Origin of the sequence: Kaistia adipata DSM 17808 (assembly GCF_000423225.1) — a bacterium.
In the GTDB taxonomy this organism is placed as follows: Bacteria; Pseudomonadota; Alphaproteobacteria; order Rhizobiales; family Kaistiaceae; genus Kaistia; species Kaistia adipata.
In genome coordinates this window covers 232,056-286,144 of record NZ_KE383992.1, presented here as the reverse complement: position 1 = coordinate 286,144, position 54,089 = coordinate 232,056, and the positions used below count along the sequence as shown (strand labels likewise).

Below are 54,089 nucleotides of genomic sequence, written 5' to 3'. Positions count from 1 at the left end.
GAGCTCGAGACGCTCGACGAGCGCGTCCGCTCGCGGCTCCGCGGCGGCGTCGCCTTCGAGATCGCCCCGCCGGACCTCGATCTCCGCCGCGAGATCCTGAAGAGCCGCTATCAGATCGCCCAGTCGCAGAACCCCGGCGTCGAAGTGCCGGAGACGGTGATCGAGTACGTCGCCCAGTCGGTCGTCTCGAATGGCCGCGACCTGGAAGGCGCGCTGAACCGTCTCGTCGCGCAGTGGCAGTTTACCAACCAGCCGGTGACGATGAACTCGGCCGAGATCACGCTGCGCGATCTCGTCGGCGCCGCCGAGCCGCGCCGGGTCAAGATCGAGGACATCCAGAAGGTCGTCTCGCGCCACTACAACGTGTCGAAGGCCGATCTGCTGTCGAGCCGCCGCACCCGCACGATCGTCCGTCCGCGCCAGATCGCCATGTATCTGTCGAAGACGCTGACGCCGCGCTCGCTGCCGGAGATCGGTCGCCGCTTCGGCGGTCGCGACCACACCACGGTGCTGCACGCCGTGCGCAAGGTCGAGGAGATGATGCAGGGCGACCAGCATCTGGCGGAAGAGATCGAATTGCTGAAGCGCATGATCGACGAATAGTCGGTCAGCCTGGCCGGCGGGGAAACCCGCCGGCCTTTCTGTCTCTGGCCCGGGTTGCATCGCTTTGGGGGCCTTGCGTTCCGGCCCGGAACACTGCACTTTCCTCGGTCCGTACCGGACATTGCGTCCGGCCTCTGTCGGCGCCGCGCTCTCCGCGCGGCTTTTCTGTCAAGGTTCCTGCGTTTCATGAGAGCGACCCTCGAGCGATCCAACCTCCTGAAGTCCCTCAACCACGTGCATCGCGTGGTCGAACGACGGAACACGATCCCGATCCTCTCCAACGTGCTGCTGCGCGCGACGGGCTCCGAGCTGACGCTGAAGGCGACCGATCTCGACCTCGAGATCCTCGAGACGATCGCCGCCGATGTCGGCCGTCCCGGCGCGACGACGGTGCCGGCGCACATGCTCTACGACATCGTCCGCAAGCTGCCGGACGGCTCGGAAGTGGCGCTCGAGACCTCGGCCGACGGCCAGACGCTGACGGTCCGCTCCGGCCGCTCGAATTTCGCGCTGCAGATGCTGCCGGAGACCGATTTCCCGGACCTGACCACCGGCGAGTTCCCGATCCGCTTCGAGCTGCCGGCCTCGGCCTTCAAGACGCTGATCGACCGCACCCAGTTCGCGATCTCGACCGAGGAGACGCGCTATTACCTGAACGGCATCTACCTGCACACGCCGACGGTCGATGGCCGCGTCGTGCTGCGCGCCGTCGCCACCGACGGCCATCGTCTGGCCCGGGCGCAGACTGCCGCGCCGGCCGGTTCCGAGGGCATGCCGGGCATCATCGTGCCGCGCAAGGCGGTCGGCGAGATCCAGAAGCTTCTCGAGAATTCCGAGGAGACGGCGACGATCGAGCTTTCCGAGACCAAGATCCGCGTCTCGTTCGGCGGCGTCGTGCTGACCTCGAAGCTGATCGACGGCACGTTCCCGGACTATGCCCGCGTCATCCCGCAGGGCAATGACAAGCTCCTGAAGGTCGATCGCGGCACCTTCTCGAACGCCGTCGACCGCGTCTCGACGATTGCCAGCGAGCGCGGCCGCGCCGTCAAGCTGTCGCTCTCCTCCGAGGGCCGGCTGGCGCTCACCGTCAACAACCCGGATTCGGGTTCGGCGACGGAAGAGCTCGACGTCGACTACCACGCCGATCCCATCGATATCGGCTTCAACTCGCGCTACCTGCTCGATATCGCCGGCCAGCTCAAGACCGGTACGGCGGTGTTCAAGCTGGCCGATCCCGGCTCGCCGACCTTGATCCAGGACGACGGCGACGAGGACGCGCTCTACGTCCTGATGCCGATGCGCGTGTGACCCTCTTGCCCGACGTCGGTCAGCCGCGCATCACGCGGCTGACGCTGGCGGACTTCCGTTCCTATGAGCATCTCGACGTGCGGTTCTCGGGCCGGCTCGTCGCGCTCTCGGGCGAGAATGGCGCCGGCAAGACCAACCTGCTCGAGGCGATCTCGCTGCTGTCGCCCGGCCGCGGCCTGCGCCGTGCCGATCTCGCCGACATGGCGCGGATCGGCGGCGGCGGTGGCTTCGTCGTCGCGGTCGACCTCGACACCGCCAACGGCCCGGTCCGGCTCGGCACGACGCTCGACGGCCAGCCGCCATCGCGCCGCTGCCGCATTGACGGCGCCCCCGTCTCGTCGGCGGCCGCCTTCGCCGAATATCTTCGCATCGTCTGGCTGACGCCGGCGCTCGACGGGCTGTTCACTGGCCCGGCCGGCGATCGTCGCCGCTTCCTCGACCGGCTGGTGCTCGCCGTCGACGCGACGCATGGCAGCCGCGTCAACGCCTTCGAGAAGGCCGTGCGCGGCCGCAATCGCCTGCTCGAGGATCCGTCGCCCGACCGCGCCTGGCTCGACGGGCTGGAAGCCGAGATCGCCGAGATCGGCGTCGCGGTCGCCGCCGCGCGCAAGGAGACGGCCGAGCGGCTTGCCGGGCTGATCGCCGAGGAGCGCGACGACGCTTCGCCCTTCCCCTTCGCCGTGCTGGCGCTGGAGGGCGACCTCGAGGGCTGGATCGGCGAGGGACCCGCCGTCGAGGCGGAGGATCGCTACCGCGCCGCGCTCCGCAACGGGCGCGCCCGCGACCGCGCAGCCGGGCGCACCCTGGTCGGCCCGCAGGCGAGCGATCTCGTCGTCCGCCACGGCCCGAAGGACGTGCCGGCCGGCCGCGCCTCGACCGGCGAGCAGAAGGCGCTTCTGGTCGGCATCGTGCTGGCGCATGCCCGCCTCGTCGCGCGGATGAGCGGTCTTGCGCCGATCGTGCTGCTCGACGAGATCGCCGCCCATCTCGACCAGCGCCGCCGCGCTGCCCTGTTCGAGGCGCTCGACCGTCTCGGCAGCCAGATCTTCATGACCGGCGCCGACCCGGCGCTCTTCGCCGAATTGCCGCAATCGGGGCAGATCTTCACCGTGACGCCGGGGCGCGTCGCGCTCTCGCCCCCTCAGGAACACACACCATGACGGGACTGTCGATTTCGGGCCTCGCGCTTTTCGCCGCCGCGCTGGCGGTCGCCGCCGTCGCGCCGGGGCCCGGCATCGCCGCCATCGTCGCGCGCGTGCTCGGTCGCGGCCGGCCCGGCGCGATCGCGTTCACTGCCGGCATGGCGATCGGCGACATCGTCTGGCTGACGCTCGCGGTCCTCGGCCTCGCCGTCGTCGCGCAGACCTTCCACGAGGTGTTCGCGCTGATCAAATATGCCGGCGCCGCCTATCTGCTCTTCATCGCCTGGAAGATGTGGAAGGCGCCGGTCGCCGCGCCCGATCTGGCTCCGGTCACGGTCAAGGAGAGCCAGGTCAAGCTGTTCTTCGCCGGCCTAGCCGTCTGCCTCGGCAATCCCAAGACCATGGTGTTCTATCTGGCGCTGCTGCCCTCCATCCTCGACATCACCCGCATCGACGCGCTCGCCTTCCTCGAGCTGACCACCGTCACGCTGACGGTCGTCGGGCTGGTCTTCGCCTTCTATGTCGGTGTGACCTTGCGCGCCCGCCGGCTGATCACGAGCCCGAAGGCGGTGAAGATGGTCAATCGCGGCAGCAGCGTTGTCATGGCCGGCGCCGCGGTGGCGATCGCCACGCGCTGAGCGGAACCCTGACGGATCGACGCGCCCGGCCTTTCGGGCGTGCCTCGCCTCGACCGAGGCGCTAGCATCCGCCTGAGAACGAATCACGTCCCGGATACCCCATGCCGCTATCGCGCGCCCGCGCCGCGCTCAAATCCGTCTTCGGCTACGACGATTTCCGACCCGGTCAGGACGAGGTCATCGCCGCTGTGATGCGCGGCGAGCACGTGCTCGCCGTGATGCCGACTGGCTCGGGCAAGTCGATGTGCTACCAGCTGCCGGCGATCGTCGACGGCGGGCTGACGCTGGTCGTCTCGCCGCTGATCGCGCTGATGCGCGACCAGGTGCAGCAGATGCAGCATGTCGGCGTCGCCGCCGCGACGCTGAATTCGATGAATGGCGAGGAGGCCAATCGCGAGACGCTGCGGCGGCTGCGCGCCGGCGAAATCACGCTGCTCTTCGTCTCGCCAGAACGCCTCGCCGGCGACGGGCTCGTCTCGCTGCTCGCCGCCTGCGACGTCCGCCGCATGGCGATCGACGAGGCCCATTGCGTCTCGCAATGGGGGCATGATTTCCGCCCCGAATACCGCCAGCTCGCCTCGGTGCGCGAGGCGCTTGGCGGCGTCCAGGTGGTGGCGCTGACGGCGACCGCCGACCAGGCGACCCGCAACGACATCGCCGCCCAGCTCTTTCCCGCGCCGCCGCGCGTCGTCGTCCACTCCTTCGACCGGCCCAACATCCATCTTCGTTTCGAGCCGAAGGACCGGCCGCGCACGCAGATCGCCGACTTCCTCGCCCGCCACAAGGGCGGCAGCGGCATCATCTATGCCTCGTCGCGCGACAAGACCGAGAAGCTCTCCGAATGGCTGGTGGGCCGTGGCATCCGTTCGGTGCCCTATCACGCCGGCCTCGATGCCGAGGTCCGGGCACGGCATCAGGACATCTTCCTGCAGGAGGACGGCGTCGTCGTCGTGGCGACCATCGCCTTCGGCATGGGCATCAACAAGCCGGACGTGCGTTTCGTCATCCATGCCGACATGCCGGGCGGCGTCGAGGCCTATTACCAGGAGATCGGCCGCGCCGGGCGCGATGGGCTGCCGGCGGATACGCTGACCCTCTACGGCCTGGACGACATGGCCTTCCGCCGTCGCCAGATCGACGAGAAGGCGATCAGCGAGGCGCAGCGCCGGGTCGAGATGAAGCGGCTCGCGGCGATGACGGATCTCGCGGAATCGGCGACCTGCCGGCGCCAGGCCCTGCTCGCCTATTTCGGCGAACAGATGGGCCGCTGCGGCCATTGCGACCTCTGCCAGGGCGGCGCCGAGCTGGTCGACGCCACGATCGACGCGCAGAAGGTGCTTTCCGCCGTGGTCCGCACCGGCCAGCGCTATGGCGCGTCGCATCTTGTCGACGTGCTGCGTGGCGAGGCGACCGATGCCGTGCAGCGCCAGGGGCATGACCGCATCAAGACCTTCGGCGTCGGCTCCGACCGCAGTGCCCATGCCTGGCGGACGCTGGTGCGCCAGCTCTTCGCCGCCGGCGCGCTGGCCGAGGCGAGCGCCGAGCATGGCGGCTTCCGCATCACGCCGGAAGGCGAGGCGGTGCTGTTCGGCCACGAGAAGATCGCGCTGCGCTCGATCCGCGAGGCACCGGCCCGCCGCAGCCGCAAGAGCGAGAGCGACCGCGCCGACGGGCTCGACGCGGCGACGGCGACGATGTTCGAGCAGCTGCGCGCGCTCCGCCGCGAGATCGCCCGCGACGAGGGCGTTCCCGCCTACATGGTGTTCCCGGACCGCACGCTGATCGAGATGGCCGAGGCGATGCCGTCGACGCTCGACGAGATGCGCGGCGTCCAGGGCGTCGGCGAGCGCAAGCTCGGCCTCTATGGCGAGGCGTTCCTCGAGGCGCTGCACGCCTCACGCTGAGGGCGGCGTCTCCGATCCCGGCTGAGCGGGGGAGCGCGCCTGCCGGCGGGCATACCATCCGCGCGCCAGCCCGAAGGCGACCAGGCCACCGAGGCAGAGCAGGCCGGCGATGATCAGCTTGTGCTCGACATGCAGCCGGCCCGAGAAGCGCTCGATCGTCTGGCCGAACACATAGCCGAGCGCCGTGAACAGCGCCGCCCACAAGGCGGCGGACACGAGGTTGAGGGCGGCGTAGAGGGTGGGGCTGACGCGGGCGATGCCGAGTGCGATCGGGCTGATCGTGCGCACCCCGTAGATGAAGCGGAAGCTCAGGATGAACAGCACTTCGTTCTGGTGGATGCGTTCCAGCACCTTGGCGAAGAGCGGCCGCCCCACCTGGCGCTGCACGATCCGCGCGCCAGCGAAATGGCGGCCGACATAGAACAGGATCTGGTCGCCGGTCACCGAGCCGGCGAAGGCGGCGAGGAACACGGCGAACGGGTTCATCACGCCCTGATGCGCCAGGAAGCCGGCGGCGATCAGCACGCTCTCGCCTTCGATGATGACGCCGAGATAGACGACGATCAGCCCGTAGCTGACGAGGAAGGCATGGATCGCGTGCATCGAAGCGTTTGCAACTCCTGGGTGGGCCCGACAGGGCGTCGGTTACAGCATTCGGTCCCGGCGGGCGAGATGCAAGTGGCGGCCGATCGCCGCGTCGCGCCGAAACCCGCGCCGCGCCTCGGCTTTCGCCATCGTGACGCCGTGTTTTCTTGCTTGCTCGCACGTGCAATTCGCCTGTCGAAGCAATATATTAGCCATTCGATTCGAGTTCTCGCGCGCGCCCGCGCGCGACGCTGTCAAGGAAGCCTGGATGTCCGATACCGCCCGCGATCAAGCGTCTGATGCCTACGGCGCCGATTCCATCAAGGTGCTCAAGGGCTTGGATGCCGTCCGCAAGCGGCCGGGCATGTATATCGGCGACACCGATGACGGCTCGGGCCTGCATCACATGGTCTACGAGGTCGTCGACAACGCCGTCGACGAGGCGCTCGCCGGCCATGCCGACCTCGTCGAGGTGACGCTCAATCCGGACGGTTCCTGCACGGTCCGCGACAATGGTCGCGGCATCCCGACCGACCTGCATGCCGAGGAGGGCGTCTCGGCGGCCGAGGTCATCATGACCCAGCTGCATGCCGGCGGTAAGTTCGACCAGAACTCCTACAAGGTCTCCGGCGGTCTGCACGGCGTCGGCGTCTCGGTCGTGAACGCGCTGTCGAGCTGGCTCAAGCTGAAGATCTGGCGCAACGGCAAGGTGCACGAAATCGAGTTCGCGCATGGCAATGCCGTGTCGCCGCTGAAGGTGATCGGCGAGTGGGACGGCCGCAACGGCACCGAGGTGACGTTCCTGCCGTCGCCCGAGACCTTCACCAAGACCGATTTCGACTTCGAGACGCTGGAGCACCGGCTGCGTGAGCTCGCCTTCCTGAATTCCGGCGTCCGCATCGTGCTGAGCGACAAGCGCGGCGTCGAGCCGCGTCGCGAGGAGCTGCTCTACGAGGGCGGCCTCGAGGCGTTCGTGCGCTATCTCGATCGCACCAAGAAGCCGCTGATGCCGGCGCCGATCACCATGTCGAACGAGCGCGACGGCATCACCGTCGAAGTCGCGATGTGGTGGAACGACAGCTACCACGAGAACGTGCTCTGCTTCACCAACAACATCCCGCAGCGCGACGGCGGCACCCATCTCGCCGGCTTCCGCGGCGCGCTGACGCGCCAAGTGACCGGCTATGCCGACCGCGAGGGCATCTCGAAGCGCGAGAAGGTGAGCCTTTCCGCGGACGATTGCCGTGAGGGCCTGTCTGCGGTGCTGTCGGTCAAGGTTCCCGATCCGAAATTCTCGTCGCAGACCAAGGACAAGCTGGTCTCCTCCGAGGTCCGGCCCGTCGTCGAGAACATCGTCAACGAGATGCTCGGCCAGTGGTTCGAGGAGCATCCGACGGAATCGAAGGTCATCGTCTCGAAGGTCGTCGAGGCCGCGACCGCGCGCGAGGCGGCCCGCAAGGCGCGTGAGCTGACCCGCCGCAAGGGCGCGCTCGACATCGCCTCGCTGCCCGGCAAGCTTGCCGACTGCCAGGAGCGCGATCCGGCCAAGTCGGAAATCTTCATCGTCGAGGGTGACTCGGCAGGTGGATCCGCCAAGCAGGGCCGCAACCGCGAGAACCAGGCCGTGCTGCCGCTGCGCGGCAAGATCCTGAACGTCGAGCGGGCGCGCTTCGACAAGATGCTGTCGTCCGAGCAGATCGGCATGCTGATCATCGCGCTCGGCACCTCGATCGGCAAGGACGAGTTCACGCCGGAGAAGCTGCGCTACCACAAGATCATCATCATGACGGACGCCGACGTCGACGGCGCCCATATCCGCACCCTGCTTCTGACCTTCTTCTTCCGGCAGATGCCGGAGCTGATCGAGCGCGGCCACGTCTATATCGCCCAGCCGCCGCTCTACAAGGTCACCAAGGGCCGCTCCGAGCAGTACCTGAAGAACGAGCGCGCGCTGGAGGACTACCTGATCCAGCAGGGCCTCGACGAGGCGGCGCTGCATCTCGACGACGGCGAGGTTCGCGCCGGCGTCGATCTCGATCACTTGGTCCAGGACGCGCGCCAGGTGGCGCAGATCCTGAACGGCATCCATACCCGCTATGATCGCGGCATCGTCGAGCAGGCGGCCATCGCCGGCGGTCTCGATCCGGCACTGCTCGAGAGCAAGGAGCTTGCGCTCCAGGCGGCGCACGCCATCGCCGCACGGCTCGACCGGATCGCCGACGAGACCGAGCGCGGCTGGACCGGCGCCCTCGGGCCTGAGGGCGGCTATCAGTTCGAGCGCGAGGTGCGTGGCGTCCGCGAGGTGCAGACGATCGACATGGCGCTGATCGATTCCGCCGATGCGCGCAAGCTGCACAGCATCGCCATCCGCATGAAGGACGTCTTCGCCAAGCCGTCGGCGCTGCGCCGCCGCGATGTCTCGACCGACATTTTCGGCCCGCGCTCGCTGCTCGAGGCCGTCTTCGCCACGGGCCGCAAGGGCATCCAGCTGCAGCGCTACAAGGGCCTGGGTGAGATGAACGCCAGCCAGCTCTGGGAGACGACGCTCGATCCGAACGTCCGCTCGCTGCTGCAGGTGAAGATCAAGGAGGCGGACGCCGCCGACGATCTCTTCACCAAGCTGATGGGCGACGAGGTCGAGCCGCGCCGCGAGTTCATCCAGGACAATGCCCTCAGCGTCGTTAATCTCGACGTCTGATCGCGTGGCCTCAGGCCGGCCGGGTCACTCGGCCGGCACCGGGCAGCTCATGTCGCCTTCCTCGCAGTCGAGGAGGGCCTTGAGATCGGCCACGCGGCTCCGCGTGAGGTCGTCCAGGCACATGGCGTGGACCATCGGATAGGCGCTGCCGCCGCTCACCGCGGAACTCGCGAACGTGCATTGCGCGTCGCGGAAGGCGATCCAGGCGCGCTGCGCGGCGACCAGCTGCTTGCCGGTGTCGGGCTCGTCGGCGAGGCGGTGGGTGATCTTCTTGTAGATGGCGTTCAGTTCGGCGTCGGCGGCTTTCAGGGCCTTGTCGGCGCAGACGTTCATCGTCGCCTGGTCGGTCGCGTTGTCGCAATTCGCGGCCTTCGCCGCCGGCAGCCCCGCGAGCATCATCGCGGCGATCAGGATCAGACGGCGCATGGGGTTCTCCGCAGCTTGTCCCGGCCCAGTAGAGGCGGGATTTTGTCGGCATGCAAGCGCCGCGATTGTTCGAGGTTCGTAGCAATTTGGCGTCGCCATATTGCCCTCGTCCCGCTGACGGTCCATACGTCATGCGCTCGTTCTACTTCCGCAAGCCGCGTGGCTGATGTCATACTCGCCAGCAACAAGCAGTGCGACGGTCAACAACACACACGCATCAGGGATGAAACACATTGCAGCAACTCGCTGATATTGGCGTGCTCGGTCTCGCCGTGATGGGCGCGAACCTCGCCCGCAACGCCGCTCGCAAGGGCTTCGGCGTCGCCGTGTTCAACCGCAACGGCGCCCGTACCGACGAACTGATCAACGAGCATGGCGGCGAAGGCCGCTTCACGCCGTCGAAGACCATTCCCGAGTTCGTCGCCTCGATCGCCAAGCCGCGCGCCATCATCATCATGGTCAAGGCCGGCCAGCCGGTCGACGACGTGATCGAGGAGCTGCTGCCGCATCTGGAAGTCGGCGACATCATCATCGATGGCGGCAACTCGCTCTATACCGACACCAACCGTCGCTTCCACTACCTCAAGGACCGGGACATCAAGTTCATCGGCATGGGTGTGTCCGGTGGCGAGGAAGGTGCGCTCGAGGGCCCGAGCATGATGCCGGGCGGCACCCGCGAGGCTTATTCGCGCATCGAGCCGATCGTCACCAAGATGGCGGCCCAGGTCGATGGCGAGCCCTGCTGCACCTATATCGGCACCGAGGGTTCCGGTCATTACGTCAAGATGGTGCACAACGGCATCGAATATGCCGACATGCAGCTGATCACCGAGGCCTACGACCTGTTCAAGACGGTCTACGGCCTCGAAGCCGGCGCCATCGCCGACATCTTCGCCGAGTGGAACAAGGGCGAGCTCAATTCCTACCTGATCGAGATCACCGACGCGGTTCTGCGCAAGGTCGATCATACCGGCAAGCCGCTGGTCGATTCGATCGTCGACGAGGCGGAGCAGAAGGGCACCGGCCGCTGGACGGCGCAGTCGGCGCTCGATCTCGGCGTGCCGCTGACCTCGATCACCGAGGCGGTGTTCGCCCGCGCGCTCTCGGGCCGCCGCAACCAGCGCGCCGAGGCGGAGAAGCGCTTCCCGCATCCCGCCACGGCCAAGCGCACGATCACGCAGGCCGACATCGACGCCATCCGCGACGCGCTCTACGCGTCGAAGATCGTCGCCTATGCCCAGGGCTTCGAGCAGCTCGCCGTCGCCTCGCAGCAGTTCGGCTGGGACCTGAAGCTCGGCGACCTCGCCACGATCTGGCGCGGCGGCTGCATCATCCGCGCCCGCTTCCTGAACCGCATCCGCGAGGCCTACGAGACGGGCGGCGCCGGCGACAACCTGCTGCTGCAGGATTATTTCCGCGACGCCGTGGTCAAGGCAGAGGCGAACTGGCGCAAGGTCGTCGGCCTCGCCATCGCCGAGGGCATCCCGGTTCCGGCCTTCTCGTCGTCGATCGCCTATTATGACGGCCTGCGCCGCGCCCGCGGCCCGGCCAACCTGCTGCAGGGCCTGCGCGACTATTTCGGCGCCCACACCTATGGCCGTCTCGACAAGCCCGGCAAGTTCCACACCCGCTGGAGCCAGGACGGCAGCGAAATCCCGGCCTGAGGCCGGTTCCGCCGCGGTCGCCCGCGCGGAAACAAAATGATACCGGCGCGCAATGCATCGTTGCGCGTCGGCCCAAATCCGGGCGCATTCGCCCACGATCCTGCCGTCGCGGATCGCTCGGGCATTGCACGATCGATCCCTCGCTCCCACATGGTGTCGGCGAGATTGAACAGGCGGAGATGATGACGACCTACCGGACCTACGTGATTTCAGGCCCCCGTGGCGCGACCAGCTGGAAGGACAAGCTGAAGCTTGGCGCAGCGATGGTCGTCGGCGCCGCCGTGGTCTTCGCGGCTCTGGTGGTGTCGTTCTCGATCGCCCTGGTGCTGATCCCCGTCCTCGCCATCGTCTATCTGTTCCGCCGCCGCATCCTGCGCGCCCTCCTGGCGCGCGCCATGCCGCCGGGCGCGCAGCCCGGCGCCGCCGGCCCCGGCCCCAGCTATGGCGCGGCCTACGAGACGGCGACGCCGTTCGACGAGCCCAACCCCTTCCGTGGCCCGCCCGGCGGTCGCGCGGGCGACGGTCCGACGATCGACGGCGACTATCGCGTCGTCGAGCCGGACGATCGCGCCGACAAGCGCTGAGGCTTCACCGTCGATCGCGCCCCGGTCGCCCGAAAGTGATGGCCGGCGCCGGCGAAGCTCCGCCTCCCCATGCGCCGATCGGATAGACTTGACCGGTGGTGCCGCGTTTTTGGACGCGGCCGTGAGCCTCGGCCCGCCGGCTTCTCCGGCGGACGGGCGGACATGGGAGGATGCGATGCAGAACGCGCTCAATCTCGCCAGTCTCCGCAAGGCAGTGGAAGGCAACGACGCCAAGGCGTTGACGTCCTTCTATGCCGACGATGCCGAAATGCGGGTGATCGACCAGGACCATCCGCCGAGCAAACCGCTGGTGCTCAAGGGCAAGAAGGCGATCGGCGCCATGCTCGACGACGTCTGTGGCCGCGCCATGAAGCATCATGTCGACGACGGCCTGATGGACGGCAGCCACGTCGCCTTCGCCGAGACCTGCACCTATCCGGACGGGGTCAAGGTCTATATGAGCGCCATGCTGGAGCTCGCGAACGGCAAGATCCGCCGCCAGACCAACATCCAGGCCTGGGATCATTGATCGGGCGATCGGTTTCCTTGAGGCGACTCTTGCGCTTCGCGCCAGGGCAGACATGCAGGATCCGACTTCCATCATCCTGAGCAGGCTTGCGTAGCAAGCCGTCTCGAAGGACGCACGTCGTTGGGGCAATGCGGGGATATCGCGCCGCCGCCCTGCGTGCTTCGAGGCGGCCCTCGGGCCTCCTCGGCATGTTGAGGGCGGTTGCGCGGGTGTCCCCTCAGGGAGAGGTGGAGGCTACTCTCCTCCTACCTCTCCAGCCGATTGACGAACCAGCGGGTCAGCTCGATCCACACCTGGTCCTTCTCGGCCGCGTCCTCGATGCCGTGCTCGATGTTGGGGTTGTCGTTGACCTCGATGACGAAGAAGCCGTCCTCCGTCTCCTTGATGTCGACGCCATAGAGGCCGTTGCCGATCAGTTGCGCCGCGCGCAGGCCGATGTCGATCACTTCCGGCGGCGCCTGGCCGATGGTCATCGAGCGCAGTCCGCCTTCGAGCGCCTTGCCGTTCTCGCGGTGCTTGACGATCTGCCAGTGCTTCTTCGCCATGGTGTACTGGCAGACGAAGAGCGGCTTGCCGCCGAGCACGCCGACGCGCCAGTCGAACGCGGTCGGCATGAATTTCTGCGCCAGCAGCAGATCGGTATCCTTGAACCAGGCATGCGCCAGCTCGTTCAGGGCGCGATGGTTGTCGACCTTCTTGACGCCGCGCGAGAAGGAGGAATCCGGGATCTTCAGCACGAGCGGAAAGCCGAGCTGGTCGGCGGCGCGCTCGAGGTCGCGGTTGCCGGCGACGATGATGGTCGGCGGCACGGCGATGCCGTTCCCGGTCATCAGCTCCTGCAGATAGACCTTGTTGGTGCAGCGGATCATCGACACCGGATCGTCGATCACCGGCATGCCCTCCTGCACGGCGCGGCGGGCGAAGCGGTATGTGTGGTTGCCGATCGATGTCGTCTCGCGGATGAACAGCGCGTCGAATTCGGCGAGCCGCGCCAGGTCCTTGCGGGTGATCGGCTCGACCTCGACGCCGAGCTTCTCGGCGATCCGCGCGCAGTACCGCAACGAGGCGAGGTTGGAGGGCGGCATCGCTTCCTGCGGGTCGTGCAGCACGGCGAGCGAATAGCGCGGCGTCGGCCGGGTCGCCTTCTTCGACCGCCATTCGCGCCGCGTATGGTCATGTAGCGCATCGTGGAAGAAGGCGAGCTCGTCGGGCGAGAGCTTGTGGATCGGCACGGCCGCGAGCTTGCGGATCTCGGCCCTGGTGCCGCTGTCGATCGTCACCTCCAGGACCGGGCAGCGGAACCAGTCGAACAGCAGCCGGCCGAAACGGTCGAAGCGGTGGTCCTCGGCGATGCCGAACATCACCAGCAGGCGCGGCGGCAGCGCGCCGTTCCCGCCGGCGGCGCCGACCTTGGCGAGCTGGTCCTCGAGCTCGGGCAGCGCCTGCGCGTAGAGCGCCTTGCTGCCGAGGTCGATCATCGTCTCGACGCTCGGGATGACGCGATGGCCGCGCGCGCCGGCGAGCAGCGAGGCGTAGTAGCCGCGGCTCTGATAGGCGAAGGAGCGCGACAGGTTGATGATCTTCGGCCGCGAGCCGCGAAACAGGCTGGCGCGGGCGAGATAATCCTTGGTTGTGATGACCTTGTGCGGGGTGTCTTCGTTCGGAAAGTCCCGGGCGCTATCGACCAGGATCACCCAGTCAGCCATGTTTCACCTCGGTCTGAGCACGACGGCGGCGCGCAGGCCCTCGCGGCCCCAGCGCGCCATATGCTCGAAATCGGCATAGGGAATGGGCAAATTGGCGGCATCGCTGTGGGTCTCGCGGCTGCGGTCCTCGACCCAGGGGTCATGGATGAACAGGTGGCGGCCGTCGTCGCCGACGACAAGAACCCAGTGCGGCACCTTCTTGCCGAACATCCGGTAGGCGGAGATCAGCACGATGACGAGCGCGCCCTCGGCGAGGGCGGCGCGGATTTCGGCGACCGCGATCGGCCGGTGGTGGATCGGGATGCCGAAGGCGACGGTCTGGCGGCGGAAATCCTCCTGCGCCAGCGCCATGACGCGCCGCTTCTCCGGATCGCGCACGGATTCGAGGAATAGCGAGCCCTCATGGCTGACATGGATGCTGGCCGAAAGCCCGTTGCGGGCGGCCGAGACGGCGAGGCCATGCGGGTCGCAGCCGCCGAGCCCAGCCATCATGAACACCGTCGTCGCCTGGCGCCAGAGTTTGATCTCCTCGACCGGCCCCATCGCGTAATCGGGTCGGAAATGGCCAAGCGCCATCATCACGCAGCAGGGGCCGCAGGTGAAATCCGTGGTCTGCTCGTAGTAGCGCACCGCGGTCGATTGCGCGGGACCGCGCAGCCGCTTCTCGAAGCGCAGCGCGTCGGTGTGGTCCTCGTAATAGTCGAGATAGCGCCCGATGCGGCGATAGCCGAGCCGCTCGTAGAGGCGGATGCCGCCGGCATTGTCCTCCCGCACCTCGAGGCGGAGCAGGAAGCGGTCGCGCGCGTAGGCGACCGCCTCGGCCTCCGCGATCAGCGCGGCGCCGATGCCGCTGCCGCGCAGGTCCGGGTGGACGGCGATGGAATAGAGCCGCGCCATGCCGGTGCCGGCCCGGAACAGCAGCAGCGCGTAGCCGACGATACCGCCGTCCGGCAGGCTCGCGACGGTGATCTCCGCCGTCGGCGCCTCGACCAGCTTGCGGAAGCTGCGCCGGGCGATGCGGTCGGTGTCGAAGCAGAGCGCCTCGATCGCCACCAGCCCGTCGAGGTCGGCGACCCCGGCGGGGCGCACGACGAAGGGGGGCGGCGAAGGGGCGTCGACAGCACTTTCGAGGCGCGATGCAACGCCCATTTCGGCCGATCCGCAGTCGCGGGCGCGTCGGGCTGACGCGCGTTCCACCGAAGTTGTGTCGGCGCAAATTGCGGCGGCGCCGTGGCGTCGCCGGCCGCTCGCGAAGCCGTGATCGGGGCGGTCTGGCGATGCGCGCCGCCGAGGCGCCGGCGCGCCGGGAAAGCGCGACCGGACAATGTGTTAGGCCGGCCCGCCGTGGCCGGGCGACGATGCGGCGGGGCTAGCCGGGAACGTTGTCGCCGACTTCCTCGATGACGGTGTCGCCCGGCTTGGGCGATCCCGTGCGCTGCTCGCGCAGGAAGATGTAGAAGCCGGCGGCGATGATGATGACGGCGCCGATCAGCATCGAGATGCGCGGCGTGTCGCCGAAGATGAAATAGCCGAACACGACGGCCCAGATCAGCATGGTGTACTGGTAGGGCACGACGACGGAGGCGGGCGCCAGCCGCAGCGAACGGGTGACGCAGAGCTGCGCCACCAGCGCGACGACGCCGATCAGCGCCAGCCCGGCGAGGCCGAGCGGCGTCGGCGTGGTCCAGGTGAAGGGCGCCAGCACGGCCCCGACGGCGAGCGTCGCCATCGTCGAGAAGGTGAGGAGGGTCGAGTCCGGCGTGCCGCGCAGCTGGCGGGTGACGATCATCAGCGCCGCGAAGAACAGGCTGCCGCCGATCGCGATCAGCGCGCCCCAGCTGAGGCTCTCGGAGGAGGGCTGCAGCACGATGACCACGCCGATGAAGCCGGCGATCACCGCCGCCCAGCGCGGCCCGTCGACCTTTTCCTTCAGCAGCAGCGCCGAGAGCGCCACCACGTAGATCGGGCCGGCGAGATAGTAGGTCATGACGTCGGCGAGCGGCAGCAGCGACACCGACCAGTAGAAGAAGCCGATCTCGCCGACGGTGACGGCGACGCGCAGAAGCTGCAGGCCGGGGCGGGGCGCCTTCTTGAGCGTCGCGATGCCGCCATGCTTGTGAATGAACGGTCCCAGAACCACCATCGCCGCGATCGATCGCAGCAGCATGATCATGCCGACGGAATAGGTGGCCGTCAGCCATTTCCCGAGCGTGTCATTGGCGGAGTAGAGGAAGATGCCCAGGATCATGAGCAGGATACCCAGCACCGAGCTGGAGAGCTGGCGGGCGGGGACGGTAGGGCTGGATGCGGACATGGGATCACATGCGGGATGTCGGAACTGGCACTCTGCACAGTTGTGCGGCAGAGACAAGCTGCGCGGCAGAAAAACGCCGTTTTCGGCGCCTCGACGCACGGGCATGCGACTTTTCGTTTGCTTTTTTAACGATGAGTCCGCATATACGCGACGACGATCATCGTGATCGCGCTGTGCCACGCGAAGATTTCGGTGGCTCTATCCTGCTAGAGGGAGCAGGACACGACCCCGTCCTCTGATCCTTTCGCGCGTGGGTCATGACTAGAAGTCGGATGCCGAAAGCATTCGCACAATTAGGCTTTCTTCTTGAATCAATTGACAAATTTCGCGGCTTTGGCACTTGCCGAACCGTTGGTGCGTGCGCTTGATGTGGCCGGCATTACCAAGCCGACGCCGATCCAGGCGCAGGCCATCCCCGCGCTCCTCGAAGGCCGCGACATGCTCGGCATCGCGCAGACCGGAACCGGCAAGACCGCCGCGTTCGGCCTGCCGCTCCTGCAGCATCTGTCGCGCCGCGCCGACGGCCTCGCGCCGAAGACCGCCCGTTCGCTCATCCTCGCGCCGACGCGCGAGCTCGCCATCCAGATCGACACCGAGCTGCGCAAGTTCGCGAAGTTCCTCGGCGTTCGCCATGCGCTCGTCTTTGGCGGCGTTGGCCATCAGCCGCAGATCCGGGCGCTCGAGAAGGGCGTCGACATCCTCGTCGCCACGCCGGGCCGCCTGCTCGATCACCTGCAGGCCGGCGCCGTGAAGCTCGACAGCGTCACCCATCTGGTGCTCGACGAAGCCGACCGCATGCTCGACATGGGCTTTGTCCGCGACGTGATGAAGATCATCGCGCGGCTGCCGGCGAACCGTCAGTCGCTGCTGTTCTCGGCGACGATGCCGGCCGAGGTGGCGCAGCTGTCGCAGAAGATCCTCAAGGATCCGGTCCGCGTCGAGGTGACGCCGGAAGTCGTGACGGTCGAACGCATCGACCAGCGGCTCTACCGCGTGCCGACGGCCGAGAAACGCAATTTCCTCCTGGATCTGCTTGCCAATCCGGAGATGGAGCGCGTGATCGTTTTCACGCGCACCAAGCACGGCGCGGATCGCGTCGCGCAACACCTGCAGAAGGCGCGCGTCGAAACGCTCGCTCTCCATGGTAACAAGTCACAGGGCGCCCGTCAGAAGGCGCTGGAGGGTTTCAAGAACGGAACGCTCCGGGTTCTCGTCGCGACCGACATCGCCGCCCGCGGCATCGACGTCTCCGGCGTGACCCATGTGGTCAATTTCGACCTGCCCGATGAGCCGGAATCGTATGTCCATCGCATTGGACGTACGGCCCGCGCTGGTCGGAGCGGGCTCGCACTCTCTCTGTTCGACGCTGGCGAAGCTGCGCGTCTGAAGGCGATCGAGCGGCTGATTCGCCGTCCGATCCCCGAGGTCGCGACCAATTTCAAAGCCCCGTCTTCGGCTCAGAGACCCGCTGCGGAGACGCATCGGGGCGATAAGCCGGCTCGGGACGGGCAGCCTATGCAAGAAAAGAGCAAGAAAAATCGGTGGCGTGGCCAACAACGCCGCCGAGCGGCTTGACGACGGGACGGTCGTTAGCAAAGTTCTCTACCGCCAGACTGAAGGAGATTTCCATGGCGACGGGTACAGTGAAGTGGTTCAATGCGACCAAGGGTTACGGCTTTATCCAGCCGGACCAGGGTGGTCAGGACGTGTTCGTGCACATCAGCGCCGTTGAGCGCGCTGGTCTGTCGACGCTGCGCGACGGCGCCAAGATCTCGTACGAGCTCGAGACCGATCGTCGCGGCAAGACGTCCGCGACGGACCTGAAGGTCTCGTAAGGAAAGACACATGGCGAAGGAAGAAGCGCTCGAATTCGAGGGTACGGTTGTCGAGGTTCTGCCCGACGCCAAGTTCCGCGTGGAACTCGAGAACGGGCATGTCGTCGTCGCCTATACCGCGGGTCGGATGAAGAAAAACCGGATCAAGACGCTGGCGGGTGACCGCGTAACCGTCGAGATGACGCCATACGATCTCGATCGTGCGCGGCTGGTTTTCCGGCACAAGGGCGAACCGCTTGCTCCGCAGGCACCAAGGCCGCCTTTCCGCGGTGGCGCCCGTCGACGCTGACATCCGACGCCAGGTGATGAGATGAAGGCCGGCGCGAGCAATCGCGCCGGCCTTTTTCATTTGGCAACGCATTTTGCGAATGTGGCGCCGCGAGGGCAAAACGCGCTTGCGTCCCGCCGGGGAACCACATATTCTGCGTGTGTCGGCGGCGGATGATTCATCTCGATGCTGATCCGACGGAGATTGGGCTGTCATCGGAGGCCCGGTTTGGAATGTACTGGAAGGTTCTTTGATCCCCAGTTGTAGTTAGAAATGGTGAGCCCGAGTTTTTTTTGGTTCGGGCAAAGAGTTGTTCTTCTTTAGTTTTGTTTCAGCCGCCGGCCTCATCAGCTGGCGGTTTATTTTTGTGCGCGATCCATTGTGGATCCGGCGCGTCGCCGAAACTTTCTTCTTTGGCCGAATCGGGCTTTTCCGGGGCAGGATGCAACTCCGCGCTGGCGTCGGCGTCGGCTTGTCGCGCGACGCTTTCGTACCCTTGCCGCATTCTCGTGCAGCTTGGGGCATCGAATGCCACATGACGGCCGTATCTGTCGTCGGACAGGCGACCGGAGGAACTGGATGCTGACTGCTTTTCGCAATTTTCTCGCCGAGCTGACGGGCGGCGACGCCGATCGTGGCTTCAGCGAGGACGATCATCGCCTCGCCGCCGCGGCGCTGCTCTATCACGTCATCGCCGTCGACGGCGAAGTGGCGGAAAGCGAGCGCCAGCGCCTGCACGGGCTCCTGAAGGGCCGCTACGGGCTCGATTCCGACGCGGCCGACGACCTGATCCGCGCCGCCGCCAAGGCGGACGAGGAGGCGGTCGACTTCTATCGCTTCACCAGCGTGCTGAAGACCCGGCTCGACGAGATCGACCGCGAGCAGATCATCGCCATGATGTGGGACCTCGTCTATGCCGATGGCCGCCTGACCGAGTTCGAGGACAATGTCATCTGGCGGGTGGCCGACCTGCTCGGCGTCTCCGGCCGCGCCCGGCTGCGGCTGAAGAAGATCGTCCAGTCCGGCGGCCAGGCGAGCGCGGCGGCGTCGGAGGGCTGATCGCCCGCCGGACGCCATCGGAATCGAGGAATGCGGATCGTGTCGCCGTCTGAAAAGCTGCCCGTCCTGATCGTGCTGCACCAGGAGCATTCCACGCCCGGTCGGGTCGGTCTCCGGCTGCGCGAGCGCGGGCATGCGCTCGACATTCGCCGGCCGCGATTCGGCGATCCCTTGCCGGAGACGCTGGCCGGCCATGCCGGCGCCATCGTCTTCGGCGGCCCGATGAGCTCGAACGACGACGAGGACTATCTCCGCCGCGAGATCGACTGGATGGCGGTGCCGCTGGCCGAGCAGGCGCCGCTGCTCGGCATCTGCCTCGGCGCGCAGCTAATGGCGCGCCAGCTCGGCGCCCAGGTGGGTCCGCGCGACGACGGCCTGGTCGAGATCGGCTATTATCCCCTGCGCGCCACCGAGCATGGCGAGGCGCTCTGCGACTGGCCCGAGACGGTCTATCAGTGGCATGGCGAGGGCTTCGACCTGCCCGCCGGCGCCCGGCTGCTGGCCGAGGGGCAGCTCTATCGCAACCAGGCGTTCCAGTATGGGCCCGCCGCCTTCGGCCTGCAGTTCCATGTCGAGCTGACGCTCGCGATGATGCATCGCTGGACCACGACCGGCGCCGACCGCTTCACGCTGCCGGGGGCCCAGTCGCGCGCCCAGCACATGGAGGGGCGCGCCGTCTACGACGCGCAGACCTCGCAGTTCCTGGACGGCTTCCTCGACCTCTGGCTGCGCCTGCCGCGCCAGGGCGCCGCCGATCTGGCCTGAGCCGCGGGCCAATCGTTGCAATCTGCGAATCGCGTTGCAGATTGCAATGCGGCGATGGTGAATCCGCCGTTAACCAATCCCAGATCTGGCGGATTTGACTAAAATTGTAACCACATCTGGTGGCATGCGCCCGCGTCGCGCTTGGCAGGAAGCTTGCGACAGCTATGCCAAGCTGATCTTCCGGTATTGCGTAATCAGCTCCTATCGGACGGAGAAGGGGCGAAACCGATGACCCCCGGTCCCCCTTCTCCGCTCCGCTTGCCCGCCCGGCGCGTCACGCCCGGCCGGCCCGGATCCTCCCTCGCCCCGTGACCATCGCTTCCGCTTCGGCAGGCTTGTTGCGCCGCGCGCTGTTGACAGGGCGCGCTCGCGGGTATTGGTACGGGAACAATCGACTGCAATAACATAGAGTTATTCCAATGTATGACGTCTCGAGGCGTCAGCTGATGCAGGCCGGCCTCGGCCTGGCCGGCGTGTCGCTGATCGGCGGCGCGGCGCGGCCTGCTCTGGCCGAGGCGCAGACGCTGGCGCTTTACAATGGCCAGCACCGCCCGCCCGTCGAGGCGCTCGTCGCTGCCTTCACCGCCGCGACCGGCATCGCCGTCGTCACCCGCAACGGCAACAGTGCCCAGCTCGCCAGCCAGCTGATCGAGGAGGGCGCCAGCTCGCCGGCCGACGTCTTCTGGTCGGAGGAGAGCCCGTCGCTCGCCGCGATCGACGCGAAGGGCCTGCTCGCCCCGCTCGACGCCGAGACGCTGAAGCAGATTCCGGCGACCTATGCGGCAAAGACCGGCACCTGGATCGGCGCCGGGGCGCGCTGCCGCGTCGTCGTCTACAACAAGGAAATGGTCGATCCGGCGACGCTGCCGAAGAGCGTGCTCGATTTCGCCGGTCCGGACTGGGCCGGCAAGGTCGCCTTCGCGCCGAACAGCGGCGCCTTCCAGCAGCAGGTCGTCGCCGTCGCGCTGATGAAGGGGCGCGACGCGGCGCTCGCCTGGCTCAAGGGCCTGCGCGAGAACGGCGAGATCTACAACAGCGATTCCGCCGCGGTCGAGGCGGTCGAGGGCGGCGACGTCGCGCTGGCGCTCAGCAACAATTACTACTGGTACGCGCTCGAGAAGGAACTCGGCGCCGACACTATGAATTCCGCGCTTCACCACATCGGCAACCGGGATCCCGGCACGCTGATCACCGTCTCCGGCGCCGGCGTGTTGAAGACGTCGAAGAACGCGGCGGCCGCGCAGCGCTTCGTCGCCTTCATGGTGAGCGCCGAGGGGCAGGCGGCGATCGTCGGCGCCATCGCCGAATATCCGCTGCGGCCGGGCGTCGTCTCGCCCTTCCCGATGAAGCCGTTCGACGAGCTCGATCCGGCGCCGGTGACGCCGGCCGATCTCGGCGACGCCGCCGAGGCGCTGGCGCTTCTGCGCGAGGCGGACCTCGCTTGAGCGAAGCGTCCGGCGATCGGGGGGCCGCGTCGGCGCGCGGCGCGGGCGGCCAGCCCGTCTCGCGGCTGCTGGTGGCGCTCGCCCTGATCCCGACGGCGCTGATCGCGCTGCCGATCGTCTATGTGCTGCTGCGGTCCTGGGGGGCGGGCTGGGAAGGCATCCTGGCCGAGCTCGGCCGCCGCCGCATGCTGACGCTGCTATCCAACACCGTCACGCTCTGCCTGTCGGTCACCCTTGCCGCCGGGCTGATCGGCTTCGCCGTCGCCTGGTGCACGGAGCGCTCCGACCTGCCGGGGCGGCGGTTCTGGCGCGTGCTCTGCTGCCTGCCGCTCGCCATGCCCGCCTTCGTCGCCAGCTTCGCCTGGAAGTCGCTTGGGCCCGGCTTCCAGGGCATGCCCGGCGCCATCCTGATCCTGACCATGGAGAGCTTCCCGCTGATCTTCCTGCCGGTGGCGGCGGCGCTGCGCAGCATGGATCCCGGCATGGAGGAGGTCTCGCGCTCGCTCGGCAAGGGGCCTTGGCCGACCTTCTGGCACGTGACCCTGCCGCGCACGCTGCCGGCGCTCGGCGGCGGCGCGCTGCTGGTCGCGGCGCACATGCTGTCGGAATTCGGCGCGCTGTCGCTGTTGCGCGTGCAGACCTTCACCACGGCGATTTTCCAGCAGTATGAGCTGCAGTTCGACAACGCCTCGGCCGCCGTGCTGTCGGCGCTCCTGATGTTGCTCTGCCTGCCCGTCGCGTTCGGCGAGATGTGGCTCCGGCGCGGCGTCCGCTTCTCCAGGGTCGGCCGCAACACGGCCCGCCGGGTCGCTCCGGCGCGGCTGGGCCGGACGGCGCCCTTCGTCACGCTCGGCTTCGTCGTCCTCGCCGTCCTGGCGCTCGGCGTGCCGTTCGGACGGCTGCTCTACTGGCTAGCCAAGGGCGTCTCGGCCGGGCGCGGCCTCGAGACGATCGGGCCGGCGCTCTATGGCTCGCTGTCGCTGGCGCTGCCGGGCACGCTGGTCACCACCGTGATCGCGCTGCCTTTGGTGCTGCTGGTGCTGCGCAGCCGCGGCTGGTTCGCCCGCTTCGCCGACCGGCTGCCCTATATCGTGCACGGCCTGCCCGGCCTCGTCGTGGCGCTGGCGCTGGTCTATCTGTCGATCCGGCTGCTGCCCGCGGTCTACCAGACGCGGAGCGTGCTGTTCGCGGCCTATGCGATTCTGTTCCTGCCGCTGGCCCAGTCGGCGATCCGCGCCTCGGCCGAACTGGTGCCGCGCGAGATCGAGGAGGTGGCGCGCACGCTCGGCCGCAACCCGTTCCGCGCCTTCGTCACGGTGACGCTGCCCTCGCTCGCGCCCGGCCTCGGCGCGGCGCTGGCGCTGGTGGCGCTGGAGCTGATGCGCGAGCTGACCGCAACGCTGATCCTGGCGCCGACCGGCGTGGTGACGCTCGCCACCGAGGTCTGGTCGCACACCAATGACAGCGCCTATGCCGCCGCCGCGCCCTTCGCCGCGCTGCTGGTGCTGATCTCGGGCCTGCCGGTCTATGTCTTCACGCTGCGGACGCTTCGGCCGGTCGCGGAGCGCCCGAGCGCCTAGCGCGTTTCTGGGCGTACTGGCGCCCGGCTCGCGTGAGGAAAGCGCGAGCCGGCAAGGCGCCGGAGCCTCCCGGGAGGCGATCCGGTGTGCCAAGCAGAACACCAGTCGTCGCACCGGCGGGATGTCGTTCGTCCCTGCCTGAAGCAGTCGGCAAAGAGTCGCCGCATTCTTCTTCCATGTTGCATTTTCGTCATGCCGATCGCGGTCGAGTAGGGCGAAGGGCCTCTTGTTCCCGGCCCGGTGCAAACCGGGGCGTGCAAGGAGAACGTTAACCAACCAATTTTCTGAGTTGTTTTGGCGGCAGCGGGGGTTACGTGTCGAAACAAAGTCGAGATGAGTACCATGACCAGTTCCGTGAAATCCGGCGCCGCGCTGCGCCTGCGCCGTTCCGCTGAGGCGAGCCAGTACGGCGACGCGGCCGAGACCGGGGCCAGCCCGGCATCGCACGAAACCATCCGCGAAAACCTCTATCGCTTCCCGAGCATCGGCATTCCGCCGCATCGGCCGGCGACGCCGGCCGCGCAGCCCGAGGAGCCGTCGCTGGCCCGCCTGGACGATCTCGCCGCCGAGCTCGAGGCGGCCCTGATGAACGATCTGAACCAGCTGGCGCCCTTCTGGGGCGACGAGGCCCCGGCGATTCCGCCGGCGCGGCCCGGCCAGCTGCGCCTGCCGCTCGGCCAGGACGAGCCGGGTTCCGCGGCGCCGGAGAGCAAGGCCGACGTGCCGCATTCGGACCGCCTCGCCGTCGAGCTGCTCCTGGCGCGCGGTCGCGCCGCCGCGCCGGCACCCCAGCCCGTCGCGGTGCCGGTCGCCGACAAGGCGCTGGAGGAGAGCCTGGCGGGCGAGCTGGCCGAGAGGCTTTCGGCCGCCGTCGATGAACTCAAGGTCGCCGAGGGCGAGCCGACCGGCGCGGACCTCCTGCTCGAGGAGCCGCGGTCGGAGCGCCGTATCGCCTTCAACCGGCCGCTCGTCGCCCTCGCCGCCGTCACGCTCCTGGTCGCCGGCGGGGCGCTGATCACGGTGCAGTCGCTGACGGCCCATTCCGGCCCGTCCGCCTCGGCCGACGTCGATGCCGGCCTGACCACCGCCAGCGTCCTTCCGGCCGAGGCGCCGCCGCAGGCTGTCGCCACCAAGCAGTCCTATGAGCGCGCCGCCAAGGACGACGCGCTGGTCGAGGCGCCGCAACTGCGCGGCACGGACCTGATGTTGCCGGCGACGCTGTCGCCGCATGCCGGCTCGGCCGGTGGCACCGCCCCGGTCGATCCGAGCGTCCGTGCCGCCTATGCGATGCCCGCGCCGGTTGCCGAAACCGCGCCGGCGGCCGCGCCCGTAACGGCCGAGGCCGACGCCGCCGCGCCTGTCGCCGCCAGCACCGCCGACAACACGCCGGCCCCCGCGGCCGTCGCTCCGGCCGAGCCGGCGCCGAAGCTGGCGCAAGCCAAGCCGGTCGAGGTCAAGCCGGTCGAGGCCGCCGTCGCCGCCGAGCCGGCGCGTCCGGCCGCCTCGGTCGCCGACCTGCAGGCTGGCGCGGCGCGCATCACCAGCGGTGTCCGGCTGCGCGGCAACCCGGACAATGGCGCGCCGACGGTCGGTTATCTGAAGCCGGGCGCCGAGGTCCAGGTTGTCCAGTGCAAGGGCTGGTGCGAGGTCGTCGCCGGCGACAAGCGCGGCTTCGTCTACAAGCGCTTTCTCGCCGCGCTTTGACGGTCATGACGTGATTTTGGGGCGCCGAAGGCCATCTTCGGCGCTCTTTCGCGCCCGAAACCGTTTCCCGCGTCGACCCCGCGACAGTTTGACTGTGCGGACCGTACGGCATCTGCTAGGAGGAGATCATCGCGGCAGGCGGCTGAAAGTGGACATGCACGGGCGAAGGACGGAACTGACGGGTGAAGCCGCCGAAACGGTGGCGCAGGACCCGGTGCGCTATTCTCGCGGCATGGAGATCCTGCTGGCCGCCGTGCAGATGCTGGCCTTTGCCCGCGAGATGTCGCAGGTCCAGCGCGTCTCGCGCGCGACCGCCCGGCAGATCACCGGCAGCGACGGCGCCGCTGTCATCCTGCGCGAGGGCGATTTCAGCCGCTATGCCGACGAGGAGGCGATCGCGCCGCTGTTCAAGGGCGCGCGCGTGCCGCTCGAGGACTGCATCGCCGGCTGGGCCATGCTGAATCGCCAGGCGCTGCTCGTTCCCGACATTCGCGACGACAGCCGGATCGACCCGGCCTTCTACGAGCACACCTTCGTTCGCAGCCTCGCCGTCGCGCCGGTCCGGGCGCAGGAGCCGATCGGCGCCATTACCGTCTACTGGGCCGCGCCCGGCGCGCCCACGGATGACGATCTGCGCCTTTTGCGACGGCTCGCCGACGCGGTGTCGCTGGCGATCGAGAACATCCGCGTCCATACCGAGCTGGAGGACCGGATCCGGCTGCGGGCGGAGGAGCTGGAAAAGGCGAAGGCGGCGATCGAGGAGCTCTCGATGACCGACGAGCTGACCGGCCTGCTCAATCGCCGCGGTTTTCGTCGCGCGGCCGAGGAGATCCTCGCCAAGGGGCGCGGCTGCCAGCTCGCCATCATCGACGTCGACGGACTGAAGAAGGTCAACGACACGTTCGGCCATGCCGTCGGCGACAGCCTGATCGCCGATTGTGCCAGCGTGCTGCGCGACAGTGTCCGCCATTCCGACGTGGTCGGACGGATGGGCGGCGACGAGTTCTGCGTGCTGGTGCCGGCGCCGCTGGCGCCCGCCGAGGCGCTGCGCAACAGCCTCAAGGCCCGGCTCGATTATTTCAACCGCCTCTCGCCGGCGCAGTGCCAGCTGTCGGTCAGCGTCGGCATCGTCCAGGCCAAGGCCGGCAGCAGCCAGTCGCTTGACGACCTGCTCAGCCAGGCGGGTGCGCTGATGTCGATCGAGAAGCACTCCAAGATGATGTCGGAATCGCGGCACTAGGGCCTTCCTTCCGTCGCCGCGCGGCCGGAAAAAGTGCGCGATCGTTCAAATTGCGACGATCGGTTTGTGAGTTTGCGAACGGCTGGAGCTGCCATATCGCGTCAGTGATGATCGATAAGGCGCAACCGCGATGCCGCTGGACAAGAAGTCGAAATACCCCCGCAAATCCCGTCCCGGGGCGGAATATGCCGGCATGCGGCGCTCGTCGGCCGGCGCCGGCGCGCCCGTCAGCCGGGCCGCCCGGATGCTGGACCTGACCGAGGACGAACGAGAGCTGCTCGAGGCGACCGAGGCGCTGGTGATCGATGGCGCCGGGCGGGAATGCTTCCGCGGCCTCAACATCGCCGAATCGCTCGAGTTCCTGACGCTGCGCCGGCTCGGCCTCGACAATGGCGACGATGATTTCCTGCGCCTGATCGAACTCGGCGACCGCCACGCCGCCAGCCAGCAGCGGACGCTCAGCTAGGCCACTCGGAAAAAAGACGGGGCCGGCGCGAGCCGGCCCCTTCTCGTTCAGGCGGCCTCGTAGCCGAGGATGGCCTTGGTCTCGAGGAAGTCCTCCAGCCCATATTCGGCATATTCGCGGCCATTGCCGGACTGCTTGTAGCCGCCGAACGGCACGCCGGCGTCCCAGGCCGGGTAGTTGATGTGGACCGCGCCGGCGCGCAGCCGCGCCGCCGTCTTCCGCGCCGTCTCGAGATCGGCCGACTGGACATAGGCCGCGAGGCCATAGGGCGTGTCGTTCGCCATCCGGACCGCGTCCTCGACGTTGTCATAGGGCAGGATCGACAGCACCGGCCCGAAGATCTCTTCCCGCGAAATGCGCATCTCCGGGGTCACATCGGCGAAGATGGTCGGGCGGACATAGTATCCGCGGTTGAGGCCGGCCGGGCGGCCGGGTCCGCCGGTGACCAGCGTCGCGCCTTCGGCGATGCCGCTTTCGATCAGGCCCTGGATCTTGTCGTACTGAACCTGGCTGACGACCGGGCCGAGCTTGCTCTCCGGCGCATCGGCCGGGCCGACGACGAACGTCTCCGCCGCCTCGCGGGCATAGCCGATCACCTCGTCCTGGCGGTCGCGCGGCACGAACATGCGCGTCGGCGCGTTGCAGGACTGGCCGCTATTGCCGAAGCAGCCGGCGACGCCCTTCTTCACGGCGACGGCGAAATCGACGTCCGGGAACAGGATGTTGGCCGACTTGCCGCCGAGCTCCTGGGCGACGCGCTTGACCGTGTCGGCCGCCGCCTTCGCCACCAGGATGCCGGCGCGGGTCGAGCCGGTGAACGACATCATGTCGATGTCGGGATGGCTCGAAAGCGCCTCGCCGACGGTCGGGCCGTCGCCGTTGACGAGGTTGAACACGCCGGCCGGCACGCCGGCCTCGTCGAGGATCTCGGCGAAGATGATGGCGTCGAGCGGCGCGATCTCGCTCGGCTTCAGCACCATGGTACAGCCGGCGGCGAGCGCGGGGCCGACCTTGCAGGTGATCTGGTTCAGGGGCCAGTTCCACGGCGTGATCAGCCCGACGACGCCGATCGGCTCCTTGACCACCATCGACGTGCCCTTGGCGTGCTGGAACGAGAAGTCCTTCAGCACCGCGACGATCTTCTCCAGATGCGCGAGGCCGATGCCGACCTGGTTGTCGAGGGCGAACTGGCGCGGTGCGCCCATCTCGCGCGAGACGGCGAGCGCCAGGTCGCGGCTCCGCTTCTTGTAGACGTCGACGACCTTGCGCAGCAGTTCGAGCCGCTCGGCCGGGCTGGTGAAGCCGTAGGTTTCGAAGGCGCGCTTCGCGGCGGCGACCGCCTTGTCGACATCGGCCTTCGAGCCGAGCGAGATCTGCGCGAAGGCCTCCTCGCTGGAGGGGTCGATCACGTCGAGGACGTTCGGCACCACCGGGTCGACCCAGGCGCCGTCGATGTAGAATTGGAGATTGTGCGACATGATGAGCCCTCCGTTTCTGTCGGTGGCGCCAGATTGGCCAGTCCGACCGCTTTGTTCAACCACCGCGGGCGCCTTCGGTCGCCGTCCTGATCGATCGGCAGCCTTGGCTCCCCGGCTTCGGGCTCAACATGGTGCCTCGTCGTCGGCGCGTCCATGGTGGCGCGCAATAGGTCGCGGGCGAGCGGCGGCCGGCCGGCATGGCCCGGCTGGGGCCGGCCGGGTCAGCCCTTCGCCCCGGCGCCGGCCGAGCGCCGGGGGACGAGGCCGAGCACGAGCGCGCAGCCGGCGATGATCACGGCGGCGCCGACGAGCTGGATCGCGGTCAGCGGCTCGCCGAGCAGGCCGGCGCCGATCAGCACGGCGACGACGGTGACGACGAACTCGACGCTGATGGTGCGGGTCGCGCCGATCCGCCCGAGCAGCCAGAAATAGGTGACATAGGCGATCGCGCTCATCAGGCCGCCAAGCAGCAGCAGGTAGAGATAGTCGACCGGCTGCGGCACGCCGGGAACCGGCACGAGGATGAGCAGCGGCAGCGTCATCAGCCCGCCGGTGAGGAACGAGCCGATCGTCACCTCGAACGGGCCCGTATGGCGCAGGTAGCGATTGGCGTAGTTGCTGCCATAGGCGGCGCAGAAGGCGCTGGCGAGCGCGGCGGCGCAGCCGAACACGAAGCCGGCCGTCACCGGCACCGCCGGGAAGCCGACCAGCAGCACGATGCCGCCGAAGCCGAGCAGCAGCCCGACGACGCTGCGCCCGCTCATCCGCTCCATGCCCCACAGCCGGCCGATCACCATCGAGAACAGCGGGATCGAGGCGACGCAGATCGCCGCCATCGCCGTTCCGATCAGCGGCGTCGCGAAGGAGAGGCCCACCAGCTGGCCGGCCACCGTGGTCGCGCCGACGATCGTGAAGGGGCGCCAGCCGGCGGCGAAGGAGAGGCGCCGGCGCGTCGCCAGCGCGACGGCGAACAGCACGCCGCTCGCCAGCAGCGCGCGGATGGAGACCGCGCCGATCCAGCCGAAGGCGTGCACGACTTTGAGCATGACGAGGAAGGAGAAGCCCCAGGTCAGGGCCAGGAACAGATAGGCGAAAACTTCGGATGGCTTCATGGCGGCGGTCGGGAACGGGACGGTCCGCGGTCTGGGGGCAGGCTGTCGGCGTGGACCGGGGCGACACGACACGCGAGCAGAAGCCACGGCGCCGGATTTTGCGCAAGCCCGCCGCCGCCGCGCCCGAGGCGGCCGATGGGCGGCCCGCCTGGTTGCCCCAGCGTCCGGGGGCTTCCGTCGACGCGATGGCGACGTTCGGACGCGCGGCGCTCCCGCGCGCGGTCCGGATTTTCGCGTGGGCCGGTCGTGCGATCCTGCGGAGGAGAAGTGTCGCGGTGACAAGACGCCGGCCATATGCGATCAGCGATTCATGGACGCGATGCGCAAGCTCATCTGGCAGGAGCTGAAGACCGCCCTTCTGGCGGTCGGCGTCGTCTATCTGCTGCTTTCCCAGGGACTGATCTCGGCCTACGCCCAGACGGTGATGGCCGCGTCCGAGGCCGGGCCCCGCTTCATCATCTGTTCGCCGCTCGGCGGGGCGAGCGACGAGGATCCCATCAAGGCGCTCGCGCGCGAATGCTGCTCGACCCTGTGCCAGGCGGCGAGCGCCATCGGCCCGCTGCTGCCTTCCTCCCCGGTGGTGTTCGCCTTCAAGGTCGAGGCGCGACCCGCGACATGGCGCCCGGCCGGCACGGTCCGGGGGCCGCCGTCCGAAACCCGGCTGGTTCCCGAGGCCCGGGGGCCGCCCGCCATCTCCATCTGACGCCTGATTTCACGGCTGGGCGCGCCTTCCGCGCGCCGGCCGTTCTCGCGCATTTGGAGAATGAACATGCGAACCATTTCCCGTCTTCTCGCGGCCGTCGTCCTGCTGGCCGCTCCCTCCGCCTTTGCCCATGACTACAAGGCGGGCGACATCGAAATCGGCCATCCCTGGACTCGCGCCACGCCGCCCGCGGCGCGCGCAGGCGGCGGCTATGTCACCCTCACCAACCATGGCAAGACGGCCGACCGCCTTCTCGGCGGCGCCTCGTCGGCCTCTGGTCGCGTCGAGATCCACACCATGGCGGTGACCGATGGCGTCATGAAGATGCGCGAGCTCGCCGATGGCGTCGCGCTCCCGCCGGGCGAAACCGTCAAGCTCGAGCCGGGCAGCTTCCACCTGATGCTGATCGACCTCAAGGAACCCATCCGCGAAGGCGCCAAGATCCCCGTCACGCTCCGCTTCGAGCATGCCGGCACGGTCGAGGTGGAGCTTTCGGCAGGCCCGCTCGGCGCCCCGGCGATGGAGCATGGCGGCCATGGCGCGCAGCACGGCCAGGCGGATCACGCACAGGCCGGCGCGGGCGGCGACGAGGCCGCCATCGAGCACGTCTTGAAGTCGATCTGGGACAGCCAGCAAGCACCCCTCGGCATCGCTCCGGTGCTGATCGCGGGCGACCATGCGCTGGCCGGCTGGGAGCAGGGCGAACGGGGCGGCCGCGCCCTTCTCCGGCGCCAGGGCAAGGCCTGGAGCGTCGTCCTGTGCGGCGGCGACGAGCTGAAGTCGGCGGACAGCCTGATCAAGGCCGGCGTGCCCGCGAAGGATGCGGCGGCGCTGACGGTCGATCTGGCTGTTGCCGAGGCCAAGCTCGATCCGAAGGTCGTGGCGAAGTTCTCGCTGTTCGAGGGGGTCGTGCGGATGGACGAGGAAGGCAATCACAGCGGCCACGGGGGGAAGCCTTGATGCGCCCTCGGCACATAGGCCTCCTGGCCGGCGGCGCGCTTGCCGTCGTCCTCGCGCTGGTCGGCTTCGCGGCGCTGGTGAGCTCGCGGCAGTCGCCGACCGGAACGATCGTGACGGGGGCCGCCAGTATTGGCGGCCCCTTCGCGCTGACGCGCAGCGACGGCAGGGCGGTGAGCGAGCGCGATTTCCTCGGCAAGCCGACCGCCATCTTCTTCGGCTTCACCTTCTGCCCCGAGGTCTGCCCGACGACGCTCTATGAGTTGTCCGGGCTTATCAAGGAGCTCGGTCCCGAGGCGGACAAGTTGAACTTCGCCTTCGTCTCGGTCGACTGGGGGCGTGACGGGCCGGAGGAATTGGCCAGCTACACTTCGGCCTTCGACAGCCGCATCCAGGGCCTGTCGGGCACCGAGGCCGAGATCGAGACGGTGACCAGGGCCTATCGCGTCTACTACAAGCGCGTCCCGATCGAGGGCGGCGACTACACCATCGACCACACCGCCTCAGTCTATCTGATGGACCAGGACGGCCAGTTCGTCGGCACGCTCGCCTATGGCGAGGCGCGCGACACCATGCTGGAAAAGCTGAGGCGGCTGGTCGCCGGCGCCTGAAGGGCCCATGGGCGGCGGCGGGGCAGGGATGGCCCTGCCGCGTCGCCGTCGGGTCCGGCGCCGAGCCCGTTGCGATCGACCGGCGGCAAGCGCGCCGTCGAGGCGGGCGGTCGGGCGCGACGCCAAGGGCGCGTGCAGGCGGCTTTTTAGAATGGCAGGCTTGGGAAATTTGGTGGAGCCGAGGGGAATCGAACCCCTGACCTCTGCAGTGCGATTGCAGCGCTCTCCCATCTGAGCTACGGCCCCGTCGCGTCGCGACGGCGGCCATTTAGAGGGGGAGGCGGACCCCTGTCAAGCGGCTCGGCGCCGCTGTCAACCGGCAAGGCGATGGCGGCGTGCCGTCGCGCGCCGGGTTGCGGCCGGGCGGGGCCGCCGCTACATGAGAAGCTCCCGATTTCTCCAAGATCGTCCCCGGAGCCCCATGCGCGCCATCCTCGACGTCGTAATGATCGCCCTCAACCTCTATTGGTGGGTCGTGATCGCCAGCGCCATCTTCAGCTGGCTGTTTGCCTTCGGCGTGGTCAACCCGCGCAACCAGATCGTCAACTCGATCGGCCGCTTCCTGTACCAGGCGACCGAGCCGGCGCTGCGCCGCATCCGCGCCTTCATGCCGAATCTCGGCGCGATCGACATCTCGCCCGTCATCCTGCTGCTCGGCATCATCCTCGTGCAGCAGGTGATCATCCGCTACGTCTACCCGAACGTCTTTTGAGCGGAGCCTTCTATCGCGTCGGCGAGGGCCATGTCGTCGTGCAGCTCCGCTTGACGCCGAAGGGCGGCCGCGACGCGCTGGATGGCGTCGTGGCGCTTTCGGACGGGCGGATGGTGCTGCAGGCGCGGGTGCGCGCCGCGCCGGACAAGGGCGCGGCCAATGCGGCGCTCGAAGGGGTGCTCGCCAAGGCGCTCGGCGTGCCGCGTTCGGCGGTCACGCTGGTCTCCGGCCACACGGCGCGGCTGAAGAGCCTGCGCGTCGACGGCGACGTCGCGGCGCTCGCGGCGCGGCTGGCGGCGCTGGCCGACGACTGAGGCTCGCGTCGCGCGCGTCAGTGCGTATAGAGGCCGCGCAGGGAACCTTCCTGCCAGAGGATGTCGCGGATCCGCCAGTCGCCGTCCTCGCCGCGCACCAGCTCCAGGTCGACGCGCTTCGGCTCGCCGAAATTGGCGAAGGCGACATGTCCCTCGGCCCGATCCGGCGTCACCGCCTCGACGGCGACGCGGATCTCGGCGAGATCCCAGTCCTGCGCGTCGACGAACGGGTCGGCGCCGAGCTTCGGCGCGTCGCCGAGCTCGGCCGCCTGCGCATGATCGTCGAGGATCATGGCGGCGAGCCGCGGCTCGAACAGGCGCTGAACCGTCTCGGCCGCGTCGAGCGGCAGGCCGAGACCGCCATCCGCATAGGTATCGTAGATGGCGGCGACGAAGGCCTGCGGATCGTCGGAAGCGACCGACGATCCGGTGTGTGTCGATGCGAGGCCCACGCCGAGCGTCGCGGCAAGCAAGAGATGCGCGACGCCGCGCCGCGTGAGCGACATCGGATCAGGCCTTCTTGGCGCGCTCGATGGCGTCGAGGATCAGCTGCTGCGCCTCTTCGCGGTCGCCCCAGCCGATGATCTCGACCCACTTGCCGTTCTCGAGATCCTTGTAGTGGCGGAAGAAGTGCTCGATCTGCTGCAGCGTGATCTCGGGCAGGTCCTTGTAGGACTCGACCTTCTCGTAGCGGCGGGTCAGCTTGGTCGACGGCACGGCCAGGATCTTCTCGTCCTCGCCACCCTCGTCGCGCATCTTCAGAACGCCGACCGGGCGGCAGCTCATGATCGCGCCGGGGACGATGGCGCGCTGGTTGGCGATCAGCACGTCGATCGGGTCGCCGTCGCCGCACAGCGTGTGCGGGACGAAGCCGTAATTGCCGGGATAGCGCATCGGAGTGTAGAGGAAGCGGTCGACGTAGAGCGCGCCGGCGTCCTTGTCCATCTCGTACTTGATCGGCTCGCCGCCGACCGGCACCTCGATGATGACGTTGATGTCGTGCGGGGGATTCTTGCCGATCGGAACAGCGTCGATGCGCATGGCGGTACCTCGATAGGAAATGGGCGGGTTCCCTTTACGAGGCGCCATCCCGGGCCGCAAGTGCCAATCTATCGCAGCGCAGCAAAGACGGCGGCTTTCGCGGGAGGCTGGAGGGTCGTCGGGAGGGGGAGGGGAGCTCAGCCGCGGGCGAAGGCGAAGGCGACCTTGGCCAGCGTCTTGTCGCCGAAGCGCTCGCTGCCGCGCGCCACCTTGCGGCCGCCGGCGTTCTTGTAGAAGCGGCAGGCGGCGTCGTTGTCGGCCAGCGCCCAGACCACGGCGGAATCGAAGCCGTGCCGCAGCAGCTCGCGCCGCGCCGCCAGGAACAGGCGGGTGCCGAGGCCGACGCCCTGATATTCCGGCCGCATGTAGATCTCGTAGATCTCGCCGCGCTGGACGAGGTTGCGCGCCCGGTTCGGACCGAAGGTGGCGTAGCCGACCACCATGCCGCCGACGTCGATGACGACGATGCCGGTGCCGCGCCGGATGGCCCGGCTCCACCAGGCCTCGCCGCGCCTCGTGATCATGCGACCGAGTTCGCGGGCGGGGATCAGCCCGTCATAGGCTTGTCGCCAAGCACTGTCGTGCACCGCGGTAATTGCCTCCGCGTCACCCGCTTCTGCTCGACGGACACCGATCGACAGCGTGCTCATGCGGATCAAGATATGTCCGCTCTTCGCGTCGGGGAAGGGGGATTTTGCGTTCCCGTGTCACGAGTCGCGGCGGCATGCCGGCACGGGATCGTGCCGGCGCGTCGGAACGCGCCGGCACGGAACGGTTGCGTGCCGAGCGCCCTGGCTCAGCCCGCCTCGGTCCGCTCGCCTGGGCTCAGCTCGCCTTGGCGGAGCGGTCGGCGCGCTTGCGCTCGATCGGGTCGAGGATCGCCTTGCGCAGGCGGATCGACTTCGGCGTCACTTCGACCAGCTCGTCGTCGGAGATCCAGGACAGTGAGCGCTCCAGCGTCATGCGGATCGGCGGGGTGAGGCGGACGGCCTCGTCCTTGCCGGCGGCGCGCACGTTGGAGAGCTTCTTGCCCTTGAGCACGTTGACCTCGAGGTCGTTGTCGCGGGTGTGCTCGCCGACGATCATGCCGCCATACACCTTCCAGCCCGGCTCGATCATCATCGGGCCGCGATCCTCGAGGTTCCACAGCGCGAAGGCGACGGCCTCGCCCTGGTCAGTCGAGATCAGCACGCCGTTGCGGCGGCCGGGAATGTCGCCCTTGTGCGGGGCGTAGTCGTGGAACAGGCGGTTCATGATCGCCGTGCCGCGCGTGTCGGTCAGGAGCTCGCCCTGGTAGCCGATCAGGCCGCGGGTCGGCGCGTGGAAGACGAGGCGCTGGCGGTTGCCACCCGACGAGCGCAGCTCGATCAGGTCGGCCTTGCGCTCCGACATCTTCTGCACGACGACGCCGGAATGCTCCTCGTCGACGTCGATGATGACTTCCTCGATCGGCTCCAGCGTCTCGCCGGAGAGGTCCTTCTGGAACACGACGCGCGGACGCGAGACGCCGAGCTCGTAGCCCTCGCGGCGCATGTTCTCGATCAGGATGGCGAGCAGCAGTTCGCCGCGGCCCGACACGATGAAGGAGTCCTTCTCGGAGGATTCCTCGATCTTCAGCGCGACATTGCCTTCCGCTTCCTTGAGCAGGCGGTCGCGGATCATGCGGCTGGTGACCTTGTCGCCCTCGGTGCCGGCGAGCGGGCTGTCATTGACCAGGAAGGTCATCGACACGGTCGGCGGATCGATCGGCTGCGCCTTGATCGGCTCGGTGACGGCCGGATCGGCGAAGGTGTCGGCGACGGTGCCCTTGGTCATGCCGGCGATGGCGACGATGTCACCCGCGACGCCTTCCTCGATCGGCTGCCGCTCGATGCCGCGGAAGGCCATGATCTTGGAGACGCGGAACGACTCGACGGTCGAGCCGTCCTGGGCCAGCACCTTGATCATCTGGTTCGGCTTGACGGTGCCGGACGAGATGCGGCCGGTGATCAGGCGGCCGAGATAGGGGTTGGATTCGAGCAGTGTGCCGATCATGCGGAACGGGCCGTCCTCGACATGCGGCGCCGGCACGTGGCGGAGCACCAGCTCGAACAGCGGCGCCATGCCCTCTTCGTGCGAACCGTCGGGCGACAGCGACATCCAGCCGTTCTTGCCGGACCCGTACAGGATCGGGAAGTCGAGCTGCTCGTCATTGGCGTCGAGCGCCGCGAACAGGTCGAACACCTCGTTGACGACTTCCTGGACGCGGGCGTCGGCCTTGTCGACCTTGTTGATCGCGACGATCGGGCGAAGGCCGAGCTTCAGCGCCTTGCCGACGACGAACTTCGTCTGCGGCATCGGGCCCTCGGCGGCGTCGACCAGCACGATCACGCCGTCGACCATGTTCAGGATGCGCTCGACCTCGCCGCCGAAGTCGGCGTGGCCTGGCGTATCGACGATGTTGATGCGGGCATCATGCCAGGTGATCGAGGTCGCCTTGGCCAGAATGGTGATGCCGCGCTCCTTCTCGATGTCGTTCGAATCCATGACGCGCTCGGCGACGCGCTGGTTGTCACGGAAGGAGCCGGACTGCTGCAGCAGCTTGTCCACGAGTGTTGTCTTGCCATGATCGACGTGCGCGATGATGGCGATATTGCGAAGAGTCATGTGCGAATCCGAAGACGCGGCGGCAACGGACAGGTGCCTCGTCGCGACCGGCGATTTTGCGGCGCAAAATGATCGAATTGCCGGAAAAACGCAACCCGCTATCCGGAGGAGGTTGTTTCCCTGCGGGTGGTAGGCCGCCGGGGCGTTGACGGCCGTTTGGCGGTCAAGTAATGAGCAAACAAAAGATTGACTTTCCGTTGAATTTTTATCTATTATATGTCTGTCTTATTATCGCCGGGAGAGTCAGCATTTTGACTGCCGTAACGGAAGATCCGCTCGGTTTCCTGCTCGTCGACGTGGCGAGGCTTTTGCGCAGGCGGTTTGAGAAGGCGCTGGAAAACGCGGGGCTCGGTTTGACGGTCGCCGAGGCGCGGACACTTGCCTTTGTCAGCCGTCATCCAGGTCTTCGTCAGTCGACTCTGGCCGAAGAACTGTGCGTCGAGCCGATGACGCTCGTCGGATTCCTCGATCGACTGGAAGCCGCGGCCCTTGTCGAACGTATTGCCGATCCCGCCGATCGGCGCGCCAAGCTGATCCGCCTCACGCCCAACGCCGCCAGCATCGTCCGCCGCATCCGCGCCATCGGCAAGCAGGTGCGCGAGGATGCGGAGCGGGGCATCGATCCCGCCGCCACCGAGGCGATGCGGGTGGCCCTGCTCAAGATGCAGGACAACATCCTCAGCAGCGAAGGTTCGCTCGTCTGAACGGCAGGGGCGGCGATCGCCGTGGCGCCGCCGCGGCGATCAGGGCTTGTCGGGCGCGATCTTCAGCAGCGCCGCCAGCGCGTCGAATTCCGCCTGGTCGGCGGCGACGAAGCCGCCGGGAAAGCCGCGCTCGATCGCGTCATAGGCTTCCGGCGCCGAGGCCTGCATCTCGGTCAGCGCCCGGAGCAGCGCCTGCTTCGCCTCCGGCGCCAGTTCCTTGCGGACGGCATGCGGGCCGAACGGGATCAGTGCCGATTGCCAGATCACCTTCAGCGACGCCGGGTCCAGCGTACCGTCGCCGGCGAGCCGCGCGAACGGGCCGGAGCCGGAATCGGCGCTGAGCGGGTCGGTCGCCGACGACCAGGCGGTCGCGATGTCGGCCGAGCCGGCGGCCAGCGCCGCCAGCGCCGCCTCGCTGTCGCTCGTCTCGACGATGCGCAGAAAATAGCTTTCGGGATCGATGCCCTCGGCGCCGAGGCCGGCGAACGGCGCGCGCCGGCCGGACAGCGAATCCGCCGCGCCGACGGCGAGGCGCATGTTGCGCGCATCCGCCAGCGTCTGCACCGGGCCGTCCTTCTTCGCCACCAGCAGCGCGCGGAAGCCGCGCGCATGCTCGGCCGTCGTCGGCTGCGCCAGCGCCTCGGCGCAGCCGCAGCGCTGGTTCAGGGCGAGATAGGCCAGCGACGACAGCACGGTGTACTGCACGCGCCCCGTCGACTGCGCCTCGATCAGCGCCTCGTAGTCGCGTGCCGGGTAGAGCTCGACCGGCAAGGCGAGGTTCAGCTGCAGCTGCCAGCGGAACTTCTCCAGCCGGGCGATCTCGTAGGCGGGATTGTCGCCGGCGATGAAGCCGACCTTGAGCGTGCCGAGATCGTCGCGCCAGCCGGCCGCGGCCGGTCCCGCCGCGACCGCCTGGGCGGCGAGCGCCAGGGCGGCGAGGAGGGGGGCGCGGCGTCGGGTCATCAGGCGGTCGCCAGTCGGTTGATCAGGCGCTGCCGCGTCTCGGCGTCGACGAAGGCGGCGTCGATGGCGGTGCGGGTCGCCTCGGCGAGCGCCGCCCGCGACTGGCCCTGGCCGTCGGCGAGCCAGCCATATTCGGCGCCGATCGACGAGCCGAAATAGGGCGGGTCGTCGGAGCTGACGGTAACGCGCACGCCGGCGTCGCGCAGCCGCGCATAGGGGTGGCTCGGAATGTCGGGATAGAGCCCGAGCGCGACGTTCGAGCCGGGGCAGAGCTCCAGCACGATGTCCTCGTCGACGAGGCGGGCGACGAGGTCCGGGTCCTCGATGGCGCGGACGCCATGGCCGATGCGGGTGACGCCGAGATGGTCGAGCGCGTCGCGCACGCTCTCCGGCCCGCCGAACTCGCCGGCATGCACGGTGAGGCCGAGTCCGGCCTCGCCGGCGATGCGGAAGGCATCGGCGAAATCGCGGGGATGGTGCATGCGTTCGTCGCCGGCGACGCCGAAGCCGGTGACGAGCGGGTGCGGCTCGTTCACCACGGTTTGCGCGGCAACGAGGATGCGGTCGGGTCCATAGTGGCGCACGCCGGTGGCGATCATCCGGCCGATGATGCCGGTTTCCGCCTCGGCGTCGCGGATGCCCTCGGCCAGGCCCTCGACATAGTCGCGATAGCTGAGCCCGGAGGCGAGCGCGTGATCGGACGAGATGAACACCTCGCCATAGATGGCGCCCTCGGCGGCGAGGCTGGTGAAATAGGTGTAAGCGAGGTCGCGATAGTCCTCCGGCGTGCGGAACACGGCGGCGGCGCGGTCATAGGCGTTCAGGAACGAGGTGAAGTCGTGCCAGGCGAAGGCGCCGTCGGCGTCGAACAGGCCGGAGAGATCGACGCCATGCCGGGCGGCGACGCGACGCACCAGCTCCGGCGAGGCGGCGCCCTCGATGTGGCAGTGCAGTTCGGCCTTGGCGAGATCCGCGACCATCAGAGAAAGCTCCGTCCGTGGGGGCCCGGCGCGAGGCCGAGATGTGCTGCGATTGTCTCGCCGATATCGGCGAAGCTGGTGCGGCCGCCAATGTCCTTGCCGGCGAGGCCGCGTCCGTTCTGCGTCAGGCCGAAGGCGAGCACCGGCACCTGTTCGCGCGTGTGATCGGTGCCGCGCCAGGTCGGGTCGCAGCCATGGTCGGCGGTGATGACGACGAGGTCGCCGGAGACGAGCGCCGCCTCGATCTCCGGCACGCGCGCGTCGAAGGCCTCGAGCGCCGCGGCATAGCCGGCAACGTCGCGGCGGTGGCCGTAGAGCGTGTCGAAATCGACGAGGTTGGCGATCACCAGGTCGCCGTCGCTGGCGCGCGCGATCGCGGCGAGCGTGGCGTCGGTGAGTGCCATGTTGCCGGCCGCCTTGGTGACTTCCGAAATGCCCTGGTGGGCGAAGATGTCGCCGATCTTGCCGATCGCCAGCGTCCGGCCGCCGGCGGCGATCACGCGGTCGAGCAGCGTCGGCTCGGGCGGCGGCACGGCGTAGTCGCGCCGGTTGGCGGTGCGCTCGAAGGTCTCCGGCGTCTCACCGACGAAGGGGCGGGCGATGACGCGGCCGATGTTCAGGGGATCGACCAGGCGGCGCACCGTCTCGCAGAGCGCGTAGAGCCGGTCGAGGCCGAAATGGGTCTCGTGCGCGGCGATCTGGAAGACGGAATCGGCGGAGGTGTAGCAGATCGGCTTGCCGGTCCGGATGTGCTCGAGGCCGAGCTCGGCGATGATCGTCGTGCCGGAGGCGTGCTTGTCGCCGAGGATGCCGGGGAGGCCGGCGTCGCGGATGATCGCCGCGGTCAGTTCGGCCGGGAAGCAGGGCTCGGTCTCCGGGAAATAGCCCCAGGCGAAGGGTACCGGCACGGCGGTGATCTCCCAGTGGCCGGAGGGCGTGTCCTTGCCACTGGAGATTTCAGCCGCGTGGCCGAAGACGGCGCCCGGGCCCGGCTTGTCGAGCCCTTCCGGCCAGGCGCCGTCGGTGGCGGCGGTCGCCGCGCCGAGGCCGAGTCGGGCGAGGTTGGGGAGCGCCAGCGGGCCGGCGCGCAGGCCGGCGCGGTCGCCGTTGCCGCGGGCGCAGGCGGCGGCGATGTGGCCGACCGTGTTGGCGCCGTCGTCGCCGTAGCGCGCGGCGTCCGGCGCGCCGCCGATGCCGACGGAATCGAGAACAATCAGAATGGCGCGCGTCATATGCTTGCAACCCAGGCTCAAAGCTGCGGCAGAATAGGCCGGGCCGCCCTTCGGCCACAAGTCGCGCCCGGTTCGGTGGGGACAAAGCGTCGGGAGCCGCCACCCTGCGGCGGCGTGGCGGTTTTCAGCGCCCGGGCGGCGCGCTACGGTGGCGCAACAAGGATAAAGCGAGGCTGATGATGAACGGCGTGACGGTGATCAACCACCCCCTGGTGCAGCACAAGCTCACCATCATGCGCGACAAGCACACGTCGACGGCCGGCTTCCGCCGGCTGTTGCGCGAGATCTCGACGCTGCTCTGCTACGAGGTGACGCGCGATCTCGAGATGACGACGACCACGATCGAGACGCCGCTGACCGAGATGGAAGCGCCGACGCTGGCCGGCAAGAAGCTGGTCTTCGCCTCGGTGCTCAGGGCCGGCAACGGCCTGCTCGAGGGCATGCTCGACCTGGTGCCGGCAGCGCGCGTCGCCCATGTCGGCCTCTATCGCGATCCGAAGACGCTGCAGGCGGTCGAATACTACTTCAAGGCGCCGGATTCGCTCGACGAGCGGCTGACCATCGTCGTCGATCCGATGCTGGCGACCGGCAATTCGGCGATCGCCGCCGTGGACCGGCTGATGGAGCGCGGCGCCAAGGACATCCGCTTCCTCTGCCTGCTGGCGACGCCGGAGGGCATCTCCAATTTCCAGGCCGCCCACCCGACCGTCCCGATCTTCACCGCCTCGATCGACAAGAAGATCGACGACCACGGCTATATCGTGCCGGGCCTGGGCGATGCCGGCGACCGGATGTACGGCACCAAATAGCGCCGATCGCCAATCCGGCCTTGCTGGCGCGCTGGGGGCTTTCGCCTCGTCGCGAAGCGCGCGGCGCCGACCTCGCCAGGTCCGCGCCGACGCTCTAGGATCGCCGGATGTTCAGTCGCGATGAAATCGAACGCTATGCGCGCCATCTCGTGCTGCCCGAAGTGGGTGGGCCGGGGCAGCAGAAGCTGAAGGCGGCGCGCGTGCTGGTGCTGGGCGCCGGCGGGCTCGGCGCGCCGCTAATCCAGTATCTCGCCGCCGCCGGAATCGGCACGATCGGCATCGTCGACGACGACCACGTCGCGCTTTCCAACCTGCAGCGGCAGGTGATCCACGACACCGGAACGGTGGGCGTCGACAAAGTCGAGAGCGCGCGCCGCGCCGTGACGCGCCTCAATCCGCATGTCCGGGTCGAGACGCATGCGCTGCGGCTCGACGCCGGCAATGCCGACGCGTTGATCGAGGCCTATGACGTCGTCGCCGACGGCACCGACAATTTCGAGACGCGCTTTCTCGCCGCCGACCGCTGCGAGGCGCTGCGGCGGCCGCTCGTGACGGCGGCCGTCGGCCGCTTCGACGGTTCGCTGACGACGCTGCTGCCGTGGGAGACGAACGGCGAGGGCGTGCTCAACCCGCGCTTTCGCGATCTCTTCCCCGAGCCGCCGCCGCCCGGCCTGCTGCCCGGCTGTGCCGAGGCCGGCATCCTCGGCGCGCTGACCGGCATTCTCGGCAGCCTGCAGGCGGCGGAGGTGCTGAAGCTGGTCACGGGGATCGGCGAGCCGCTGGTCGGTCGGCTGCTCCTGGTCGACGCGCTGTCGATGCGCTTCGAGACGATCCGCTACAAGCGGCGGAAAGCGCCGGGCTGACCGGGTGGCGGCCGGAGCGCTCTCGTGCGAAGCGGATGCTGGTTCGCGTGGCAAGATCGCGCTCGAGCGGGGACTTAGCGGGCGAGGCCGAACAGGCCGAGAATGGCGAGATAGGGCACGGCCCGGTGGTGCGCGCCGCGAGCGGCGCGCTGGCCGTCGCGCGGCGTGAGCCGAGTCGGCTCGGCCTCGTGCGCCTGCGTGCCGTCCTGCTCGAAGCGTGATTGGTAGAGACTCTTGAACAGATAGCTGGCGGGAATCATCGCGGGTCCTCCGGATGGAGAGATGAACCGATTCAATCATGGAGCGTGCCGCTTCGGATTGAATCGGTTCAAGATAGGACTCAGGCGAGGGGCTGGTCAAGCGAAATTTGAACCGATACAATCACGAATTATCGAATTTCCGACATGAGGTGGTGAAGGCGGTGGCTGTCGAGCGGGCGAAAAGGGTGGTGAAGCTGTCGGACGTGGCCAAGGCCGCCGGTGTCTCGCAGGGCACGGCCTCCAACGCCTTCAACAGACCTGATATCGTCCGCGCCGAGGTGCGCGAGAAGGTCGAGGCCGCCGCGCGCGCGCTCGGCTATGCCGGTCCCGACCCGAAGGGCAGGCTGCTCCGGGCCGGCAAGGTCAACGCCATCGGCGTCGCCACCACCGAGTCGCTCGACTATTTCTTTGCCGATCCCTATGCCCGCGCCATGATGGCGTCGATTTCCGCCGTCTGCGACGTGCGCGGCGCCGGCATCTCGCTGGTCTCGGCCGCCAATGACGAGAAGCTCGCCTGGAACATCCAGAGCGCCATCGTCGACGGCCTGATCCTGTTCTGCATCGAGGGCGGCGAGCGCCTTGTCGAACTGTCGCGCGAGCGGCGGCTGCCCTTCGTGGCGCTGCAGCTCGCGGCGCCGGACGAGTCGATCTCGGTCATCGGCATCGACGAGTTCGAGAGCGCCCGCGCCGCCGCCCGCCATGTCGGCGCGCTCGGCCACCGCGACGTCGCCATCGTGGCGCTCGAGCTCGTCGACGATCGCATCGGCCCGGTGTCGGCGGAGCAGGTCGACGGCGCCTTCTATTCCGGCACGCGCGACCGTATCCGCGGCTATCTCGCAGGCATGGCCGAGTTCGGCGTCGATCCGGCCGACGTGCCGATCTTCGAGACGATGAACGACCGGCCGACGGTGATTGAGGCGCTGGAAAGCCTCTTCGCGGACGGCCGCCGGCCGACGGCGCTGCTCTGCATGTCCGACCGCGCCGCGCTGATCGCGCTCGACTGGCTGCGGGCGCGGGGTCTCTCGGTGCCGGGCGATGTCTCGGTGATCGGCTTCGACGGTGTGCCGGAAGGCGCGGTCTCGGATCCGCCGCTCACCACGGTGGCGCAGCCGATCGCCCAGATGGGGCGCATGGCGGCCGAGATGATCCTCGACGGCCTGGAGGCTCCGCGCCGCGAACGCGTCGAGGTCGAGCTGGTGGTGCGCCAGTCGACGGCGCCGGCGAGGGTATAAGAGAGCCCGTCGCCGACGGTGGCGGCTTGGATTTCCGCTTCCTCCGGAATGACGGGGGTCATTCCCCGGCCCGGCAAGGGGAAGCCGGGAAATTCCCTCCCCCTTGTGGGGAGGGTTAGGGAGGGGGTACCGGCTCCGTTCCTAAAGGCGGAACGCAGGCCGAGGGCGCTTCCCTATACCGAGGTGGTACCCCCACCCCGTCCCTCCCCACAAGGGGGAGGGGGAAATGGCCTTCCTCCTTCGAGGCTTCGCTTCGCGACGCACCTCAGGATGATGGCCCGTAATTCGATAAGCGCTGCCATGCCGCTTTCTCTTCACCTCTCCCATGGGGAGAGGTCGGAGCGAAGCTCCGGGTGAGGGGGTAGGGAACCATCCGGATAGGGCGTAACCCCTCACCCGCCGGCCTTCGGCCGTCGACCTCTCCCTCAGGGAGAGGTGAAAGCAGAGTGTCCATTGCGGGCCAGACACGCAGGATCATGGCGAAGCGTGTCGGCAGGCGATGTGTGCGGCCTCGCGACCACGTCTCCAAAAAATCCGAATCCGGCTTAGCGCCGAAAATTAGCCGACTCAGAGCATCGAGGCGAGGACGCGGTCCGGCGGCTTGTGACCGTCGAAATAGGCGCGGATGTTGATCAGCACCTTCTCGCCCATGGCGAGCCGACCCTCGATCGTCGCCGAGCCCATATGCGGCAGCAGTACCGCCCGGCCCTTGGCGGCGAGGCGAACCAGCTTCGGGTTGACCGCGGGCTCGTGCTCGAAAACGTCGAGGCCGGCGCCGGCGATCGCGCCGGTCTCGAGCAGGCGGGCCAGCGCCGTCTCGTCGACCACGTCGCCGCGCGCCGTGTTGACGATATAGGCCTCGGGCCGCATCAGCTTCAGCCGCCGCTCCGACAGCAGGTGGTAGGTGCCGGGCGTGCGCGGGCAGTTGACCGAGATGATGTCCATTCGGGCGAGCATCTGGTCGAGGCTGTCCCAGTAGGTCGCCTCCAGCCCTTCCTCGATCGAGGCCGGCAGGCGATGGCGGTTGTGATAGTGGATCGACAGGCCGAACGCCTTGGCGCGGTGCGCCACCGCCTGGCCGATCCGGCCCATGCCGACGATGCCGAGCCGCTTGCCGGCCATGCGGCGGCCGAGCATCCAGGTCGGCGACCAGCCGGCCCAGTCATGGTCCGGGGTCAGCACGCGCGCGCCCTCGACGAGGCGGCGCGGCACGGCGAGGATCAGCGCCATCGTCATGTCGGCGGTGTCGTCGGTGAGCACGCCGGGCGTGTTGGTGACGGTGATGCCGCGCGCCTGCGCCGTCTCGACGTCGATATGGTCGAAGCCGTTCGAGAAGCTGGCGATCAGCTTCAGCTGCTCGCCGGCCTCGGCGATGATGTGGCCGTCGATGCGGTCGGTGACGGTCGGCACCAGCACGTCGGCGGTCTTGACCGCCTCGATCAGCTCGGCCGGGGTCATCGGCCGGTCGTCGATGTTGAGGCGCGTGTCGAACAGTTCGCGCATCCGCGTTTCGACGGCATCCGGCAGCCGCCGGGTGACGATGACGAGCGGCTTCTTCTTCATCCGGCGGCCTCTCCGTTGAGAGCTCCTTAACCATGGAGCGTCAAACTGGCGGCGACGGCTGATGAACCCGTCGCTGCGTCTCTCGATCCTCTACCAGACGGCCGGCAATCGCAAAATGGGCGATCGCACGCGCATCCGGAAAGACCCTCGGCTCGCAGTGACGGCGATGGAAAGGGGTGAAGAAACGATGATGGTGGCGGCGCTCAAGGGAATGTTCCGTCGGCTGGCGCGGGTGCGAGCCGCGACTTCGGCTCTCGCATTCGCTGCTATCGCGGCCATGCTGATCGTCGCGCAGCCGGCCGAGACCGCCTCCGCCCAGGGGGCCGCCGGCGCCGCGCCGAAGCTCGGCCCGAGCGGCCTGCCGCTGCCGCGCTTCGTCTCGCTCAAGGCCGGCCGCGTCAATGTCCGTGTCGGCCCCGGCCAGGGCTACAAGGTTTCGTGGGTGTTCACCCGTTCCGGCCTGCCGGTCGAGATCGTGCAGGAATTCGACAATTGGCGCCGCATCCGCGATTCCGACGGCACCGAGGGCTGGGTCTTCCACAGCCTGCTCGTCGGCAAGCGCACCGCCGTGATCGCGCCCTGGCAGGACGGCGACCCGCTGCCGATCCGCGTCTCGCCGAACGACACCGCCGAGATCTCGGCCTATCTGCAGCCGAAGGTCGTGTCGCAGGTTTCCGAATGCGACAAGGGCTGGTGCCGACTGACCGACAAGCGCTTCCGCGGCTGGATCAAGCAGACCAATCTCTGGGGCGTCTACCCGGACGAGACCATCGACTGAGGTTTTCTAGGGGCTGGCCCGTGCCAGCGGACCCTCGCCCGGCCCTCTCCCGCATGCGGGTGAGGGCTTTTTTCCGTGCTTGCTTGGCCTTTCCGGGGAGGAGAGCCGTGCACGGCACCGCCACCATGCTGAGGCGGCCCGAAGGCCTGTCTCGAAGCATGCAGGCGGTGGTGCGTGGATAGGCCGCCCTCAGGCCGTCCCATTCTCCGCCGTCATTCCTGCGAAAGCAGGAATCCATGCCGCCGCGAGGCGCGAAACGCCGCGTCGTCATTGCAGTCAAGCCGGCCGCCGGAATAGTCGGGGGCAAGGATGACTGGATCCCTGCTTTCGCAGGGATGACGGTGGAGCGCGTTGCGCGAAGCTTGGCCATGGCGGGTGAGAGATCCGCTGTCCCGTCCTCCGCCCCTCCCGGCCGATCGGCTCGCTCGGCCATCATCCTGAGGTGCTTCGCGGCAGCGAAGCCTCGAAGGAGGGTCCAGCGGATCACCGGGGCCGGCGCAATTCCTCACAGTCTCGCCAGGAGCGCTCCCTGGACCCTCCTTCGAGGCCCGGCTCCGCCGGGCACCTCAGGATGATGGTCGAGTCTGGGGACTTCGGCGTCGAAGATCGCCCGGTCTGCGATCGGTCCCGCGCCGGCGCCATGCGTGCGGATTTGTGCCTTGCGACGGCACTTCACATCATCGCGCGCAAACAAAAACGCCGCGCGGCTGGGCCGGCGCGGCGTTTTCAGAAATCGAAAAAGTCTGAACTCAGTTGTCGATCCGGCGCAGGCGCACGACGATGTCGACCCGGGTGATCTCCATGCCCTCGGGCGGGACGGGGACGTCCTCGACGCGCAGCGTCGACATCGGGATGTCGAGCACGCGGTTCTCGCCTTCGATGAAGAAGTGGTGGTGGTCGTCGACATTGGTGTCGAAATAGGTCTTCGAGCCGTCGACCGCGACTTCGCGCAGGAGGCCCGCCTCGGTGAACTGGTGCAGCGTGTTGTACACGGTCGCCAGCGACACCGGAACGCGGTGGTTCATCGCCTCTTCGTGCAGGCCCTCGGCCGAGATGTGGCGGTTGCCCTGCTCGAACAGCAGCTCGGCCAGCGCCAGACGCTGACGGGTCGGACGCAGGCCCGCGGCGCGCAGCATGACGCGGACTTCCGAAGCCTTCTTGTCGGCGGTCCGGGTTGCTTTCCTGGCAAGGTCGATGCGCATGGGCGGTTCGTCCATATCTTCGCGTTTTAACTCGTTGACCGGCCCCGTCTCCGGGTGGGAGGCGGGGTCGACCAAGATAACCTAACTCTAAAATGAAGCTTTAGCAACAGACCGCTGAAAACGGCCTGAAACCGCGCTTCCGAGTGTCAGTCCGGCTCAGCCCAGCTTCTTGCGGGCCGCGAGCGTGCGCAGGCGGAGCGCGTTCAGGCGGATGAAGCCGGCCGCGTCCTTCTGGTCGTAGGCGCCGCGATCGTCCTCGAAGGTGACGAGCGCGTCGGAATAGAGCGACTTCGGCGACGAGCGGCCGACGACGATGGTGTTGCCCTTGTAGAGCTTCAGCCGCACCGTGCCCTCGACATGCTCCTGGCTCTTGTCGATCAGAGCCTGCAGCATCTCGCGCTCCGGCGAGAACCAGAAGCCGTAATAGATCAGCTCCGCATAGCGGGGCATGATCGAATCCTTGAGATGCGCGGCCTCGCGGTCGAGCGTCAGGCTCTCCATGGCGCGGTGGGCGGCGAGCAGGATGGTGCCGCCGGGCGTCTCGTAGATGCCGCGCGACTTCATGCCGACGAAGCGGTTCTCGACCAGGTCGAGCCGGCCGATGCCGTTGTCGCGGCCGAGCTCGTTCAGCTTGGTCAGAAGCGTCGCCGGCGACATGTGCACGCCGTTGATCGAGACGGCGTCGCCCTTCTCGAAACCGATCTCGACATAGGTCGCCTCGTCCGGGGCGTCTTCCGGCGCCACGGTGCGCATGAAGACGTAGGGCGGGGCTTCCTGCGCCGGGTCTTCCAGAACCTTGCCCTCGGAGGAGGAGTGCAGCAGGTTGGCGTCGACGGAGAACGGCGCCTCGCCGCGCTTGTCCTTCGGCACCGGGATCTGGTTCTTCTCGGCGAAGTCGAGCAGGTCGGTGCGCGACTTGAACTGCCATTCGCGCCAGGGCGCGATGACCTTGATGTTCGGATCGAGCGCATAGGCGGAGAGCTCGAAGCGGACCTGGTCGTTGCCCTTGCCGGTGGCGCCATGGGCGACGGCGTCGGCGCCGGTCTCATGCGCGATCTCGACCAGGCGCTTGGCGATCAGCGGCCGGGCGATCGAGGTGCCGAGCAGGTAGGTGCCCTCGTAGAGCGCGTTGGCGCGGAACATCGGGAACACGAAGTCGCGGACGAATTCCTCGCGCAGATCCTCGATGTAGATCTGCTTGATGCCCATCATCTCGGCCTTGCGGCGGGCCGGGTCGAGCTCTTCGCCCTGGCCGAGGTCGGCCGTGAAGGTCACGACTTCGGCGCCGTATTCGAGCTGGAGCCATTTCAGGATGATGGAGGTGTCGAGCCCGCCCGAATAGGCGAGGACGACCTTCTTGACATCGGACATTTTAGGCCGTTTCCGCGAAGTGAAGGATGGCAGCGCTTATAGTATGCGCGCCGGGGGGCGGCAACCACGCCCCCGTTCGGCCGGACGTCCTGTCGCGGCGGTCCGGCGCGGGCGCCGCGGTGGAGGTTCCGCGCGGCGCCGAAGGCGTTCTCGCTACTCGGCCTCGTCGCTCGGGGCCGCCTGCAGCTGGTAGTAGAACTCCTTGCCGAGGTCGTTGAGCAGGCCGAGCTGCGTCTCGAGGAAGTCGATATGGCCTTCCTCGTCCCGCATCAGCTCCTCGAACAGCGCCATCGAGACATAGTCGCCGGCGGCGTGGCAGACGTCGCGGCCTTCCTTGTAGTAGTTGCGCGCCGTGTATTCGCCGCGCAGATCCGCCTCGAGGACTTCCTTGACGTTCTGGCCGATCTCGAGCGGGTCGAGCACCTGCAGGTTGGGGAAGCCCTCGAGGAAGATGATGCGCGCGATCAGCTTGTCGGCGTGGTGCATCTCCTCGATCGACTCGGCCCGCTCCTTCTTGGCGAGCTTGGCGTAGCCCCAGTCCTCGGTCAGCCGGTAATGCAGCCAGTACTGGTTGACGGCCGTCAGCTCGAGGCGCAGCGCCCGGTTGAGATACTCGATGACCTTCGCGTCGCCCTTCATGACGGCTCCCTTTCTGGAACGGTTCTAAAGAGAGACGATAGAACCAGAACCCGGGAACGTCAAATGGAGCGTGAAAGCGCGGGATTCAGCCGAACAGGGCGACGTCCTCGCTGTCCTCGGCGCCGCTGCCGAGCGGCTCGGGACAGGTGATCAAGGCGCCGGATTCGGCCAGCAGCCGGCGCACCAGCGCGAAGCAGACGGTGCACTGCGCCTTCATGCCGAGGGCGCGGTAGACGCGGGCCGGCGTCAGCGGGCGGCCCGGCGTCTCGCGCGCCAGGCGTTCGGCCGTCTCGAGGACGACGGCCTTGGTGAGGGTATTGCAGGAACAGACGATCATGGCGGGGGACTGTGGTTGCCTCCGTGGGCTTCCGTTTTGTCAGAAATAGGAGCCCGACCTCGCCAATGCCAGCGATGCGCGGTCCCGGTTCCGCAAGTGTCGCACCCGCCGGCGCTGCCGGCGGGCCGGTTTCCCGCCCGTCATTCGCCCGAATGACGGCGTTTCGATGACGGCGGGCCTCAGCCGGCCGCCGCCACCGCGCGCTTCGCCATCACCTTCACCAGGTTGGCGCGATAGGCGGCCGAGCCATGCAGGTCGGAGAGCATCGCCGAGGCGTCGACCTCGATCGGATCGAGCGCCGCCGGCGCGAAATCCGCTTCCAGCGCCGCCTCGAAGGCCGCGTCGCGATAGACGCCGTCCTGGCCGGCCCCGGTGACGCCGACCCGCACGGCGCCGTCCGGCATCCGCGCGACGAAGACGCCGGCCATGGCGTAGCGCGAGGCCGGGTTGGGGAACTTGGCGTAGGCGGCGCGGGCGGCGAGCGGGAAGGTGACGGAGACGAGGATCTCGCCTTCCTCCAGCGCGGTCGTGAACAGGCCCTGGAAGAATTCCTCGGCGGCGAGCTCGCGCCGGGTCGTGCGGATCGTCGCGCCGAGCGCCAGCACGGCGGCCGGATAGTCGGCGGCCGGGTCGTCATTGGCGAGAGAGCCGCCGATCGTGCCGCGATGGCGAACATGCGGGTCGCCGATCTGGCCGGCGAGCGCGGCGAGCGCGGGGAGGGCCGCGCGGATCTCGGGTGCTTCGGCGACCTCGGCGTGGGTCACGCCGGCGCCGATCGTCACCGCGTCCGTCGTGACGGCGATGCCCTTCAGCTCGGCGAGCCGGCCGAGATCGACGAGATCGCTGGGAGCGGCAAGGCGCTGCTTCATCGTCGGCAGCAGCGTCATGCCGCCGGCGAGATAGCGCGCCTCGGCGGCGGCGGCGAACTGGCTCTCGGCCTCGGCGAGGTCGCGCGGGCGGTGGTAGTTCGTCTCGTACATCGGGCCTACTCCGCCGCCTGGCGCAGGCCGGCCATCTGGTCGGCGGCGGCCTGGATCGCCTTGACGATGTTGTGGTAGCCCGTGCAGCGGCAGATGTTGCCCTCGAGCTCGTGCCGGATCGTCGCCTCGTCGAGCCGTGCGTCGTGGCGCTCGATCATGTCGACCGCCGCCATGATCATGCCGGGCGTGCAGAAGCCGCATTGCAGGCCGTGATGCTCGTGGAAGGCGGCCTGCACGGGGTGCAGCTGGTCGCCTTGGGCGAGGCCCTCGATGGTCCGCACCTGGCAGCCATCGGCCTGCGCCGCCAGCATGGTGCAGGATTTCACGGCCTTGCCGTCGACATGCACGACGCAGGCGCCGCATTGCGACGTGTCGCAGCCGACATGCGTGCCGGTCAGTCCGAAGGTTTCACGCAGCAACGCGACGAGCAGGGTCCGTCCCTCCACCTCCGCCCGTCGTGTCGTGCCGTTCACCGTGATCGATATGCTCGTCATGAGGATCCTCCCTCTCCGGCGGCCTGTGGCGGGCGGCCGGGAACCCGATATCGCGACGCGTCGGCTAGCGGCTGCCCACCGCGAGGACGACGATGACCACGAGCAGCGCCAGCAGGCCCCAGACATAGGGACCGCCGAGGAATCCGCGGCCGGCCGCGACCTCGACCTCCTCCTCGACCTCTTCCGCGACCTCGGCGAGGTCCTGCGCTTCGTCGTCGATCTTGTGCTCGAGGCGGTCGGTCAGCTCCTCCGTCGCGGCCGCGTCGGCGGGCTCGGCGTTGGTGGGCGTGGTCAGCGGGGCGGAAGCCATTGTCGGCTCGTCTCCTGATAGGTGGGCGGCAAATGCGCCGAAAAAGTCATCGGCCATCTTCTTGGCGGTTGTGTCTATCAGGCGCGAGCCCAACTGCGCCAGCTTGCCGCCGACCTGCGCCTTGACGTCGTAGGTCAGGATCGTCGCGTCGCCATCCTCGGCGAGCCGCACGTCGGCGCCGCCCTTGGCGAAGCCGGCGACGCCGCCCTTGCCCTCGCCGCTGATCGTGTAGCTCTCGGGCGCGTTCACGTTGGAGAAGGTGACGTCGCCGACGAAGGTCGCCTTGACCGGGCCGACCTTGGCGACGACCTTGGCGTTCATCGCCGTGTCCGAGGTCCTGGTGAGCTCCTGGCAGCCGGGAATGCAGGCGCGCAGGACATCCGGGTCGTTCAGGGCCTGCCAGACCGCATCGCGACTGGCGGGGATCCGGTATTCGCCCGTCATTTCCATGGGTGGTGATCCTTGTGTCGCGCGCTTGGGCGCGCGTCTCGTCAACTGGAACGTTTATGCTGGCATGGGCCTATTGCCACGGCAAGTCGCCCGCCCGCATGAAGTCGCCGCGTCATGGCGGGGATCGATTGGCATTCGGCGCGGCGAACGCTATGAACCGACCATGACGACAGCTTCCGATCTTCCCAACGCCGCACGGCACCCGAACGCCCCGGCATCCCGCTGGCCGGTGATGCTCGAGACCGAGGGCTGGCCCGACTATGCCCTGATCGATTCCGGCCATGGCCGGAAGCTCGAGCGCTATGGTCCCTACCGGATCGTTCGGCCGGAAGCGCAGGCGCTCTGGACGCCGCGCCTCTCCGCCGAGGAATGGGATCGCGCCGACGCGATCTTCACCGGCGCCAAGGACGAGGATTCGGACGGCCGCTGGAAATACCGGAAGCCGATCGGCGAGACCTGGCCGATGGCCTGGCCGCTGCCGCGCGCGGTCGGCGAGGGCGAGGTGCGCTTCCTCGGCCGCTTCACCGCCTTCCGCCATGTCGGCTTCTTCCCCGAGCAGGAGATGCACTGGGCCTGGTTCGGCAAGAAGATCCGCGACGCGCAATACGCCGACAAGAAGCGCGTGCCGAAGGTCCTGAACCTGTTCGGCTATACTGGCATCGCCTCCTTCGTCGCGGCGATGGCCGGCGCGCAGGTGACGCATGTCGACGCCTCGAAGAAGGCAATCGGCTGGGCCCGCGACAACCAGCAGATGTCGGGCATCGCCGACCTGCCGGTGCGCTGGATCGTCGACGACGCGATGAAGTTCGTGCAGCGCGAGGTCCGCCGCGGCTCGAAATATGACGGCATCGTCCTCGACCCGCCGAAATTCGGCCGCGGCCCGAACGGCGAGGTCTGGGACATCTTCGAGCGCCTGCCCGAGATGATGGCGCTCTGCCGGCAGCTGCTTGCCGACGACGCGCTGTTCCTCTGCCTTTCGGCCTATTCGATCCGCGCTTCCTTCATGGCGATCCACGAGACCTCGGCCGAGGCGCTTGCCGGCTTGCCGGGCACGCTCGAATCCGGCGAGCTGCTGATCCGCGAGGAAGGCGGCGGCCGTACCCTTTCCACGTCGCTCTTTTCCCGGTGGTCCCGCGATGCCTGATCCTTCCGAAATCGCCGCGCCCGGCGCGGTCAGGACCATCACCAGCCTGACCAATCCGACGATCAAGGATATCCGCGCGCTGGCGCTGCCGAAGCACCGCAAGGAAAGCGGCCTCTTCGTCACCGAGGGGATGAAGCTGGTCGCCGACGCGGTCGAGGAAGACTGGCCGATCAAGATCCTCGTCTACGGCGCCAAGGTCGCCGACCATCCGGTCGTGCGCCGCGTCGCGCAGGTCGCCCATGCGCGGGGCGGCGACGTGCTGGAAGTCTCGGAAGCCGTGCTCGCCAAGATCACCCGGCGCGAAAACCCGCAGATGGTGGTCGGCGTGTTCGAGCAGCGGCTGACGCCGAAGAGCGAGATCCGGCCCGGCCCCGCCGGCGTCTGGGTGGCGCTCGAAGGCATCAAGGATCCCGGCAATCTCGGCACCATCATCCGCACGGCGGATGCGGTCGGCGCCGAGGGCGTGATCCTCGTCGGCGACACGGTCGATCCGTTCGGCGTCGAGGCGGTGCGCGCCACCATGGGTTCGATCTTCCACATGAAGCTCGCCCGCATGAACGTCGCCGAGTTCAAGGAATGGCGGAAGGGCTGGCCCGGCATCGTCGTCGGCACGCATCTCTCCGGCAAGTCGGATTACCGCACGATCGACTATGACCGCCCGGTGATGCTGTTCATGGGCAACGAGCAGTCGGGCCTGCCGGCTGATCTCGCCGCGACCTGCGACGAGCTGGTGAAGATCCCGCAGGCGGGCCGGGCGGATTCGCTCAACCTCGCCATCGCCACCGGCGTGATGCTCTACGAGATCCGCCGCGACAAGCTGAAGCTCTGAGCCGCGCCGGGCGCGCGCCCTGCCGGCGCGATCCCGACCACGCGCTCGAAACCATTCCGGGGACCGCGATGACGCCCGAGACGGACATCAAGGCCGAGACGCCCGCCGCCCGCATTCCCGGGCCGCTCTCCGCGCTCGGCCTCGTGATCATGGGCCTGACGGTTATCATAGACCAGGTGTCGAAATGGATCGCCGACGCCAATCTCGTCTACCAGCAGGGCATCGAGCTGCTGCCGCCCTTCCTGGCGCTCTACCGGGTCAACAACACCGGCATCGCCTTCTCGATGGGCGACAGCGCCGACAGCGTCATCCTGGTCGTGCTGACCTCGATCGTCACGCTGGTCATCCTGCATATCTGGCGCGGCTCGACCGAGGGCGGCCACCTCGCGGCCACCGGCTTCGCGCTGATCGTCGGCGGCGCCATCGGCAATCTGATCGATCGCGTCTGGCACGGCCACGTCATCGACTTCCTGTTCCTGCACTGGAACGCGCGCGGCTTCTTCGTCTTCAACCTCGCCGACGTCGCCCTGACCATCGGCCCGGTGCTGCTCGCCTGGGTCTATCTGTTCCAGGCGGGCAAGAAGGCGGGCTGAGCCGGTCTCCTTGCGTGCTTCGAGACGCCCGCTTCGCGCGCTCCTCAGCATGTTGAGGCGTGGTGCGCGTTCAAAAAATCCCCGACATGCTGAGGAGCGGCCGAAGGCCGCGTCTCGAAGCACGCACGGAATCGCAAACGGCCGGCCTCAAAACACCGTGCCGTCGCTCTCGATCAGAAGCGGCGGGCCGCCGTCGGCTCGCTTTTCCTTCGCGATGCGGCGGCCGGCCGACCAGGTGCCGCCCTCCAGGATCTTGGCGAGCGGCAGTTCCTCGGCATCCATGCCGAGCTTCTCGCGGATCAGCGCCGCCGTGCGGTCG

At 68.2% G+C, this 54,089-nt stretch carries 57 protein-coding genes and 1 tRNA gene (2 of these 58 cut by a window edge); 32 read left to right on the top strand and 26 right to left on the bottom strand.

Annotation, left to right across the window (positions count from 1 at the left end):
• The 5 genes from dnaA to recQ form a co-directional block, all read left to right on the top strand.
• A protein-coding gene (gene dnaA, locus G539_RS0121570; RefSeq protein ID WP_029077049.1) for a chromosomal replication initiator protein DnaA crosses the window boundary here: on the top strand, positions 1–603 show its final stretch. The gene continues 840 nt to the left of window position 1, outside the view; only the last 603 of its 1,443 coding nucleotides appear in the window; its start codon lies beyond the left edge, outside the window; the stop codon is at positions 601–603.
• 186 nt (positions 604–789) lie between these two features.
• Complete coding sequence (gene dnaN / locus G539_RS0121565; RefSeq protein ID WP_029077048.1) at positions 790–1,911, top strand: DNA polymerase III subunit beta; 1,122 nt, start codon at positions 790–792, stop codon at positions 1,909–1,911.
• Positions 1,908–3,071: a DNA replication/repair protein RecF gene (recF, locus tag G539_RS0121560; RefSeq protein WP_029077047.1), complete on the top strand. Its 1,164-nt coding sequence runs from the start codon at positions 1,908–1,910 to the stop codon at positions 3,069–3,071. Before dnaN ends, recF begins: the two co-directional genes overlap by 4 nt.
• Entirely contained in the window at positions 3,068–3,691 is a 624-nt protein-coding gene (locus tag G539_RS0121555) for a LysE family translocator (protein WP_084640168.1), read from the top strand. Before recF ends, G539_RS0121555 begins: the two co-directional genes overlap by 4 nt.
• 101 nt (positions 3,692–3,792) lie before the next feature.
• Complete coding sequence (recQ, locus tag G539_RS0121550) at positions 3,793–5,595, top strand: DNA helicase RecQ (RefSeq protein ID WP_029077045.1); 1,803 nt, start codon at positions 3,793–3,795, stop codon at positions 5,593–5,595.
• Here recQ and G539_RS25750 read toward each other — a convergent pair.
• Positions 5,587–6,198, bottom strand: a complete 612-nt coding sequence (locus tag G539_RS25750) for a DedA family protein (protein ID WP_051231896.1) — start codon at positions 6,196–6,198, stop codon at positions 5,587–5,589. The two genes, recQ and G539_RS25750, sit on opposite strands and share 9 nt — an antisense overlap.
• A gap of 250 nt (positions 6,199–6,448) precedes the next feature.
• Between G539_RS25750 and gyrB the strand changes: the two genes are divergently transcribed.
• The gene (gyrB, locus tag G539_RS0121540) at positions 6,449–8,878 is read left to right on the top strand and encodes a DNA topoisomerase (ATP-hydrolyzing) subunit B (RefSeq protein ID WP_029077044.1); all 2,430 of its coding nucleotides are present in this window, start codon (positions 6,449–6,451) and stop codon (positions 8,876–8,878) included.
• A gap of 24 nt (positions 8,879–8,902) precedes the next feature.
• On the opposite strand, the gene G539_RS0121535 is transcribed toward gyrB, so the two are convergent.
• Positions 8,903–9,304, bottom strand: coding sequence for a lysozyme inhibitor LprI family protein (locus tag G539_RS0121535; protein ID WP_029077043.1), 402 nt, complete (start codon positions 9,302–9,304; stop codon positions 8,903–8,905).
• A 233-nt stretch (positions 9,305–9,537) separates the two neighbouring features.
• Between G539_RS0121535 and gndA the strand changes: the two genes are divergently transcribed.
• From gndA to G539_RS0121520, 3 genes are all read left to right on the top strand, one after another.
• Positions 9,538–10,968 carry an NADP-dependent phosphogluconate dehydrogenase gene (gene gndA, locus G539_RS0121530; RefSeq protein WP_029077042.1) on the top strand — a complete coding sequence of 477 codons (1,431 nt, stop codon included), beginning with the start codon at positions 9,538–9,540 and terminating at the stop codon, positions 10,966–10,968.
• 182 nt (positions 10,969–11,150) lie between these two features.
• The gene (locus tag G539_RS0121525; protein ID WP_156912093.1) at positions 11,151–11,552 is read left to right on the top strand and encodes a hypothetical protein; all 402 of its coding nucleotides are present in this window, start codon (positions 11,151–11,153) and stop codon (positions 11,550–11,552) included.
• Positions 11,553–11,727: 175 nt separating this feature from the next.
• Positions 11,728–12,081, top strand: coding sequence for a nuclear transport factor 2 family protein (locus tag G539_RS0121520; RefSeq protein ID WP_029077040.1), 354 nt, complete (start codon positions 11,728–11,730; stop codon positions 12,079–12,081).
• Positions 12,082–12,326: 245 nt separating this feature from the next.
• On the opposite strand, the gene G539_RS0121515 is transcribed toward G539_RS0121520, so the two are convergent.
• The 3 genes from G539_RS0121515 to G539_RS25745 all read right to left on the bottom strand — a co-directional run bounded on the left by G539_RS0121515 (position 12,327) and on the right by G539_RS25745 (position 16,101).
• Complete coding sequence (locus tag G539_RS0121515) at positions 12,327–13,787, bottom strand: RimK family protein (RefSeq protein ID WP_029077039.1); 1,461 nt, start codon at positions 13,785–13,787, stop codon at positions 12,327–12,329.
• 3 nt (positions 13,788–13,790) lie between these two features.
• Positions 13,791–14,936, bottom strand: coding sequence for a GNAT family N-acetyltransferase/peptidase C39 family protein (locus tag G539_RS0121510; protein WP_051231894.1), 1,146 nt, complete (start codon positions 14,934–14,936; stop codon positions 13,791–13,793).
• 220 nt (positions 14,937–15,156) lie between these two features.
• Positions 15,157–16,101 carry a DMT family transporter gene (locus G539_RS25745; RefSeq protein WP_035832236.1) on the bottom strand — a complete coding sequence of 315 codons (945 nt, stop codon included), beginning with the start codon at positions 16,099–16,101 and terminating at the stop codon, positions 15,157–15,159.
• Positions 16,102–16,539: 438 nt separating this feature from the next.
• Between G539_RS25745 and G539_RS0121500 the strand changes: the two genes are divergently transcribed.
• From G539_RS0121500 to infA, 3 genes are read left to right on the top strand one after another with little or no spacing between them, the layout of a single operon-like run.
• Positions 16,540–17,676, top strand: coding sequence for a DEAD/DEAH box helicase (locus tag G539_RS0121500; RefSeq protein WP_245576952.1), 1,137 nt, complete (start codon positions 16,540–16,542; stop codon positions 17,674–17,676).
• 53 nt (positions 17,677–17,729) lie between these two features.
• Positions 17,730–17,936 carry a cold-shock protein gene (locus G539_RS0121495; protein ID WP_029077036.1) on the top strand — a complete coding sequence of 69 codons (207 nt, stop codon included), beginning with the start codon at positions 17,730–17,732 and terminating at the stop codon, positions 17,934–17,936.
• 10 nt (positions 17,937–17,946) lie between these two features.
• Positions 17,947–18,225 carry a translation initiation factor IF-1 gene (gene infA / locus G539_RS0121490; protein ID WP_029077035.1) on the top strand — a complete coding sequence of 93 codons (279 nt, stop codon included), beginning with the start codon at positions 17,947–17,949 and terminating at the stop codon, positions 18,223–18,225.
• A gap of 310 nt (positions 18,226–18,535) precedes the next feature.
• On the opposite strand, the gene G539_RS27345 is transcribed toward infA, so the two are convergent.
• Complete coding sequence (locus G539_RS27345) at positions 18,536–18,739, bottom strand: hypothetical protein (protein ID WP_169516680.1); 204 nt, start codon at positions 18,737–18,739, stop codon at positions 18,536–18,538.
• A gap of 44 nt (positions 18,740–18,783) precedes the next feature.
• On the opposite strand from G539_RS27345, the gene G539_RS0121485 reads away from it, so the two are divergent.
• The 7 genes from G539_RS0121485 to G539_RS0121455 all read left to right on the top strand — a co-directional run bounded on the left by G539_RS0121485 (position 18,784) and on the right by G539_RS0121455 (position 26,463).
• On the top strand, positions 18,784–19,263 hold the full coding sequence (locus G539_RS0121485; protein ID WP_029077034.1) for a tellurite resistance TerB family protein: 480 nt from the start codon (positions 18,784–18,786) through the stop codon (positions 19,261–19,263).
• Positions 19,264–19,302: 39 nt separating this feature from the next.
• The gene (locus G539_RS0121480; RefSeq protein ID WP_029077033.1) at positions 19,303–20,028 is read left to right on the top strand and encodes a glutamine amidotransferase; all 726 of its coding nucleotides are present in this window, start codon (positions 19,303–19,305) and stop codon (positions 20,026–20,028) included.
• A gap of 419 nt (positions 20,029–20,447) precedes the next feature.
• Entirely contained in the window at positions 20,448–21,473 is a 1,026-nt protein-coding gene (locus G539_RS0121475) for an extracellular solute-binding protein (protein ID WP_051231890.1), read from the top strand.
• Positions 21,470–23,053, top strand: a complete 1,584-nt coding sequence (locus G539_RS25740; RefSeq protein WP_035832235.1) for an ABC transporter permease — start codon at positions 21,470–21,472, stop codon at positions 23,051–23,053. Before G539_RS0121475 ends, G539_RS25740 begins: the two co-directional genes overlap by 4 nt.
• Positions 23,054–23,395: 342 nt before the next feature.
• On the top strand, positions 23,396–24,757 hold the full coding sequence (locus G539_RS0121465; protein WP_029077031.1) for an SH3 domain-containing protein: 1,362 nt from the start codon (positions 23,396–23,398) through the stop codon (positions 24,755–24,757).
• 154 nt (positions 24,758–24,911) lie between these two features.
• Positions 24,912–25,997: a GGDEF domain-containing protein gene (locus G539_RS0121460; protein WP_051231888.1), complete on the top strand. Its 1,086-nt coding sequence runs from the start codon at positions 24,912–24,914 to the stop codon at positions 25,995–25,997.
• 130 nt (positions 25,998–26,127) lie between these two features.
• Positions 26,128–26,463, top strand: a complete 336-nt coding sequence (locus tag G539_RS0121455) for a hypothetical protein (RefSeq protein WP_029077029.1) — start codon at positions 26,128–26,130, stop codon at positions 26,461–26,463.
• A gap of 47 nt (positions 26,464–26,510) precedes the next feature.
• Here the strand turns inward: G539_RS0121455 and G539_RS0121450 are convergent, their stop codons facing one another.
• Positions 26,511–27,941, bottom strand: coding sequence for an aldehyde dehydrogenase family protein (locus tag G539_RS0121450; RefSeq protein WP_029077028.1), 1,431 nt, complete (start codon positions 27,939–27,941; stop codon positions 26,511–26,513).
• Positions 27,942–28,162: 221 nt separating this feature from the next.
• On the bottom strand, positions 28,163–29,053 hold the full coding sequence (locus G539_RS0121445) for a DMT family transporter (protein ID WP_029077027.1): 891 nt from the start codon (positions 29,051–29,053) through the stop codon (positions 28,163–28,165).
• A 310-nt stretch (positions 29,054–29,363) separates the two neighbouring features.
• On the opposite strand from G539_RS0121445, the gene G539_RS0121440 reads away from it, so the two are divergent.
• The 3 genes from G539_RS0121440 (at position 29,364) to G539_RS0121430 (ending at position 31,324) form a co-directional block, all read left to right on the top strand.
• A complete protein-coding gene (locus G539_RS0121440) occupies positions 29,364–29,756 on the top strand; it encodes a hypothetical protein (RefSeq protein WP_029077026.1) in 393 nt (130 codons plus the stop codon).
• 66 nt (positions 29,757–29,822) lie between these two features.
• The gene (locus G539_RS27440) at positions 29,823–30,716 is read left to right on the top strand and encodes a copper uptake system-associated protein (RefSeq protein WP_084640217.1); all 894 of its coding nucleotides are present in this window, start codon (positions 29,823–29,825) and stop codon (positions 30,714–30,716) included.
• Entirely contained in the window at positions 30,716–31,324 is a 609-nt protein-coding gene (locus G539_RS0121430) for an SCO family protein (protein ID WP_029077025.1), read from the top strand. Before G539_RS27440 ends, G539_RS0121430 begins: the two co-directional genes overlap by 1 nt.
• Positions 31,325–31,494: 170 nt before the next feature.
• On the opposite strand, the gene G539_RS0121425 is transcribed toward G539_RS0121430, so the two are convergent.
• A tRNA-Ala gene (locus G539_RS0121425) sits at positions 31,495–31,570 on the bottom strand.
• A 175-nt stretch (positions 31,571–31,745) separates the two neighbouring features.
• Between G539_RS0121425 and G539_RS0121420 the strand changes: the two genes are divergently transcribed.
• Both G539_RS0121420 and G539_RS0121415 read left to right on the top strand, forming a co-directional pair.
• Positions 31,746–32,036, top strand: a complete 291-nt coding sequence (locus G539_RS0121420) for a YggT family protein (protein WP_029077024.1) — start codon at positions 31,746–31,748, stop codon at positions 32,034–32,036.
• Positions 32,033–32,350, top strand: a complete 318-nt coding sequence (locus G539_RS0121415; RefSeq protein ID WP_029077023.1) for a DUF167 family protein — start codon at positions 32,033–32,035, stop codon at positions 32,348–32,350. Before G539_RS0121420 ends, G539_RS0121415 begins: the two co-directional genes overlap by 4 nt.
• Before the next feature lie 17 nt (positions 32,351–32,367).
• Here the strand turns inward: G539_RS0121415 and G539_RS0121410 are convergent, their stop codons facing one another.
• From G539_RS0121410 to typA, 4 genes are all read right to left on the bottom strand, one after another.
• Positions 32,368–32,856 carry a DUF3828 domain-containing protein gene (locus G539_RS0121410; RefSeq protein ID WP_029077022.1) on the bottom strand — a complete coding sequence of 163 codons (489 nt, stop codon included), beginning with the start codon at positions 32,854–32,856 and terminating at the stop codon, positions 32,368–32,370.
• Positions 32,857–32,860: 4 nt separating this feature from the next.
• Positions 32,861–33,391: an inorganic diphosphatase gene (gene ppa, locus G539_RS0121405; RefSeq protein ID WP_029077021.1), complete on the bottom strand. Its 531-nt coding sequence runs from the start codon at positions 33,389–33,391 to the stop codon at positions 32,861–32,863.
• Between the two features lie 137 nt (positions 33,392–33,528).
• Positions 33,529–34,041, bottom strand: coding sequence for a GNAT family N-acetyltransferase (locus G539_RS0121400; RefSeq protein WP_029077020.1), 513 nt, complete (start codon positions 34,039–34,041; stop codon positions 33,529–33,531).
• A gap of 175 nt (positions 34,042–34,216) precedes the next feature.
• On the bottom strand, positions 34,217–36,037 hold the full coding sequence (typA, locus tag G539_RS0121395; RefSeq protein ID WP_029077019.1) for a translational GTPase TypA: 1,821 nt from the start codon (positions 36,035–36,037) through the stop codon (positions 34,217–34,219).
• A 170-nt stretch (positions 36,038–36,207) separates the two neighbouring features.
• Between typA and G539_RS0121390 the strand changes: the two genes are divergently transcribed.
• A complete protein-coding gene (locus G539_RS0121390; RefSeq protein ID WP_084640164.1) occupies positions 36,208–36,741 on the top strand; it encodes a MarR family winged helix-turn-helix transcriptional regulator in 534 nt (177 codons plus the stop codon).
• 39 nt (positions 36,742–36,780) lie between these two features.
• Here the strand turns inward: G539_RS0121390 and phnD are convergent, their stop codons facing one another.
• The 3 genes from phnD to G539_RS0121375 are packed head-to-tail and all read right to left on the bottom strand — an operon-like array spanning position 36,781 to position 39,916.
• Positions 36,781–37,704, bottom strand: coding sequence for a phosphate/phosphite/phosphonate ABC transporter substrate-binding protein (phnD, locus tag G539_RS0121385; RefSeq protein ID WP_029077017.1), 924 nt, complete (start codon positions 37,702–37,704; stop codon positions 36,781–36,783).
• Complete coding sequence (locus tag G539_RS0121380) at positions 37,704–38,684, bottom strand: adenosine deaminase (RefSeq protein WP_029077016.1); 981 nt, start codon at positions 38,682–38,684, stop codon at positions 37,704–37,706. The genes phnD and G539_RS0121380 overlap by 1 nt, the downstream gene beginning before the upstream one ends.
• Positions 38,684–39,916: a phosphopentomutase gene (locus tag G539_RS0121375; RefSeq protein WP_029077015.1), complete on the bottom strand. Its 1,233-nt coding sequence runs from the start codon at positions 39,914–39,916 to the stop codon at positions 38,684–38,686. Before G539_RS0121375 ends, G539_RS0121380 begins: the two co-directional genes overlap by 1 nt.
• Before the next feature lie 179 nt (positions 39,917–40,095).
• On the opposite strand from G539_RS0121375, the gene upp reads away from it, so the two are divergent.
• Both upp and moeB read left to right on the top strand, forming a co-directional pair.
• Positions 40,096–40,725: a uracil phosphoribosyltransferase gene (gene upp, locus G539_RS0121370; protein WP_029077014.1), complete on the top strand. Its 630-nt coding sequence runs from the start codon at positions 40,096–40,098 to the stop codon at positions 40,723–40,725.
• Between the two features lie 107 nt (positions 40,726–40,832).
• On the top strand, positions 40,833–41,588 hold the full coding sequence (moeB, locus tag G539_RS0121365; protein WP_029077013.1) for a molybdopterin-synthase adenylyltransferase MoeB: 756 nt from the start codon (positions 40,833–40,835) through the stop codon (positions 41,586–41,588).
• A 74-nt stretch (positions 41,589–41,662) separates the two neighbouring features.
• Here the strand turns inward: moeB and G539_RS0121360 are convergent, their stop codons facing one another.
• Positions 41,663–41,848, bottom strand: coding sequence for a hypothetical protein (locus tag G539_RS0121360; protein ID WP_029077012.1), 186 nt, complete (start codon positions 41,846–41,848; stop codon positions 41,663–41,665).
• Positions 41,849–42,036: 188 nt separating this feature from the next.
• Between G539_RS0121360 and G539_RS0121355 the strand changes: the two genes are divergently transcribed.
• Positions 42,037–43,080, top strand: coding sequence for a LacI family DNA-binding transcriptional regulator (locus G539_RS0121355; protein ID WP_245576936.1), 1,044 nt, complete (start codon positions 42,037–42,039; stop codon positions 43,078–43,080).
• A 567-nt stretch (positions 43,081–43,647) separates the two neighbouring features.
• Here the strand turns inward: G539_RS0121355 and G539_RS0121350 are convergent.
• Entirely contained in the window at positions 43,648–44,643 is a 996-nt protein-coding gene (locus G539_RS0121350) for a 2-hydroxyacid dehydrogenase (protein WP_029077010.1), read from the bottom strand.
• A 187-nt stretch (positions 44,644–44,830) separates the two neighbouring features.
• On the opposite strand from G539_RS0121350, the gene G539_RS0121345 reads away from it, so the two are divergent.
• On the top strand, positions 44,831–45,421 hold the full coding sequence (locus G539_RS0121345) for an SH3 domain-containing protein (protein ID WP_029077009.1): 591 nt from the start codon (positions 44,831–44,833) through the stop codon (positions 45,419–45,421).
• Positions 45,422–46,170: 749 nt separating this feature from the next.
• Here the strand turns inward: G539_RS0121345 and irrA are convergent.
• From irrA to G539_RS0121310, 7 genes are all read right to left on the bottom strand, one after another.
• Complete coding sequence (gene irrA, locus G539_RS0121340) at positions 46,171–46,623, bottom strand: iron response transcriptional regulator IrrA (RefSeq protein WP_029077008.1); 453 nt, start codon at positions 46,621–46,623, stop codon at positions 46,171–46,173.
• Between the two features lie 156 nt (positions 46,624–46,779).
• Positions 46,780–47,994, bottom strand: a complete 1,215-nt coding sequence (locus G539_RS0121335) for an argininosuccinate synthase (protein ID WP_029077007.1) — start codon at positions 47,992–47,994, stop codon at positions 46,780–46,782.
• 153 nt (positions 47,995–48,147) lie between these two features.
• A complete protein-coding gene (bfr, locus tag G539_RS0121330) occupies positions 48,148–48,633 on the bottom strand; it encodes a bacterioferritin (RefSeq protein ID WP_029077006.1) in 486 nt (161 codons plus the stop codon).
• 85 nt (positions 48,634–48,718) lie between these two features.
• Entirely contained in the window at positions 48,719–48,970 is a 252-nt protein-coding gene (locus tag G539_RS25730) for a (2Fe-2S)-binding protein (RefSeq protein ID WP_035832230.1), read from the bottom strand.
• Positions 48,971–49,149: 179 nt separating this feature from the next.
• Positions 49,150–49,950 (bottom strand): FAD binding domain-containing protein, encoded by an 801-nt coding sequence (locus G539_RS0121320; protein ID WP_029077005.1) that lies wholly within the window; start codon positions 49,948–49,950, stop codon positions 49,150–49,152.
• A 5-nt stretch (positions 49,951–49,955) separates the two neighbouring features.
• Positions 49,956–50,444 (bottom strand): (2Fe-2S)-binding protein, encoded by a 489-nt coding sequence (locus G539_RS0121315; RefSeq protein ID WP_029077004.1) that lies wholly within the window; start codon positions 50,442–50,444, stop codon positions 49,956–49,958.
• A gap of 64 nt (positions 50,445–50,508) precedes the next feature.
• The gene (locus G539_RS0121310) at positions 50,509–51,204 is read right to left on the bottom strand and encodes an SRPBCC family protein (RefSeq protein ID WP_029077003.1); all 696 of its coding nucleotides are present in this window, start codon (positions 51,202–51,204) and stop codon (positions 50,509–50,511) included.
• Positions 51,205–51,367: 163 nt separating this feature from the next.
• Between G539_RS0121310 and G539_RS0121305 the strand changes: the two genes are divergently transcribed.
• The 3 genes from G539_RS0121305 (at position 51,368) to lspA (ending at position 53,770) form a co-directional block, all read left to right on the top strand.
• Positions 51,368–52,348, top strand: a complete 981-nt coding sequence (locus G539_RS0121305) for a class I SAM-dependent methyltransferase (RefSeq protein ID WP_029077002.1) — start codon at positions 51,368–51,370, stop codon at positions 52,346–52,348.
• Positions 52,341–53,177, top strand: a complete 837-nt coding sequence (locus G539_RS0121300; protein WP_029077001.1) for a TrmH family RNA methyltransferase — start codon at positions 52,341–52,343, stop codon at positions 53,175–53,177. Before G539_RS0121305 ends, G539_RS0121300 begins: the two co-directional genes overlap by 8 nt.
• 68 nt (positions 53,178–53,245) lie before the next feature.
• A complete protein-coding gene (lspA, locus tag G539_RS0121295; RefSeq protein WP_051231886.1) occupies positions 53,246–53,770 on the top strand; it encodes a signal peptidase II in 525 nt (174 codons plus the stop codon).
• 147 nt (positions 53,771–53,917) lie between these two features.
• Here the strand turns inward: lspA and G539_RS0121290 are convergent, their stop codons facing one another.
• A protein-coding gene (locus tag G539_RS0121290; protein ID WP_029076999.1) for a URC4/urg3 family protein crosses the window boundary here: on the bottom strand, positions 53,918–54,089 show its end. The gene runs 1,052 nt beyond the window's last position; the window shows 172 of its 1,224 coding nt (coding positions 1,053–1,224); its start codon lies beyond the right edge, outside the window — the gene reads right to left on this strand; its stop codon occupies positions 53,918–53,920.

Excerpts from the sequence above, each read along its gene's own strand:
- infA (WP_029077035.1), top strand. The coding sequence starts at position 17,947 with ATGGCGAAGGAAGAAGCGCTCGAATTCGAGGGTACGGTTGTCGAGGTT.
- G539_RS0121510 (WP_051231894.1), bottom strand. The coding sequence starts at position 14,936 with ATGGGCGTTGCATCGCGCCTCGAAAGTGCTGTCGACGCCCCTTCGCCG.
- G539_RS0121305 (WP_029077002.1), top strand. The coding sequence starts at position 51,368 with ATGACGACAGCTTCCGATCTTCCCAACGCCGCACGGCACCCGAACGCC.
- G539_RS27440 (WP_084640217.1), top strand. The coding sequence starts at position 29,823 with ATGCGAACCATTTCCCGTCTTCTCGCGGCCGTCGTCCTGCTGGCCGCT.
- ppa (WP_029077021.1), bottom strand. The coding sequence starts at position 33,391 with ATGCGCATCGACGCTGTTCCGATCGGCAAGAATCCCCCGCACGACATC.
- G539_RS0121390 (WP_084640164.1), top strand. The coding sequence starts at position 36,208 with ATGAGCAAACAAAAGATTGACTTTCCGTTGAATTTTTATCTATTATAT.
- G539_RS0121375 (WP_029077015.1), bottom strand. The coding sequence starts at position 39,916 with ATGACGCGCGCCATTCTGATTGTTCTCGATTCCGTCGGCATCGGCGGC.
- G539_RS0121300 (WP_029077001.1), top strand. The coding sequence starts at position 52,341 with ATGCCTGATCCTTCCGAAATCGCCGCGCCCGGCGCGGTCAGGACCATC.
- G539_RS0121535 (WP_029077043.1), bottom strand. The coding sequence starts at position 9,304 with ATGCGCCGTCTGATCCTGATCGCCGCGATGATGCTCGCGGGGCTGCCG.
- G539_RS0121495 (WP_029077036.1), top strand. The coding sequence starts at position 17,730 with ATGGCGACGGGTACAGTGAAGTGGTTCAATGCGACCAAGGGTTACGGC.
- G539_RS25745 (WP_035832236.1), bottom strand. The coding sequence starts at position 16,101 with ATGTCCGCATCCAGCCCTACCGTCCCCGCCCGCCAGCTCTCCAGCTCG.
- typA (WP_029077019.1), bottom strand. The coding sequence starts at position 36,037 with ATGACTCTTCGCAATATCGCCATCATCGCGCACGTCGATCATGGCAAG.
- G539_RS0121440 (WP_029077026.1), top strand. The coding sequence starts at position 29,364 with ATGGACGCGATGCGCAAGCTCATCTGGCAGGAGCTGAAGACCGCCCTT.
- gyrB (WP_029077044.1), top strand. The coding sequence starts at position 6,449 with ATGTCCGATACCGCCCGCGATCAAGCGTCTGATGCCTACGGCGCCGAT.
- G539_RS0121445 (WP_029077027.1), bottom strand. The coding sequence starts at position 29,053 with ATGAAGCCATCCGAAGTTTTCGCCTATCTGTTCCTGGCCCTGACCTGG.
- lspA (WP_051231886.1), top strand. The coding sequence starts at position 53,246 with ATGACGCCCGAGACGGACATCAAGGCCGAGACGCCCGCCGCCCGCATT.
- G539_RS0121320 (WP_029077005.1), bottom strand. The coding sequence starts at position 49,950 with ATGTACGAGACGAACTACCACCGCCCGCGCGACCTCGCCGAGGCCGAG.
- bfr (WP_029077006.1), bottom strand. The coding sequence starts at position 48,633 with ATGAAGGGCGACGCGAAGGTCATCGAGTATCTCAACCGGGCGCTGCGC.
- G539_RS0121345 (WP_029077009.1), top strand. The coding sequence starts at position 44,831 with ATGATGGTGGCGGCGCTCAAGGGAATGTTCCGTCGGCTGGCGCGGGTG.
- phnD (WP_029077017.1), bottom strand. The coding sequence starts at position 37,704 with ATGACCCGACGCCGCGCCCCCCTCCTCGCCGCCCTGGCGCTCGCCGCC.
- dnaN (WP_029077048.1), top strand. The coding sequence starts at position 790 with ATGAGAGCGACCCTCGAGCGATCCAACCTCCTGAAGTCCCTCAACCAC.
- G539_RS0121460 (WP_051231888.1), top strand. The coding sequence starts at position 24,912 with ATGCACGGGCGAAGGACGGAACTGACGGGTGAAGCCGCCGAAACGGTG.
- G539_RS0121465 (WP_029077031.1), top strand. The coding sequence starts at position 23,396 with ATGACCAGTTCCGTGAAATCCGGCGCCGCGCTGCGCCTGCGCCGTTCC.
- G539_RS0121555 (WP_084640168.1), top strand. The coding sequence starts at position 3,068 with ATGACGGGACTGTCGATTTCGGGCCTCGCGCTTTTCGCCGCCGCGCTG.
- G539_RS0121500 (WP_245576952.1), top strand. The coding sequence starts at position 16,540 with ATGCTCGGCATCGCGCAGACCGGAACCGGCAAGACCGCCGCGTTCGGC.
- G539_RS0121400 (WP_029077020.1), bottom strand. The coding sequence starts at position 34,041 with ATGAGCACGCTGTCGATCGGTGTCCGTCGAGCAGAAGCGGGTGACGCG.
- recQ (WP_029077045.1), top strand. The coding sequence starts at position 3,793 with ATGCCGCTATCGCGCGCCCGCGCCGCGCTCAAATCCGTCTTCGGCTAC.
- G539_RS0121520 (WP_029077040.1), top strand. The coding sequence starts at position 11,728 with ATGCAGAACGCGCTCAATCTCGCCAGTCTCCGCAAGGCAGTGGAAGGC.
- G539_RS0121310 (WP_029077003.1), bottom strand. The coding sequence starts at position 51,204 with ATGGAAATGACGGGCGAATACCGGATCCCCGCCAGTCGCGATGCGGTC.
- G539_RS25750 (WP_051231896.1), bottom strand. The coding sequence starts at position 6,198 with ATGCACGCGATCCATGCCTTCCTCGTCAGCTACGGGCTGATCGTCGTC.
- G539_RS0121315 (WP_029077004.1), bottom strand. The coding sequence starts at position 50,444 with ATGACGAGCATATCGATCACGGTGAACGGCACGACACGACGGGCGGAG.
- G539_RS0121475 (WP_051231890.1), top strand. The coding sequence starts at position 20,448 with ATGTATGACGTCTCGAGGCGTCAGCTGATGCAGGCCGGCCTCGGCCTG.
- G539_RS0121525 (WP_156912093.1), top strand. The coding sequence starts at position 11,151 with ATGACGACCTACCGGACCTACGTGATTTCAGGCCCCCGTGGCGCGACC.
- G539_RS0121485 (WP_029077034.1), top strand. The coding sequence starts at position 18,784 with ATGCTGACTGCTTTTCGCAATTTTCTCGCCGAGCTGACGGGCGGCGAC.
- upp (WP_029077014.1), top strand. The coding sequence starts at position 40,096 with ATGAACGGCGTGACGGTGATCAACCACCCCCTGGTGCAGCACAAGCTC.
- G539_RS0121515 (WP_029077039.1), bottom strand. The coding sequence starts at position 13,787 with ATGGCTGACTGGGTGATCCTGGTCGATAGCGCCCGGGACTTTCCGAAC.
- G539_RS0121420 (WP_029077024.1), top strand. The coding sequence starts at position 31,746 with ATGCGCGCCATCCTCGACGTCGTAATGATCGCCCTCAACCTCTATTGG.
- moeB (WP_029077013.1), top strand. The coding sequence starts at position 40,833 with ATGTTCAGTCGCGATGAAATCGAACGCTATGCGCGCCATCTCGTGCTG.
- G539_RS0121335 (WP_029077007.1), bottom strand. The coding sequence starts at position 47,994 with ATGTCCGATGTCAAGAAGGTCGTCCTCGCCTATTCGGGCGGGCTCGAC.
- G539_RS0121350 (WP_029077010.1), bottom strand. The coding sequence starts at position 44,643 with ATGAAGAAGAAGCCGCTCGTCATCGTCACCCGGCGGCTGCCGGATGCC.
- irrA (WP_029077008.1), bottom strand. The coding sequence starts at position 46,623 with ATGCGCATCGACCTTGCCAGGAAAGCAACCCGGACCGCCGACAAGAAG.
- G539_RS0121410 (WP_029077022.1), bottom strand. The coding sequence starts at position 32,856 with ATGTCGCTCACGCGGCGCGGCGTCGCGCATCTCTTGCTTGCCGCGACG.
- G539_RS25730 (WP_035832230.1), bottom strand. The coding sequence starts at position 48,970 with ATGATCGTCTGTTCCTGCAATACCCTCACCAAGGCCGTCGTCCTCGAG.
- G539_RS0121380 (WP_029077016.1), bottom strand. The coding sequence starts at position 38,684 with ATGGTCGCGGATCTCGCCAAGGCCGAACTGCACTGCCACATCGAGGGC.
- G539_RS0121360 (WP_029077012.1), bottom strand. The coding sequence starts at position 41,848 with ATGATTCCCGCCAGCTATCTGTTCAAGAGTCTCTACCAATCACGCTTC.
- G539_RS0121450 (WP_029077028.1), bottom strand. The coding sequence starts at position 27,941 with ATGTCGCACAATCTCCAATTCTACATCGACGGCGCCTGGGTCGACCCG.
- G539_RS0121455 (WP_029077029.1), top strand. The coding sequence starts at position 26,128 with ATGCCGCTGGACAAGAAGTCGAAATACCCCCGCAAATCCCGTCCCGGG.
- G539_RS0121430 (WP_029077025.1), top strand. The coding sequence starts at position 30,716 with ATGCGCCCTCGGCACATAGGCCTCCTGGCCGGCGGCGCGCTTGCCGTC.